This is a genomic window from Pseudomonas sp. BGI-2 (assembly GCF_004310295.1).
GTDB lineage: Bacteria > Pseudomonadota > Gammaproteobacteria > Pseudomonadales > Pseudomonadaceae > Aquipseudomonas.
Genome location: NZ_SISB01000005.1, coordinates 1 through 57671 on the forward strand (window position 1 = coordinate 1; position 57671 = coordinate 57671).

Consider the following 57671-nt stretch of genomic DNA (forward strand, 5'->3'; position numbering starts at 1 on the left):
CGTCATACTAAACCAAGTAGCGCGTCGGGAGCGTCATATTTGTATAAGGGACGGTGCCCCATGAGCGACCAGCAAGAATTCCCCGAAGACCCGAGCGAATACGCCGACCCAGAGAACGCCGAACACCACTCCACCGGCAAAGGCCTCGCCCTGCCCGGCCAGAACCTGCCGGACAAGGTCTACATCATCCCGATCCACAACCGCCCGTTCTTCCCGGCTCAAGTGCTGCCGGTCATCGTCAATGAAGAACCCTGGGCCGAAACCCTCGACCTGGTCAGCAAATCCGACCACCACTCCCTGGCCCTGTTCTACATGGACACGCCCCAGGAAGACCCGCGCCATTTCGACACCTCGGCCCTGCCGCTGTACGGCACGCTGGTCAAGGTGCACCACGCCAGTCGCGAAAACGGCAAACTGCAATTCGTCGCCCAAGGCCTGACTCGCGTACGCATTCGCAGCTGGCTCAAACACCATCGCCCGCCGTACCTGGTGGAAGTCGAATACCCGCACCAGCCCACCGAGCCGACCGACGAGGTCAAGGCCTACGGCATGGCGCTGATCAACGCGATCAAGGAACTGCTGCCGCTCAACCCGCTGTACAGCGAAGAGCTGAAGAATTACCTCAACCGCTTCAGCCCCAACGATCCGTCGCCGCTGACCGATTTCGCCGCCGCCCTGACCTCGGCCACCGGCAACGATCTGCAGGAAGTGCTCGATTGCGTACCCATGCTCAAGCGCATGGAAAAAGTCCTGCCGATGCTGCGCAAGGAAGTCGAAGTCGCGCGCTTGCAGAAAGAAATTTCCGCCGAAGTTAACCGCAAGATCGGCGAGCATCAGCGCGAGTTCTTCCTCAAGGAACAACTCAAGGTCATCCAGCAAGAGCTGGGCCTGACCAAAGACGACCGCAGCGCCGACATCGAACAGTTCGAGCAACGCCTCACTGGCAAAGTGCTGCCGCCCCAGGCGCAAAAACGCATCGAAGAAGAAATGAACAAGCTGTCAATCCTCGAGACCGGTTCGCCGGAGTACGCGGTCACCCGCAACTACCTCGACTGGGCGACCTCGGTGCCGTGGGGCGTGTTTGGCGAGGACAAACTCGACCTCAAACACGCACGCAAGGTGCTCGACAAACATCACGCCGGCCTCGACGACATCAAGGACCGCATCCTCGAATTCCTCGCCGTCGGTGCTTATAAAGGCGAGATCAGCGGTTCCATCGTCTTGCTGGTCGGCCCGCCGGGCGTGGGTAAAACCAGCGTCGGCAAGTCCATCGCCGAATCCCTCGGCCGGCCGTTCTACCGCTTCAGCCTCGGCGGCATGCGCGACGAAGCCGAGATCAAGGGCCACCGCCGCACCTACATCGGCGCGCAACCGGGCAAACTCGTGCAGGCGTTGAAAGACGTCGAAGTGATGAACCCGGTGATCATGCTCGACGAGATCGACAAGATGGGCCAAAGCTACCAAGGCGACCCGGCCTCGGCGCTGCTGGAAACCCTCGACCCGGAACAGAACGTCGAATTCCTCGATCACTACCTGGACCTGCGTCTGGATCTGTCGAAAGTGCTGTTCGTCTGCACCGCCAACACCCTAGACTCGATCCCCGGCCCGTTGCTGGACCGGATGGAAGTGATTCGCCTGTCGGGTTACATCACCGAAGAAAAAATCGCCATCGCCAAGCGTCACCTGTGGCCCAAGCAGCTGGAAAAGGCCGGCGTGTCCAAGGGCAGCCTGAGCATCAGCGACAGCGCGTTGAAGGCATTGATCGACGGTTATGCCCGTGAAGCCGGGGTGCGCCAGTTGGAAAAACAATTGGGCAAACTGGTGCGCAAAGCCGTGGTGAAATTGATCGACGAGCCGAAAGCGGTGATCAAAATTGCCCCGAAAGACCTCGAAGCCTCACTCGGCCATCCTGTGTTCCGCAACGAACAAGTGCTGTCCGGCACCGGCGTCATCACGGGGCTGGCCTGGACCAGCATGGGTGGCGCGACCTTGCCAATCGAAGCCACGCGCATCCACACGCTCAACCGTGGCTTCAAACTCACCGGGCAATTGGGCGAAGTGATGAAAGAGTCGGCGGAAATCGCCTACAGCTATGTCAGCTCGAACCTTAAGTCGTTTGGCGGTGATCCGAAATTCTTCGACGAGGCCTTCGTCCACCTGCACGTCCCGGAAGGCGCGACCCCGAAAGACGGGCCGAGCGCCGGCGTGACCATGGCCAGCGCCCTGCTCTCCCTCGCCCGCAACCAGCCGCCGAAAAAAGGCGTGGCCATGACGGGAGAACTGACGCTGACCGGGCATGTACTGCCGATTGGCGGGGTGCGTGAGAAGGTGATCGCGGCGCGGCGGCAGAAGATTTTTGAGTTGATTCTGCCGGAGCCTAACCGTGGAAGCTTTGACGAACTGCCGGATTATCTGAAGGAAGGGATTACCGTGCACTTTGCCAAGCGGTTTGCGGATGTGGCGAAAGTGCTTTTCTGATGTCATCGCATGCTGTCGACTCAGGTGGGCAGCATTTTGTTTATATCAGCATAATTTATATTCGAAAAAGCTCTTAACAACTGTCATTTATGACAGTAGATGCGCTTTCCTGCCATGCATATATTACGGACGTCAATTCGGAATCATGGTTAAACTCAGGAAGAGCAAATAATGACTAACTCCCCAGAAACTCTACAAGTGGCCAATGGACTTTGGTCTTTCCATATCGATGACGATAATATTTTTTTTGCGAGTGTGCTGCGCGGCGCTATCTGGAACAATATGGTCGAGCTAAGAGGACTTCACAGCTGGAACGACAATGCATCAAGTAACCACATTGATTTTACGATTGAATTAAAAGACAGGATTCTTGGCAATGGAAAACAAGATCTGCCGGAGAATGGACACTATCTCTACCCGGTAGACAACGAGCTGATAAAAGTCATCTATCGCGGCAACAAAAATGGTGAAATCTTTGAGGGAACTGCACAGCATGGAGAAATAACCATCTGCCACGATACAACAAAACAGCTTTACTACGGTCATTTAAGTATTCAATTCTTGGTTGGCCAAACATCGCGCAATATCAAAAGCGTGTTCGGCATCAGTATCCCCTAAGCGTTAATAATAATGTCGCTCACCTGATACTTGCGACATCCGTCGCAGGTATTTGGCGTGCTACCAATTAGCATTTGGACTTACATCGGGTAAGCTCACCGTTCGTCGTGAACGCCGGAGCCGCTGACCCTATGTCCCCCACTCGCCTGTTTGTCCCCCTCGCCCTCTCCCTGCTGGCCGCGTGCTCCACGCAACCGAAGCAGAACCTGACCGTGGAAAAACAAAGCGAATGCCCGGTACAAATGCGCAGCGGACAGAACCTGATCCTGACCCTGCCTAGCAGCCCGACCACGGGTTATCGCTGGGCGATCCAGGATTCGGCCGGTGGCGTGCTGCATGCGCTCAGCCCCGAGGTGTACAGCAACCCGGAAGACGCCGGCATCGTGGGCAGTGCCGGCCTTTCGACCTGGCGCTTTCAGGCGTTTGCCGTCGGTACGGGCCGCTTGCGTTTGACCTATTCACAGCCCTGGGCACCGGAAGTGCCGGCAGTGAAAACCTTCGACTGCGCGATCGCGGTTAACTGATCGTGGGCTGGCTGATTCTGGCGCTGATGGGCGCGGTGACCTTTCTGTATGGCTTGAGCGTGCATGCCGCGCTGCTCTGCCTGCTGGTCAAACCTTTGCCGGTGTTGGCCTTGCTCGGCTGGTTGCACGACGCACCGCCCAGTGAGTACCGGCGCTGGATCAGCCTGGGATTGATTTTCTCCCTGCTTGGCGATGTGTTGCTGGCATGGCCGGGGGATTTGTTTGTGTTCGGCCTCGGAGCATTTTTGGTCGCCCACCTGGCCTATCTGAAAGCCTATTTGAGCGATTGCCGGCGGCTGGCGTTGTTGCCATTGCTGATTGCCCTGGGTGTTGGCGCGGTGTTGCTGGGGATTTTGATTTCCCGCGGACTGGGCCCATTGTTGATCCCGGTGATTGTTTACGGTCTGGCCATCAGCGCGATGCTCTGGCGGGCGCTGGCCCGACTCGGGACCGAAGTGCCCAAAGGCTCGGCGCTACTGGCGGCAGCCGGTGCGGTGGCGTTTGTGTTTTCCGATAGCGTGATCGGCATCAACCGTTTCGTATCACCATTCGCCGCCGCGCCATACATCATCATCCTCAGCTACTGGTTGGGACAATGGGGTATCGCCGCCTCGGCATTTAATACGAGTGCTCAACTTAGCCATACTTCATAACCATAAAACCCGCAACCTATATCATAACGTTATAAAAACCTGTCAGATCTGACAGTAGCTCGAATCTTCATTCTTTCTTAGTATTCAGTGGCCTTATCCAACTACACATCTAATACAAGGAAGACCATCATGAGCTTTTTCAAAAGCAAAAATACAATTTCTGCCAACACTGCAGAACCCGTCATCACCGTTAGTGCTGAAACACTTGCCACGATTTCTGGCCGAGTGAAGTTCGAGAGCCAAATTGTTGAGTACGCAGCCGATCCCGCGAGTAATCAGATTGCGCTGGTAACCCGCGCAAATACTCAGGACTATTCGCATCGAAGTAAAAAAGGCCTGGTGCTCGTATTCGATAAAAATATTAAATCCGGTACCTATCCTGTTACCGATACGGGCTTTCCTTTCGAAGATGCCTATTACTTTGAAACGGGGACCATCCCAGGCTTCACTACTTCTTTCACATTCAAACCAAAAAGCGGAACTTTCACTGTAGAGGCCATTGAGGCTAGCCCCGAGAAATTGCATTACCAAATCGGCTTTGATTTCAAGGGTGTCGATGAGCGTAACCGTGAGCTAAAAATCGCCGGCAAATCCACTTACATCGTATTCCTGCAACCGCAGTAATCAGCGTTAAATCATGAATGGCCAGGCCGAACGAGTCGAGCTTGGTCATTCAGCTTTCCTCAAAGCGCTCTGCCACGTTTTATCAGACAACCCAAGCATCCCCGCGCCACTTTGGCTAAAATGCCGGCCTTTTCCATCGACACCGCCGGAAACCGCCGTGAGCAAAGACCCCGATCGCCTTTTCGCCCAGCCTTTGGCCCAGGTGCCTGACTTCGCCTTTAACGAGGACGTGGTGCGGGTGTTCCCGGACATGATCAAGCGCTCGGTGCCGGGTTATCCGACCATCGTTGAGAACCTCGGCGTGCTCGCTGCGCAATTCGCCCAGCCCAACAGCGTGCTCTACGACCTCGGCTCGTCCCTGGGTGCCGTGACTCAAGCGTTGCGCCGTCATGTGCGCACCGACGGTTGCCGCGTCATCGCTGTGGATAACTCTGCGGCGATGGTCGAACGCTGCCGCGAATACCTCAACGGTCAGGACTCGATGTTCCAGGAGTTGCTGCCGGTGGAGGTGATCGAAGGCGACATCCTCGCCCTCGACTTCCAGCCAGCCTCGGTGGTGGCGCTGAACTTCACCCTGCAATTCATCGCCCCTGACCAGCGCACCGCCCTGCTCTCACGCATCCGTCAGTCGCTGTTGCCCGGCGGCGCGTTAATCCTCTCGGAGAAGCTGCGTTTCAACGACCCCGAAGAACATGCGCTGCTTACCGACCTGCACGTCGCGTTCAAACGCGCCAACGGCTACAGCGAACTGGAAATCGCCCAGAAGCGCAGCGCCATCGAAAACGTCATGAAGCCCGACAGCCTCGAAGAACATCGCGAGCGCCTGTTGGCTGCCGGGTTCTCGAAAGTCGTGCCGTGGTTCCAGTGTCTTAACTTTGCCTCGTTGATTGCCTTGCCATGATTGATCTGTCCCCCCTCGCCCGCCGTCTGGCTGGCACCCCGCTGGCCGAATGGGCCAACACCCTGCAAGCGCAACTCGACAAGAAAATGGAAAAGGGTCACGGCGATCTGGAGCGCTGGCAAAGTGCGCTGGACGCTTTGCCGAAGATTCAGCCAAGCGAAGTCGACTTGTTGAATGGCCTGACGCTGGACACCGATTGCGACGTTGAGACCCGTGCGCAAATGCGTACTGCGCTGATGGGGTTGTCGCCGTGGCGCAAAGGGCCGTTCGATCTGTTTGGCGTGCATGTCGACACGGAATGGCGTTCGGACTGGAAGTGGTCACGGGTGGCTCCGCATCTGGACCTGAAGGGCAAACGCATCCTTGATGTCGGTTGCGGCAACGGTTACTACATGTGGCGCATGCTCGGTGCCGGCGCCGACAGCGTGATCGGTGTCGACCCGAACTGGCTGTTCTTCTGCCAGTTCCAGGCGGTGCAGCGTTACTTGTCAGAACCCAATGCCTGGCACCTGCCCTTCCCTTTCGAAGACCTGCCGCCAAACATGGAAGGCTTCGACACGGTGTTTTCCATGGGTGTGTTCTACCACCGTCGTTCGCCGATCGAGCATTTGCTGGCGCTGAAGGACTGCCTGGTCAAGGGTGGTGAGTTGGTGCTGGAGACGCTGGTGATTGAAGGCGATCAGCAGCAGGTGCTGGTGCCGGACGACCGTTATGCGCAGATGCGTAACGTGTGGTTCTTGCCGTCGGTGCCGGCGCTGGAATTGTGGTTGCGCCGCGCCGGGTTTACGGATGTTCGCTGTGTCGACGTGAGCGTGACCACGGTCGAAGAACAGCGCGGGACGGAGTGGATGAAGTATCAGTCGCTCAGCGATTTCCTGGATCCCGAGGATCACAGCAAGACAGTTGAAGGGCTGCCGGCGCCGATGCGGGCCGTCATTGTCGCTCGAAAATAAAACACCAATCTCCTATCCATAGGAGATCCCCTGTAGGAGTGAGCCTGCTCGCGATAACGGTGTGTCAGTCGACATCACTATTGACTGATACTCCGCTATCGCGAGCAGGCTCACTCCTACAGGGGTTGGGTGTTCAGTCTGTTGGTTTGGCGCGCCGGGCCTTGAAGAATTCGCTTAACACCGCCCCGCACTCCTCCGCCAACACCCCGCCTTCAAACAACACTCGGTGATTCAAGAATCCCTGAGTGAAAAACTGCCCCTGACTCTGCACGATCCCCGCTTTCGGCTCCAGAGCGCCATACACCACCCGCGCAATCCGCGAATGCACGATCAGCCCGGCGCACATGCTGCACGGCTCAAGGGTCACGTACAGCGTGCTGCCCGGCAGGCGATAGTTGCTGGCGGCCAACGCTGCGGCGCGGATCGCGACCATCTCGGCATGAGCGCTCGGGTCGTGGCCGCTGATCGGGCAATTGAAGCCTCGACCGACGATCTCGCCGTTTTGCACCAGCACCGCGCCCACGGGCACTTCACCCAGCGCCGCGCCTTGTGCGGCCAGGGCCAGTGCTTCGCGCATGAAGTCGCGGTCGCGGCTGCGGTCGATGATCGCGGCGGGACGTATCTGACGCATCAGGCCACCTCGATGGCGGCCATCAGGCCGGTTTCCATGTGGTCGATCACATGGCAATGGAACATCCATACGCCGGGGTTATCCGCCACCAACGCGACTTGTGCGCGCTCGTTCTTGCCGAGCAGGTAAGTGTCGGTGAAGTACGGAATGACCTTGTGCCGGTTCGAGGCGATGACCTTGAAACTCATGCCGTGCAGATGAATCGGGTGCTGATACTGAGTCATGTTCTTCAATTCAAAAATGTAGCTCTTGCCCTTCTCGAGCTTGGCAATCGGGCGGTCGGCGCAGGTCTTGTCCGTGATGTCCCAAGCCTTGCCGTTAATTTGCCACAAGCTTGGTGGCCTACCGTTTTCGACGTTGACCGACACCGAGCCCACCCATTCGAAATTGAAGTTGAGTTTCTCGGCATTGGCCAGGTCCGGCTCGGCCACCGGGTTGGCAGGCAGTGCGGGCGGCCATTCAGTGGGTGCCTCAGTGTTCGCCACCGAACGGAACGTACCCAGACGAACCGGACCGTTGCGCAAGGATAATTCTACACCGGCGGGCGGTGCCTTGATCGCCAGGCAGATGCGCATGCCCGGGCCGAGCCAGTATTCCTTGCCCATTGGGCGCGGCTCCACGGGATTGCCGTCCAGCGCATAGATCTGCGCTTCGACGCCGGGAATGTTGAGGCGATAGGTCAGCGTGTTATCGAGGTTGAGCAGGCGCACGCGGGTAATTTGCCCGGCGGGCAGGTCGATCACCGCTTGCGAGACACCGTTGATGGTCGACAGGCGCCCCGCCGTGCCACCACGGGCGGCTTCGCGAGGAATGCTGAAGGCCACGAACGCGCCCTCTTCGTCGACGTGCCAGCTCTTGAGGCTCAGGGTTTTCTCGTACTTGAAACCGGTGGGCTCGCGCTCTTCGATAATCAGCGGGCCGACAAGGCCGCGGCCGAGTTCTTCGCTGCTGTTGACGTGCGGGTGATACCAGTAGCTACCGGCGTCTGGCACGCGGAATTTGTAGTCGAAGTATTCGCCCGGCAATACCGGAAGCTGCGATACATAGGGCACGCCGTCCATTTCCAGTGGCAGGCGGATGCCGTGCCAGTGAATGGTGGTCGCCACCGGCAGATGGTTGAGGAAGCGCACCCGCAGCCATTCGCCCTGACGAACCCGCAGTTCAGTGCCCGGCGCCGACGGACCGAACGCCCAGGCCTCGGTCTTGTGCCCGGCGACCAGTTCGACGTCCAGCGGTGCTGCGATCAGCTCATAGTCATGGCCGGCGTCAGCGTCGGCCATCTTGCCCAGCCAGTACCTCGACGCGCCCCCCGCCCCGACACCAACGACAACAAGACCGGCCAGGCCACCGAGGATTTGGCGACGGGTAAAGGACATGAACTCAACTACCTCACGTATCAGCGACAGACCCGTGGGCCTGTAAAAGGCGAATACGATACACCTGCGGTTGAGAAACAGTAAGGGTGGGGCGGCGGATGGCCGCACTCAAAGCCTGGTTGGCAATATCTGTGGTGAGGGGGCTTTTGTGGCGAGGGGATTTATCCCCGTTGGGTTGCGAAGCGACCCTAAAACCATCCACTACGGTATTTCAGATAAATCGCGCTGACCGGTTTACGACTGCTTCGTAGCCGAAAGGGGCGATGCGGCGTTCCGACGAGCCCCCTCGCCACAGGGTTTTCAGCTATGGCTGTAGGCCGGTGATCAAATGCACCACCCCGTCATCCAGCGTCATGACGCCCGGCACACCTGCCACATTTAATGCCTGCCGATCTATCCGCGCTACGTCCCGCAACTCCACCCGAACCCGGGTCAGTGCAACCGGCTGCTGCGACTTGAGGTTTTCCACGCCACCTAGCGCGGCTACGACATTTGCAGGCAAACCGGACACCGGCTGAATAATGGCTTTCGGCTCATCCACCACCAGATCCGGCGTCAATGCTTTCCAGAACGCTCGCTGCATTTTCTCGAACATGTTCAGTTCTCCAGAACCAGTGAAGTATCGACCGTCGCCTCGTGATACAGCCGCAACGCCTCGCGCACCTGCCCGGCACTTTCCAGGCCCAGCACTTGCTGGGCGATGGCCTGGCAACTCACCAAATCCACTTCGCGAACGGCTGCCTTTATGGCCGGAATCAACGGCACACTCACTGACAGCTCATCCACCCCAAGCCCCAGCAATAGCGGCACGGCCAGTGTCTCGGAGGCCATGGCGCCACACACCCCGACCCATTTGCCGTGGGCGTGCGCGGCCTTCACGGTGCAGGCAATCAACCGCAGAACCGCCGGATGGAAGCTGTCGGCCTGACTGGCCAGACGCGGGTGATCGCGGTCCATGGCCAGGGTGTATTGGGTGAGGTCGTTGGTGCCGATAGAGAAGAAATCCACCTCGGGCGCAAACAGGTCCGCCATCAGTGCCGCCGCCGGCACTTCGATCATGATCCCCAGCTTGGGCAGTGCCGTGAGTCCCAATGCCAGCGCCTCTTCTTCAAGCAGTTGCCGGGCCAGGCGCAACTCCGAAAGCTGCGTGATCATCGGCAGCATGATGTGCAGCCGGGCCAGCCCGGCGCTGTTCAGGATGGCCTTGAACTGATCGCGCAGCAGCTGCGGACGCTCCAGGCACAAACGAATCCCGCGCATGCCCAGGAAGGGATTGGTTTCGCTGTCCATCGGCACGTAGGCCAGAGGTTTGTCGCCGCCGACGTCCAGCGTGCGCACCACCAGATTACGCGCCGGCCCGAGCGCCTTGGCGATGGCGCTATAGGTGGACGCTTGCTCGTCATGACTCGGCGCATGATTGCGGTCCAGATAAAGAAACTCCGAGCGCAACAAGCCGACGCCCTCGCCTCCCAACGCCATGGCCTGTTCGGCTTCAGCCAGCGAAGCGATGTTGGCGGTCACTTCAAAATGATGACCATCGCGGGTACAGGCAGCCAGCGTCGCGTGCGCCAACTCATGCTGCTGGCGTTGCTGTTGAAGCTGCCGCTTGGCTTGCAGCTGCTCAATAGCCTGCAGATCCGGATCCAGCTGCAGCTCGCCCTTGTCGGCATCGAGCAACACCTGGGTTCCGTTGACCAGCGCCAGCACTTGCACAGGCAGCCCGCAGATCGCCGGTATACCGAACGCCCGGGCGAGGATCGCGACGTGGCTGGTGGCGCCGCCGCCGACCGTGGCGAAACCCAGCACCGTGCGGGTATCGAGCCCGGCGGTTTGTGACGGTGTCAGTTGTTCGGCGATCAGGATCGCCCCTTCAGGCAGCTCCATCGCCTGATCCCGCACACCGAGGATCAGCTTTAGCACCCGCTGACTCACATCGGCCAAGTCCGCCGCCCGTTCCGCGAGCAAGGCGTTGCCTAGGCTTTTGAACAGGTTAGCCGTCGACTCGGTGGCCGTGCACCAGGCAAACCCGGCGCTTTTACCTTCGTTGATCAGCACGTGAGCCATGTCCAACAAACCCGGATCTTCGAGCAGTTCCTGATGTGCCTTGAAGATGTCTGCCTGCGCGTCGCCAATGGCGTTATCACGCAATTGTTGTAGGGCCACCAGCGCCTCGGCCAAGGCACGAGACAGCTGATCGCGTTCAACCTGCGGCGTGGCGCCAAGCTCCTTCACTTCGAGGTTTTGCTCGGCTATCTGCACCACTTGGCCAAACGCTGATCCGGGCGATGCGCAAACCCCACGCAGCACCGTCAGCGATGAAGCCTCGATCGCATGCACCTCGACCTGCGCCGAGGCCGCCACCGCTTCACCGCATCCACTTGCCAGCAGTTCAGTCAGCGTCTGGATCGCCGCTTCAGCGTCCGGACCGGCCGCGCTGACTTGCAAAACGTCACCGTGAGCCGTTTGCAACGCCATGATCGCCACCAAGGATTTCGCGTTCGCACTCTCCTGCTTTTTATGCAGGTAAATGCTCGCCGAAAAACCTTTCGCCGCTTGGGCGAACACCGCCGCCGGACGGGCGTGCAAGCCATTCGGGTTGGCCAGTGTCAGCGGTTTGGAAAACAGTGCTTCGTCCTCTTCCGGTACCGGCACATCCGCTGTTTGCTCGACAGGGTTCAAACTCAGTAGCGGCTGGCCACTCTCTACCAGACCGGTTTCAGGCGTCAGCCAAGTGAACGGCTCCCCGCTGACCACCAGCATCAACGTCAGCAAGCTGCGGGCATTTAATGCAACAAAATCGGCATCGAACTCGATCAGCGACTGCCCAACGTCAACGTGCTGGCCCTCCTCCACCAGCCGCGTGAACCCCTTCCCTGCCAGGTTCACCGTGTCGAGGCCGATGTGCAGCAACACCTGCACACCATTTTCGCTGGTGATGCTGACCGCATGCCCACTTGCCTGCACATTGCTGACAACCCCTGCCAACGGCGCGCACAAGGTAGTTGAGGTCGGATCGATGCACAGGCCATCGCCGATGACCCGGCTGGAAAACACCGGATCGGGCACGAGGTCCAGTGGCATCAATACGCCGGACAGGGGGGCGTGCAGTTGCAATTGTTGGGGTGTGGCCATGACGTCACCTGCTGGTTTGTTCTTTGAAGTGCCGATGGAGCGCGAGGCTCCGACAGCATCGCTTATTTCCACCAATACTCGACCTGCAATCCGACATTCGAACCGTGCCGCGCCGTGCCGAAGGCGCCGGTATCGGACAACGCCGAACCCGCCGCCAGTTCATTGGCCGCCCGTTTGGCCGCCTCGTTCCAGCTGGCATAGGTGTAATACAGACGCACCTCGGGCCGAGCCCAGAATTCCGGGCCTTTGGGCGACCACGTCGGGGCGAAGGTAAACTTGCTCAGCTTGCGCGTGCCGCCCATGGCTTCGACTTGATCGTGACCCAGTTCGGCCACCAGTTTGAACTGCTCGGTGATCGCGTACGCCGGACGAATCCCCAAGGAAACCCAGTTCTGATCGGCGCCGTCCGGGCGAATGTCTTTCTGGTAAACCGCCTCGACTTGCCCGCCAAATCGCGGCGTCACTTGCCAGTCGAAGAACTCCACCACCCGGTAACTTTTGTTGCTGTCGTCCAGCTTTACGTTACCGGTATAACCCAATCCGGTGCCTGGGCCTTCCCCGTACTGGAAAGCCAGTTTGTTCTTGCCGCCCAGAAAACCTTTTTGCACATGCTGCGCGGTGATTGCCCAGCCGCGATGAGCCTCTCGGCTGTCGGGTTTATCGATGTAGCTCAGCCCGAGTTCCAGTTCACCACCGGGGTTGGTATCGAAGCCGGCGACGTTGAAATCGTGACGGTTGATGTAGTCCTTCTGGTACAGATTGTCTTTGCGCGAAAAAGCGTAGCTGTACTTCAGATCGCCGATCAGCACATCCTCGATACCACCCCCCGTGGCGCTCTGGTTCCAGTAGTCGAAGTCGGAAATGTGGATGTCGTTCCGCTTGTAATAACGCCGGCCGGCCCACAGCGAACCGCCGTTGAGGCTGGGCATGTTCGACAACTGCGCGTACAGCTGCGGCATGCGCACCGAGCCGTTATCGCCGTTGAATGTCAGGTCCTTGTCGTACTGGTTATACAGCGAAGCCATGCCGTCGACGCTCAGCACCGAACCGTCGTCCAGGGTGTACAAATCCTGACGTAGTTCGAGTTCGGCGTACTGCTCACACTCGTTGCCCAAGCGGTATTTTGTCTGCGCCCCAGGCAGCTGGAAACACTGCTGTTTACCACTGCTGACCGATGTTCCGACGCCGCTGCGCAGGTAACCGCCGAATTCCAGGGCCTGCGCCGATAATGGCAACGCCAGGCACACGCTCGCGGCGACAAGGCTGCGATTTATTGTTGTTTTCAAGAACCACCCCATTATTTTTATTGTGTTGTTCCGCAAATTCGGCGCGCAAAACTTCCCCGCGCAGCGTTCTGCGTGTTTTTTAAGTCGGTGTTTTTTTAGTGGTCGGTCAGTCGGTCAGGTGCAGAACGAATGACTCATAGGGCCTTAACAGAATCTGCTGGTTTCGCGGCGGACAGTCCGGGTAGTTGCTGATGACCAAGCGTTGAGCCATCGCGTCGCTGATCACTTCATCCGCCAGCTCCACTTCGCACGGCGTGCCATAGAAGTTGTTCAGTACCAGCAAACGCTCGCCATTACCTTCACGCACATACGCCCAGATTTGCGTGTGCTCCGGCAGCAATTGCCGGTAGACGCCATCAGACATCAGCGCTTCGCTGCGGCGCAGGGCAATCAACTGACGGTAGTGATGTAGCACAGAGTCCGGATCGTCGAACTGAGTGGCGACGTTGATCTGCGCCGCGTTGGCCGGCACGCCAATCCAAGGTTCTGCGGCGCTGAACCCTGCGTTCGGCTCGGCGCTCCAGTGCATCGGCGTACGGCCATTGTCCCGGGACTTCTGCATGATCGCCGCCATGTTCTCGGCATCATCGGCTCCCGCCTCGCGCTTGAGGCGGAAGATGTTCAGCGTCTCGACATCGCGGTACTGATCAATGTGATCAAACCCCGGATTGGTCATGCCCAGTTCTTCACCCTGGTACACAAACGGTGTGCCCTGAAGGAAATGCAGCGCGGTGCCGAGCATCTTCGCCGACACCACGCGATGCTCGCCGTCATGGCCAAAACGCGAGACCACGCGCGGCTGGTCGTGGTTACACCAGAACAGCGCGTTCCAGCCACCGCCAGCCTGCATGCCGGTCTGCCAGTCGGACAGAATGCGCTTGAGCTGGAGGAAGTCGAAGTCAGCGCGAATCCACTTCTGCAGGTTCGGGTAATCGACCTTCAGGTGATGGAAATTGAAGGTCATCGACAGTTCTTTCGAATCCGGTTTCGAGTAGCGAATGCAGTGTTCCAGGCTGGTGGAGGACATCTCGCCGACGTTGATCAGGTCGTAGCCTTCGAAGACTTCGCGGTGCATTTGCTGCAAGTACTCATGCACATTCGGGCCGTCGGTGTAGAAGCGTCGACCGTCGGTGTCGTCCTCGGGGAAATCCGCCGGTTTCGAGATCAGGTTGATCACATCCAGACGGAAACCGCCCACGCCTTTATCGCGCCAGAAACGCATCATTTTGAAGACTTCGGCGCGTACCTTCGGGTTGTCCCAATTCAGGTCGGCCTGGGTGTGATCGAACAGGTGCAGGAAGTACTGACCGGTCTGCGCCTCGTATTCCCACGCCGAACCGCCGAACTTGGATTCCCAGTTGTTGGGCTGATCGCGCCAGATGTAAAAGTCGCGGTACGGGTTGTCGAGGCTGCTGCGGGCCTGCTGGAACCAGGAGTGTTCGATCGAGGTGTGGTTGACCACGATGTCGAGCATCAGCTTGATCCCGCGCTTGCCGGCCTCGGCGATCAGCAATTCGCAATCGGCCATGGTCCCGTAGCTCGGGTCGATGGCGTAGTAGTCGCTGATGTCGTAACCGTTGTCGCGCTGGGGTGAACGCAGGAACGGCGTGATCCACAGGCAATCGACACCCAGCCAGTGCAGGTAATCGAGCTTGGCCACGACGCCGAGCAAATCACCCGTGGGGTTGCCGGCGTGGCTGTGAAAACTCTTCGGGTAGATCTGGTAGATCACCGAACGTTGCCAGTCTTGCATGGCGCTATTCCTTCAATAAGTTTTGTACTGGCCTGGAGGGCCTCTTCGCGGGCAAGCCTCGCTCCTACATTGAAATGCGTAACTCTGTAGGAGCGAGGCTTGCCCGCGAATGGATCTATCAGGCGACCCGATACCCCGGCCGAACAATCTTCATGCTCAACCCGCAGGTCAAAACAAACGGCACAACCATGGCGATGACCATCCCGATCACGAACATCGGAATGTACTGCGGAATGATCGAGATGAAACCGGGCAAGCCACCGACACCGATTGCCGAGGCCTGGACCTTGTTCAGCGACAGGAAGATGCAGCCCAGGGCCGAGCCGGTCAGGGCCGCGTAGAACGGAAATTTGTAGCGCAGGTTGACCCCGAACATGGCCGGCTCAGTGATGCCGAAATAAGCGGAAATCGCCGAGGTCGAGGCCATGCTTTTGTCGCGCACATTGCGGGTCATGTAGAACACCGCCAAAGCCGCGCTGCCCTGGGCGAGGTTGGACATGACGATCATCGGCCAGATGAACGTGCCGCCCTGGGTGGAGATCAGCTGCAAGTCGACCGCGAGGAACATGTGGTGCATGCCGGTGATCACCAGCGGCGCGTAGAGCAAACCGAAAATCGCGCCACCGACCATCGGAGCCAGATCAAACAGGGTCACCACGCCCTCGGTGATGAGAATCCCCAGATGCCGGGTCACCGGGCCAATCACGGCCAGCGCCAGCACGCCGGTGACGACGATGGTGGTGATCGGCACCACCAGTAATTGCACCGCGTTCGGCACCCGCGCCCGCAGCCATTTTTCGATGACGCTCATCACGCAGGCCGCCAGCAGGATCGGCAGGATCTGTCCCTGATAACCAACCTTCTCGATCTGGAACAGCCCGAGAATGTCGAAGTACGGCAGGCTCTGGCCGTCGAGACCCGCGACTGCCTTGCCGTAGTTCCAGGCATTGAGCAGATCGGGGTGAACCAGCATCAGGCCGAGTACGATGCCAAGGATTTCGCTGCCGCCAAACCGCTTGGCCGCCGACCAGCCCACCAGCGCCGGGAGGAACACGAACGAAGTGTTGGCCATCAGGTTGATCAGGCTCCAGAGCCCGTCAAGTTTCGGATAGGCGTCCAGCAGGGTCTGGCCCTCGATGAACATGCCCTTGGCGCCGATCAGGTTGTTGATGCCCATCAACAGTCCCGCAATGATCAACGCCGGCAGGATCGGCATGAACACGTCGGAAAACACCCGCACCAGACGCTGCATGGCGTTTATTTTGTCGGCGCTTTTTTGTTTAACGTCGGCGATGGTTGATGCGGCGAGACCGGTTTGGCGGCGCAATTCGGCATAAACCTTTTCAACCTCGCCGGGGCCGATAACCACCTGGAACAGGCCACCAGTGAAGAACGAGCCCTTTACCAGGTCGATCTGGTTCAGCGTGGCGCTGTCGACCAGGCTCGAGTCCTTGAGGGCCAGGCGCAGGCGTGTGACGCAGTGCGCGGCCTGCTCGAGGTTGTCGCTGCCGCCGAGGCTTTGCAGCAACTCGCTGGCGATGTTCGGATAGTCGTGGCTCATGCTTTTCTTCCGCTGTAGTTTTTTGTTTTGGCAGCACGCCGAAGCGAAAAGTACTCGTCTGTACGAGTTAAAGCAACAACTCGTACAGACGAGTTTGATTTTGTTTATCTGCAACGCGACAGTCGGCGATTTTTCCTACTTCCCGAAACGATGAAACCTAAAGCCGCATGGACAAACCCCTACCCTGCCCTTAAGGTTCGAAACCTTGAGTACATCGCGGCACAGAGCCATCCCCATGAGTAAATACAACCAGATCTACAGCGATCTGCTTGCCAGCATCACGACCGAACGTCTGGAACGCGGCGCCCGGTTGCCTTCCGAAACCGAATTGATGGACAGCTATCAAGCCAGCCGCGGCACCGTGCGCAAGGCCATCGAGCAATTGCAGGAGCGCGGTTTCGCCCAGAAAGTCCACGGCAAAGGCACCTTCGTGCTGTCGACCAACCCGATCGAATTCCAGTTGGGCGGCATCGTCAGCTTCCAGGAGACTTACCCGCGACTGGGCAACGACGTCAGCACCGAGGTGGTCGAATTCACACAAATCCCCCTCGAAGGCTCGCTGCTCGAACACCTCAAGGCTGAAGAAGGCAGCCTGATCACGCGGATCAAGCGAGTGCGGCGGATCGACGGCAAGCGCGTGATCCTCGACATCAACCATTTCGTCAGCGATGTGATTCCCGGCCTGTCCCGCGACATCGCCGAGCAGTCGATCTACGCCTTCATCGAACAGACCCTGCAACTGCAAATCGCCTACGCCCAGCGCACCATCGAAGCGGTGCCCCGGAGCAAGGACGACCAGCACCACCTGGACCTCGACGGCCAGAGCCATGTGATCGTGGTCAGCAACCAGACCTTCCTGCAGGACGGTCGCCAGTTCGAGTACACCGAATCACGGCATACCCTCGACAAATTCTACTTTTCGGACGTGGCACGGCGCTGACCCTACACGGTCACGAAATGCATGTGGGCATAACTATGTAGTGCACTTGCCTTGAGCAAATGGGTAATCCTCACGGCCCATTTCTCAAGGAGCGAGAGCATGCCAGTTGATCAGAGTACCGAAGCGTTACCCAATGCCGCCGACAAGGAGCAGCTGAAAACGATTGCCCCCGTCATCGTGACAGCCTGCCCGGGCTTGAAAGAAGAGGCCCATGCGGTGGCCAGCGAAATCCTGAAGAAACACGGCATCACCGACCTAGACCCGGATCAGGTCTGGTGGCATCGGTTCGACAATGTCTCGGCCAGCAGCACCAAGGCCTTTCTGAGTTGGGAGCACGCCCCCAAACCCTGCGAATCATTGACCCTGACGCAGCTGGTCATCCACGGGTACCGCGTGACCGATCAAGACGACGCCCTCGAACTGAACAGTAATGGCGGGTTTTACACTGCAGATGCAAACGCCAGTATTTTCAATGAAACCAATGAAGTGCGGATGTACCCCAGCAAGGCCCTCACGGACCTGTGGGAGATGAACCTCAGTGATCGCTATCTGAACAAACTGAATGCTTTCTGGACGACACATTTCGATGACTTCCGGGCCCTGGCCAAATGTAACTACCTCAGCAAGGCCGTCGAGGCGCGGCAAAACGGTCAACTGGAGGAGGAAGATTTCCAGACCATCGTAAGGGCCGTCACCGGTGGCACGGCCTGGCCGATTACCCTGTCGGCCCTGCAAGCGCAAACCGCTACGCCTGAGGATCTTCGTGTCTGCGCCCTGGATGTCGCCGGGCATGTCGCCACCGATATTCTGCGCATTGTTGACCAAAAAGGTCGGCAGATCACTTACGTCCCCGGCGCCGCGCAGCCCTTCCACGTGCATCCGACACTGACGGACATGCACTGGTGGATCCTGCTTCAAATGAATGAAGAGCAGCCACGCACCGAGTTCATGACCCATTTCCCGCTGTCGGTCCGTAAAGAAGTCCACGACAACATCACCCCGCTGATGAACCAGCTGGTTGGCACCTGGGGCAAGTACGACCACCACTTGATCAATCAAAAAGACATCACCATCGACGGCGATGCCTTCACCTGGCAGAGCCGGGCAGTCCAGGGCACGATGCTGGAAGAGGTTGACCTGACACTGGTGACCCATGGACAGATGCGCAAACAGCTTTGGCTGGGCTACCTGACTGCCGGTCTGCATGTGTTTGGTCCATTGACCGTTCTGGGCTGGCCCATCGCATTGACGGTGATCGGGGCCAGTATCGCGGCGATGGGCTTGAACATCGACAAAGCAGTCAATGGCAAGACGGCGGCGGAACGCAAGGCCGGCGTCATCGGCGCGGTGCTCGACGGCATCAATGCCCTGTTCAACATCCCGCTGCTCAAGGAAGTCAGTGTATTGGAGGACGCGGGAGCTTCGGTCGACGCAACCGAAGCGGCTGAGATGGCAGACCTGAGGGCCACCGGTCATCCGGATGAATCTGTCGATGCACAAGCCCCACAAGCGTCCGGTGATTCTCAGGGAATAATCCGTCAACTGGAAGAATTCACTCCGCTGCCGAAGGACTCCGGGCAAGCCATTGAAGTGCCAGAGCACTGGCAAAGCAATGAAATCCTGGAAAGCCAGACGCCTCTGGCCACGAGCGGAAAATTCCAGGGCATCTACTCGCTGGACTCCAATCCTTCCACCGCCATCATGATGAACGACCAGGCTTACTACGTTCGCTACGAAGCCGACATCAACGGCGGCGGCACATGGGCGATCATTGATCCGCAAAAGCCTCTCGCTTCTTCAGGTTCCATGCCTGTACGCCTGAATGCCGAGGGTGAATGGGAACTGGCGCCGAAAAGTGGGTTAAAGGGCGGCAGCAAGGACCTCGTCGAACCCGTTCCCGGATCCTCCACTGGAACCACCCAAGCCCGGCCACCGGCTGATTTGTTCCGACACCTGACAAAATACGATACCCCCAATGGGCGTTCGATGAACTTCCTGGCACTGGGCAAAAAAGAAACGCACGTCAAAATCGTCAACCTTCCCGACGGGACCATCAAAGGAGTCACTGTTTACGATGAGTTCGTCGCCCAACGGCGCACAGCACTGGTGAGAGATGCGCGCACATTCCATACCCCAAGGAATTTTTTCGCCTCGTTGCCCGCGCGTCCGGTACAGCCCGTCATCACGCCATCCACGACCGTCCCGGAACTCATTGAGAAGATATTCGATGTCGCGCCCGGGCTCGTCGTCGGTGAAAGTCAGGATCGCATTGCGAGCATGCGGTTCCTTATCGAAAACATGCCGACACTGGCAAAACAAGGCGTCAAGACGATCTACATGCACCGTCTGCTTAACGACTTCAGCCAAGTCGACCTGAACAAATTTGCCGAAACAGGAAAAATGGAAGGCATGTTGGGACTGTATTTGAAACAGCTTCAGAGCGATCCCGCCGGGCAGTTCACACCACTGGAAGTGGTGCGTACGGCCCAACAGTACGGCATTCGAATCCAGGCCACTGATTGCCTGGCAAGCTATCGGTACGAAGGCGCGTCCTTTGGCACCCTGTCGCAACAATCCATCAAGAACTACCTCACTCACACGATCATCCAGGCCAACGAAGCCTACAGCCCGGGAAAATGGGTGGTGCTGACCGGCCAGGAAAACACCAACACGTTCAGGGGCATTGCCGGCATCAGCGAAACGGAGGGGGGCATCGGTTTGCGGATCGAAGAAGTTCGTCCTGACCAGAGTCTGCACATCGAGATCGACCATGGCATCGAGGTGGGCCGTGACGTTCAGCCGCCACAACCGCAAATGAGCGGAGACTTTGATACTTTGTATGCCGACTTCAGCCTGGAAATGCCCACTCCAGTCATTCAACGAACACAGGAAGCACTCCTCCGGCTCTTGTACCGCCCAGGCATGTTCACCATCGAGCAATCAGAGGACTTCTGGACGTTGATCCATCGCAGCAGGACCGGCGTGATTGTGCGTACGATGATTGAGCGAACGGAGGGTGGCGGCTTTCTGATCAACCGTCCCGCGTGGACCGATCTGCATCAGGTCAACTTCCAGAATGTTGGCCTTCTTGCACGAGCACTCAACCGCATGGGCATGACACTCGAAGGCCGTCTGCCTGTGTAACAAGGCAGAATCTGATACGCAAAAGGCCCCGTGAACGCGAGTTCACGGGGCCTTTCAGGTGTTACGGGCGATCAGTTGAAGCCGGGATCATTCCCACTCGATCGTCGCTGGCGGCTTGCTCGACACGTCGTAGGTGACGCGGGAGATGCCTTCGATTTCGTTGATGATCCGGCCGCTGACGGTTTCCAGCAGTTCGTAAGGCAGGTGTGCCCAACGCGCGGTCATGAAGTCGATGGTTTCCACGGCACGCAGGGCAACGACCCAGGCGTAACGACGGCCATCGCCTACCACGCCAACCGATTTCACCGGTTGGAACACCACGAAGGCCTGGCTGACCTTGTGGTACCAGTCAGCCTTGCGCAGTTCTTCGATGAAGATGTGGTCGGCACGACGCAGCAGGTCGGCGTATTCCTTCTTCACTTCACCGAGGATCCGCACGCCCAGGCCCGGGCCCGGGAACGGGTGACGGTAGACCATGTCGTACGGCAGGCCGAGTTCCAGGCCCAGACGACGGACTTCGTCCTTGAACAGCTCGCGCAGGGGTTCAACCAGCTTGAGGTTCATTTCTTCTGGCAGGCCACCCACGTTGTGGTGCGACTTGATCACGTGTGCCTTGCCGCTTTTGGCGCCAGCCGACTCGATTACGTCAGGGTAGATGGTGCCCTGGGCCAGGTACTTGATGTTGTCCAGTTCTTTGGACTGGGCATCGAATACGTCGATGAAGGTACGGCCGATGATTTTGCGCTTCTTCTCTGGGTCGCTTTCGCCTGCCAGATTGTCGAGGAACTGATCTTCAGCGTTGGCGCGGATCACCTTGACGCCCATGTTCTCGGCGAACATGGCCATCACTTGCTCGCCTTCGTGCAGACGCAGCAGGCCGTTGTCGACGAAGACGCAGGTCAGCTGGTCGCCGATGGCTTTGTGCAGCAGCGCGGCAACGACCGAGGAGTCAACGCCGCCGGACAGGCCGAGCAATACGTTGTCGGTGCCGACCTGAGCGCGGACCTGAGCGATGGCGTCTTCAGCAATCTTCGACGGTGTCCACAGCGCTTCACAGCCGCAGATGTCGAGGATGAAGCGCGACAGGATGCGGCCACCCTGCTTGGTGTGGGTTACTTCCGGGTGGAACTGCACGCCGTAGTAGCCGCGAGCGTCGTCGAACATGCCGGCGATCGGGCAGCTCGGGGTGCTGGCCAGGATGTGGAATTCCTGCGGCATCTTGGTGACTTTGTCACCGTGACTCATCCATACGTCGAGGCCGAACAGGCCGTCCGCGTCGATGTGGTCTTCGATGCCGTCGAGCAGGCGGCTCTTGCCGACCACGTCGACACGGGCGTAACCGAACTCACGCAGTTCGGAACCTTCAACCTTGCCACCCAGTTGCTCGGCCATGGTCTGCATGCCGTAGCAGATGCCGAAGACCGGTACGCCCAGGTCAAACACCGCTTGCGGGCAGCGAGGGCTGTTGGCTTCGTGCACGGACTCGGGGCCGCCGGCGAGAATGATGCCTTTTGGAGCGAATTCGCGAATCGCGTCTTCATCCATATCGAACGGATGCAGTTCGCAGTACACGCCGATTTCACGCACGCGGCGGGCAATCAGTTGGGTGTACTGGGAACCGAAATCGAGGATCAGGATGCGGTGAGCGTGAATGTCGAGGGCCATGATTCAGTCTCGTCTAAGTAATTCAGAAACAGTCGTGATTCAGAAACAACTCGGGGCTGAATAAAACAGCCCCGGTTACTTAACTTTTGCTGGAAGCCTCAACCTACGCGGTAGTTTGGCGCTTCTTTGGTGATCTGTACGTCGTGAACGTGGGACTCGGCCATGCCGGCGCCGGTGATCCGCACGAACTCAGGCTTGGTGCGCATTTCTTCGATGTCGGCGCTGCCGGTGTAGCCCATCGAGGAACGCAGGCCGCCCATCAGTTGATGGATGATGGCGCTCAGGCTGCCCTTGTAAGGAACACGCCCTTCGATGCCTTCCGGAACCAGTTTCTCGGCGCCTGCCGAGGAGTCCTGGAAGTAACGGTCGGAGGAACCTTGAGCCTGGGACATGGCGCCCAGCGAACCCATGCCGCGGTAAGCCTTGTACGAGCGACCCTGGAACAGTTCGATCTCGCCTGGCGCTTCTTCAGTACCGGCGAACATCGAGCCCATCATCACGCAGGAAGCACCGGCTACGATGGCCTTGGACAGGTCACCGGAGAAACGGATGCCGCCGTCGGCGATCAACGGAACGCCTGTGCCTTCAAGGGCAGCGGCGACATTGGCGATGGCGCTGATTTGCGGTACGCCGACACCGGCGACGATACGGGTGGTGCAGATCGAGCCAGGGCCGATACCGACCTTGACCGCATCGGCGCCAGCTTCGGCCAGGGCCTTGGCGGCAGCGCCGGTGGCGATGTTGCCGCCGATGACCTGCACTTCAGGGAAGTTCTGCTTGACCCAGCGAACGCGGTCGATCACGCCTTTGGAGTGACCGTGTGCGGTGTCGACCACCACCACGTCAACGCCGGCATTGACCAAAGCAGCTACGCGGTCACCGGTGTCTTTACCGGTGCCGACGGCAGCGCCAACGCGCAGACGACCTTGATCGTCCTTGCTGGCCAGCGGATAAGCCTTGGCTTTTTCGATGTCGTTGACGGTCATCATGCCTTTGAGGGCAAATTTGTCGTCGACGATCAGGACGCGTTCGATGCGGTGCTTGTGCAGCAACTCGCGAACGTCGTTCTTGTCGGCGCCTTCCTTGACCGTGACCAGACGCTCTTTAGGCGTCATCACTTCGCGGACAGTGGCTTCCAGACGGTTTTCGAAACGCACGTCACGTGAAGTGACGATGCCGACCAGGTCGCCATTGTGCAAAACCGGAACGCCGGAGATGTTGTGCTGGCGGGTCAGTTCGAACAGTTCACGAACCGTGGCGTCGGCCTCGATAGTGATCGGGTCCTTGACCACACCGGCTTCGTAACGCTTGACCTTGCGGACTTCGGCAGCTTGCTGCTCGATGGTCATGTTCTTGTGGATGATGCCGATGCCACCTTCCTGAGCCATGGCAATTGCCAGACGGGCTTCAGTGACGGTGTCCATGGCGGCAGAAACCAAAGGAATATTCAGCTCGATGCCACGGGTTAGGCGGGTCTTGAGACTGACTTCGTTAGGAAGCACCTCGGAATAACCAGGCACTAGGAGAATGTCGTCGAATGTCAGAGCTTCTTGGCTGATACGCAGCATCGCGGGGGCTCCCGAGCGGGAAAATGGAAGCGCGCCATTATAGTCAGACACCCCCTCGGGTTCAATGTAAAACTCTGTCTATTAACGATGCGGGTGATCGACGGGGGTCTGGAACGCAAATCCTGTAGGAGCGAGGCTTGGTCTGGGCGGCATTCCGACGAAGGCGTCATCACTGACGCTAAAAGCTTCGCGGGCAAGCCTCGCTCCTACGGTTTCGGTTTCGGTTTCGGTTTCGGTTTCGGTTTCGGTTTCGGTTTCGGTTACAACTCGACTTTCACCCAACTGACGGGGTGATCCAGCCAATCGGCAAACTCATCGATAAAGCTCTGCTTGAACCCGGCCTCGGCCCAGTTGTTGAAGATGAACCCCAGGTTGGAAAAACCGCATTCCTGCAGGAAAAGAAACCCGTTGATGTCGTCTTCATGCCCGCATTCCGGGCAGGTGAAGTTATCGGTGCGCCCAGGCATCCAGTCTTCAAGGCTATCGAATAGCGCTTCACCGACTTCCTTGCGGCACTCGGCGCAGCCCGCCTCCTCCAGGAATCCCTTGGCCGGCGTATAGATGCAACGCTTGGTGATGATCTCCAGGCCATTGATCGGCTCACTGAACGGCAGCGCTTGCGGATGCAACACCACCGCGCGGGCACCGTCGGCGATGGCGTGGGCCATGCGGTTACCGGTACGACCACAGGTGGTCAGCTCTTCCTTGATGATGTTCTTGCGCACCAGCCAGCGCACAACCGCCCGGGCCCGGGGTTCGTGCACCGGCAGCGTGGAGATTTTCGGGACGATGATGCTTTGCGAATTCATGGTGCAAGCCTACTGCGTCAAATGGATGTTTCTTGCGGCGTACCGGCTGACGCTTTCGCGGGCAAGTCGGATCGCCGCACCGCTCGCTCCTACAGGACTGGTGGCGTTCGAAAAATTTGTGTCAGTCCTGTAGGAGCGAGGCTTGCCCGCGAAGGCGTCGGAACGGCCGGCAGCTTAATCCCTGACGAAATCCGGTCAAGTACTCAAATAACGCCCGATCAAGGCAATCCCGCTCGCCAACACCAACCAGGTCACCAGCCGCACGAACGCCTCGCGGGACAATCTCATGGTCAACCACCGGCCGATCCACAACCCCAATGCCATGGCCGGCAATAAACACAACGCCAATACCAACAAGGGTAGCTCGGCATAGACACCTGCGACGGCAAACAGACTCAGGCGCACCACGGTGCTGCAACTGATCAGTGCACTCTGGGTTGCCCGTGCCGCTTCTTTCGGTAACCGACTGTTCAAATAGATCGCATATAAAAAGCCGCCACTGCCAAACAACGCCCCGAACATTCCGCCCACCGTCCCCATCGGCACGGCCCAACCGGCGGACAATTGCGTCGGCCGGGTTTTGACCCACAAGCTGTAAATCGCATAGGCGCTGATAAACAGCCCCATCAACAGCAACAACACATCGGATTTGAGATTCAGCAGAAAGATCACCCCCAGCGTGCAGCCCACCGCCATGCAGGGCAGCAGCCGCAGTAACTCGGGTTTCGCCACATCCCGCCGCGAAGGCAGCAGATTGCCGAAGGCTGCGACGAAATCCAGCAACACCAGCAACGGCACAATCTTCGACAGCGGCATGAACAGAATCAGAATCGGCCCCGCCACCAACGCGGTACCAAACCCGGCGATGCCAAACACGATGTAGGCCAGGGCGATGCCTAATCCGATCACCAGCCAATCCGTGGCGCCGAATGGCCATTGGCTCAACAACTCAAGCACATTCATCTGTACAGCTTCCTTGAATACCTGAGATGACTTTAGCCAGCGTCGAGTCTTGCGACTAATATCTTCAAAGCCACCCACCCCTCTCAAAAAGGCATGCCTGGTGCTTTCAACCCGCCAATTGCGTTACTTCGTGGAAATCGCCGACTGCGGGAGTTTCAGCGCCGCCGCCGAACGACTGTTCATCGCTCAGTCAGCCCTGAGCCGGCAAATAAAGGCCATGGAAAGCCGGCTGCAAACGCCGTTGTTCGAGCGCACCGCACGCCTGCCCCGACTGACAGCGGCCGGTGAAGCCTTCCTGCCCCGGGCCCGAAACCTGCTGAACGAACTGACCAAAGCCAGTGAGATGGCCACCCAGGTCGGTAATGGAGAACTCGGCACCTTGCGCCTCAGCCATTCCAGCACCGTGCCCATGAGTGGCCGCCTGCTGCGAGGCATCAGCGACTATCTGGATCAGCATGTCGGTGTGTCCATGGACATCGTCAAACTGTCTTCCGAAGCGCAACTTGAGGCGTTGGCCGACAATCGACTGGATGTCGGACTGCTGCGCCTGCCGGTGTTGCGCCAGCGTGAAGGCGTGCAGATTGTTCCTTTGTATAGCGAACGATTGCTGCTGGCCGTTCCCCCCAATCATCGGCTGGCTGTGGATAAGTCCACTCAGGGCATCGATCTGGCGCAGTTGAAGGATGAGGCGTTTATCTCCATTCCTCATCCTCAGCGCGGCGGGTTGAGTTATCTGTCTGCCGAGTTGTGCATGCGTCAGGGATTCTTCCCGAAAGCAGCGCGGGTTGTGTCGCGCAAAACCACGCAACTGCAACTGATTCAGGCCGGGTTCGGCATTGCGCTGCTGCCGGAATCGATGCGGGACATTGCGCCGCCCGACATCCACTTCCTGCCCTTGGCCGATCCGGATTGTCACAGCACCGTTGCCCTTGCTTGCCGGCAGAATCCCACGACGCTGGTTCAACACTTCATCAAAAGCTGCGCGGATCATTGTGGGAGCGGGCTTGCTCGCGAATGCGGCGTGTCAGTCGACATTGATGATGAAGGTTAAACCGCTTTCGCGAGCAAGTCGGATCGCCGCACCGCCGTTCCCACAAGGGGATTTGCGTTGGCTCATGGAGATTCGCATGCGAATGCCTTTAAACTGCGCCCCATGATTAAAGATCCCTTTGCAAGACTCGGCCTGGACCGTGAAGTCCTGACTGTCAGCCAGCTCAACGGCCGCGCGCGGGTGTTGCTCGAAGACGTGTTCAGCAACATCTGGGTCGAAGGCGAAATCTCCAACCTCGCCCGTCCGGCGTCCGGCCATGTGTATTTCACCCTCAAGGACAGCGGTGCCCAGGTGCGTTGCGCACTGTTCCGGCAGAACGCGGCACGGGTTCGTCAGGCGTTGAAAGACGGTCTGGCGGTCAAGGTGCGCGGCAAGGTTTCGCTGTTCGAGGGGCGTGGCGACTATCAGTTGATCCTCGATACCGTGGAGCCGGCCGGTGACGGTGCGCTGCGTCTGGCGTTCGATGCGTTGAAGGAAAAACTCAGCGCCGAAGGTCTGTTCAGTGCCGAACGCAAAGTTCCGCTGCCGGCGCATCCGCAACGCATCGGTATTATCAGTTCGCCGACTGGCGCGGTGATTCGCGACATCATCAGTGTATTTCGCCGCCGCGCGCCGCAGATCCAGCTGACGCTGATCCCGACCGCTGTGCAGGGCCGCGAAGCCACTGCGCAGATCGTCCGCGCGCTGAAACTGGCGGACGCCCGTGGTTTTGATGCGCTGATCCTAGCCCGTGGCGGCGGTTCGCTGGAAGACCTCTGGTGTTTCAACGAAGAAGCCGTGGCCCGTGCCGTGGATGCCTGCGTGACACCGATTGTCAGCGCCGTCGGCCATGAAACCGACGTCTCGATCAGTGACTTCGTCGCCGACGTTCGCGCCCCTACACCGTCCGCAGCCGCCGAATTGCTCGCACCCGATTCCAGCGACCTGGTGCGCCGGGTCGAGAGCCTGCATCGTCGCCTGGTGATGCGCATCCGTGACCGTTTGATGCGCGACCGCTTGCGCCTGGAAGGCATGTCCCGCCGCCTGCGTCATCCTGGCGAACGCCTGCGCCAACAAGCGCAACGCCTGGATGACCTGGACATGCGCATGCGCCGCGCTTTCGAACGCCACCTCAACACCCGCCGCGAACGGCTGATCCGCCTGGAAACCCGCCTCGCCGGGCAACACCCGGGACGGCAACTGGCGATGCTTCGTCAGCGCCTCGACAGCTTCGCCGAGCGCCTGCCGCGTGCCATGCGCGATGGCCTCAAGTCCCGTCGTCTGCAGCTGCAAAGTCAGGTGCAGACGCTGCAGGTGGTCAGCCCACTCGCGACGCTGGCCCGTGGCTACAGCATTTTGCTGGATGAACGCGGCAACGCGATTCGCAGCGCCGAGCAAACCCACACCGGTCAGCGGCTGAAAGCCAAACTGGGCGACGGCGAACTGCAAGTCCGGGTCGAAGACAATCACCTGACGCCTGTCACCCTTTCTTTACTGGATTGATCCATGCCGCGTTTTTTAGCTCCGCTGCTGTTGTTGTGCCTGACCTTCAATGCCCACGCCGACAGTTACATCACACGCCTGCTGAACAAACCGGTGCCGGGCGGCGTGGCCGTGGTGGATCTGGGCACTGCTGCCCAGGCGCCAAAAGCCAGTTATCAAGGCAAACCGGTGCTGGTGGTCAAGGAACAAAGCAATTGGCTGGCGATTGTCGGCGTGCCGTTGACGGTTAAACCGGGCACGCAACAGGTCAGCAGCGGTGGTCGTAATCTGAGTTTCACGGTCGGCAACAAGAAGTACCCGGAACAGCACATCACCCTGAAGAACACGCAGCAGGTCAATCCGAACCCGGAGAATCTGAAGCGTATCGAAGGCGAACTGGCCGAGCAGATCGCTGCCTACCGCACTTTCACCCCGAACACCCCGAGCAACCTGCTGCTGGACAAACCGGTCAACGGGCCGCTGTCGAGCAAGTTCGGCGTGCGCTGCTTCTTTAATGGTGAGGAGCGCAATCCCCACTCAGGCCTGGATTTCGCCGTGGGTGCCGGCACACCGATCAAGACACCGGCCGCGGGCAAGGTGATTTTGATCGGCAACTACTTTTTCAACGGCAATACGGTGTTTGTCGACCATGGGCAGGGCTTTATCAGCATGTTCTGCCATATGTCGAAGATTGATGTGAAGGTGGGGCAACAATTGGCTCGCGGCGGTGTGGTCGGGAAGGTTGGCGCCACCGGGCGTGCGACCGGGCCGCATATGCACTGGAATGTCAGTTTGAATGATGCGCGGGTTGATCCAGCCATCTTTATAGGTGCATTTCAGCCTTAGTTGTTGCGTATGGCTACTGGCCTCTTCGCGGGCAAGCCTCGCTCCTACGGATATGGGTCGTGCCCAAATCGTGTGATCACCCAATATCTGTAGGAGCGAGGCTTGCCCGCGAAGGCGATCTCAAGGACGCGGCTCATTCAGCCTCCAGGTCCTCAATCCCATGAACCTCCCGGTCCGCCAGACAATGGTTGACCCAGGTTTGAGTGTCTTCCGAGAAACCAGCCAACTCTTCAGCCGTAATCAACTCGCGGGCACACAACCCCAGCAAGTGAGAGCGGGCCTCATGGCGTGAGAACCTGAAAACGCCAAACGCCCAATACAGCTCCTTTTGGCCGGCCTTCAGCAGTTCTTCGCTGGCTTCTATCCGGTCATAAGGCGCCAGGCTTGTGTCCAGAACCGTACGCTCGACCTCCTCCATGATCCGAATGCACATCCGTTCATGCGCCTTCGGGCGCAGCGCACTGTAAAGCTTCCAATCCGACTCGTTCATTGCCGACTCCCGCATTCCAGTCGCCTGGTTGAGGCTTTAAGAATAGCTGCGCCCACCGAGACAAGACCGCCAACTTTCAATTGCGCAACGCTCAAACCTCGCGCAAACATCAAAACAATCACGGCCACTCGAAGCAATAAAATCGCGGTACAAGCGCTTTTTCGAGTATTCCTCTCAATTTTTTTCGACTGCTTGCCATCCTCAACCACGGCGGTTAGGGTTGAAGGCATGAAAACCTCGCACACCCTCATTCAGCTTCGCCAGCACCGTAGCCTGTGCCTCGTCAGCGCACGACTGCCAGGCTGAATCGCGGTGCCTTGCCCCAAGCCTTTCCCAAGAACAGTTGATCCACCGGCAGGCCGCCTTTTTTCGGCCCACACAATAAGGATTTCCCGATGAGCATGCTCAAAGACCCGTCTTCGAAATACCGCGCGTTCCCGACCATCGATATCCCGGACCGCACCTGGCCATCGAAGACCATCACCGCAGCGCCGATCTGGTGCAGCTCCGACCTTCGTGACGGCAACCAGTCGCTGATCGAGCCAATGGACGCGGTCAAGAAGTTGCGCTTCTGGAAAACCCTGGTGCAGGTCGGTGTGAAAGAGATTGAAGCTTCGTTCCCGGCCGCTTCGCAAACCGACTTCGACTTCGTGCGTACCTTGATCGAAGGCAACCACATCCCGGACGACACCACCATTCAGGTGCTGACCCAAGGCCGTGAAGACCTCATCGAGCGTACCTTCGAATCCCTGCGTGGGGCGAAGAAAGCCATCGTTCACCTGTACAACGCGACCTCCCCGTCCTTCCGCCGCATTGTCTTCAACCAGGACAAGGACGGCGTCAAGGCCATCGCGGTGAACGCGGCCAAGTTGTTCGTCAAATACGCGGCCCAGCAGCCGAACACCGAGTGGACCTTCGAATACTCGCCGGAAACCTTCAGCGCGACCGAACTCGAATTCGCCAAGGAAGTCTGCGACGCGGTCATCGAAGTCTGGAACCCGACACCTGAGCACAAGGTGATCCTCAACCTGCCAGCCACCGTCGAATGCGCGACCCCGAACATCTATGCCGACCAGATCGAGTGGTTCGGCCGTCACATCAACCGTCGTGACAGCGTGATCATCAGCCTGCACACCCACAACGACCGTGGCACGGGCGTTGCCGCTACCGAACTGGGCCTGATGGCCGGCGCCGACCGTGTCGAAGGCTGCCTGTTCGGCAACGGCGAGCGTACCGGTAACGTCGATCTCGTGACTGTGGCGCTGAACCTCTACACCCAGGGCATTCACCCTGAGCTGGACTTCTCCGACATCGACGGCGTGCGCAAAGTCGTCGAAGAGTGCAACCAGATCCAGGTGCACCCTCGTCACCCGTACGTCGGCGACCTGGTTCACACCGCGTTCTCCGGCTCGCACCAGGATGCGATCCGCAAGGGCTTCGCCCAGCAGAAACCGGACGAATTGTGGGAAGTGCCGTACTTGCCGATCGACCCGGCCGACATCGGCCGCAGCTACGAGGCGGTGATCCGCGTCAACAGCCAGTCGGGCAAGGGCGGGATCGCCTACCTGCTGGAACAGGAATACGGCATCAGCTTGCCGCGTCGCATGCAGATCGAGTTCAGCCAGGTCGTTCAACGTGAAACCGATCGCCTGGGCCTTGAGATGACCGCCCAGCAGATCCACGCCTTGCTGCACAGCGAGTATCTGCAGGCCAACACCCCGTATGCGCTGGTCAGCCATCGCCTGCAGGAAGAGAACGGTCACAGCGCCGTGGAAGTGGAAGTCTCGGGCAAAGGTCAGGGCGAAACCAACCTGCACTGGCGCGGCAAGGGCAACGGCGCGCTGGAAGCCCTGGTCGCCGGTCTGCCGATTCCCGTGGAAATCATGGACTACAACGAACACGCGATCGGCGCGGGCACCAACGCCAAGGCGGCGGCCTACATTGAACTGCGCGTGAACGGAGAACGTGCGGTGCACGGCGTGGGTATCGATGAAAACATCACCACCGCGAGCTTCAAGGCCCTGTTCAGCGCGTTGAACCGATCCCTGAGCCAGCCGGAAGCAAAAGCGGCGTAAGCGTTCGCTGTAATGCAAAAGGCCCCGGGGTGAGAACCTCGGGGCCTTTTTGTTTGCCTGCAGATTATGCAGTGGCTGTTGATCGTTCCCACGCTCCGCGTGGGAATGCCTCAAGGGACGCTCCGCGTCCAGTGACGCGGAGCGTCACGGGCTGCATTCCCACGCGGAGCGTGGGAACGATCAGTTACGTGAATTCGAACGTATCGGCATCCAGATTCGCCGGGAAGCGGGTGCGGTAGGCTTGCAGATCCGCTGCGTTCAGCACGACCTGAAACACGCCATCGGCTTCGCCGGCACTGAGCAATGTCTCACCCTGGAAATCCAGCACCTGGCTGTCGCCGGTGTAGGCAAAACCCTTGCCGTCGGTACCGATGCGATTCACCGCGGCCACGTAGCAGAGGTTTTCAATCGCCCGCGCCGGCAGCAAACGGTTCCAGTGCTGGCGGCGTGCGCCGGGCCAGTTGGCGGTGTAGAGCAGCAGGTCGGTGTCCTGTGCATCGCGGCTCCAGACCGGGAAACGCAAGTCGTAGCAAATCAGCGGCCGCACTCGCCAGCCCTTGAGTTCGAACTGCACCTGGCGCTCGCCGGGCGTGTAGTGGTTGTGCTCGCCGGCCATGCGAAACAGATGACGCTTGTCGTAGTGCCAGACTTCCCCGTCCGGCCGCGCCCACAGCAGTCGATTGCGGTGGCTGCCATCGGCAGCCTGGACGATGACGCTGCCGGTGATCACCGCGTTGAATTTTGCCGCCTGGACGCGCAGCCACTTGCTGGTCGGACCGTTTTCCGCTTCGGCGAGGGTTTCCGATTCCATGGAAAAACCGGTGGTGAACATCTCCGGCAGAATGATCAGATCCGCCCCGCGAGCCTGCTCAAGCAATTGCTCGAAATGCTCCAGGTTGGCCTGGCGGTCATGCCAGGCCAGGGTGGTCTGGATCAGCGCGACATTCAGATTGGGCAGAGCACTCAGATCACGCATAGTTTTGCCGCTGCTTCACGCAACGTCTCCTCGCGTTTGGCGAAGCACAAGCGCACCAGGCGCTGGCCCTCGGGGGGTGTCTGGTAGAACACCGAGATCGGGATGCTCGCCACACCATGTTCACGGGTCATCCACAGCGCCATTTCGACGTCATTGAGGTCCGGGCGAATCTGCGAATAATCGACCAGCTGGAAATACGTGCCGGTCACCCGCTGAAAGCTGAAACGCGACGGCGCCAGCAGATCGCAGAACAGATCGCGCTTGGTCTGGTAGAAACCCGGCAGCTCTTCGACATGTTCAGGATGTTCGGCCATGAAGTCGGCCAAGGCGTATTGCAGCGGTGTCACGCCGCAGAAACTGACGTACTGGTGCACCTTGCGCAGCTCGGCGGTGAGCGCTGGCGGGGCGACCACGTAGCCGGTTTTCCAACCGGTGACGTGGTAGGTCTTGCCGAAGGAACTGACCACGAAGGCGCGTTGATACAGCTCTTGGTGATTGAGCACGCTGACGTGAGGCACACCATCGAAGACCAGGTGTTCGTAGACTTCGTCGCTGACGATGCAGATGTCGCGATCCCGAATCAACGCCGCCAATTGATCCAGTTCGGCACGACTGATCAGCGCGCCACTCGGGTTATGCGGGGCGTTGAGAACGATCATCCGCGTGCGCGGCGTAATCGCTTCGGCAAGCTTCTCGAAGTCGATGGCAAAGTCATTCAGACCGAGTTGCACATGCACGCAACGACCACCCGCCAGTTCAACCGACGGCTCGTAACTGTCGTAGCACGGATCGAACACGATCACTTCGTCGCCGCTGTGGATAACCGCCTGAATCGCACAAAAGATCGCCTGGGTGGCGCCGGGCGTGATGGTCACTTCGTTGTCGGCATCGACATTGACGCCGTAGCTGCGAGCGATCTTCGCCGCCACTTGCTGGCGCAGCGCCGGCAGTCCGGTCATCGGTGAATATTGGTTGTGGCCACTGGCGATGTGCCGGCCGACCGCATCGCACAAGGCTTGCGGGGCATCGAAATCGGGAAAACCCTGGGACAGGTTGATCGCCCCGGTTTGCGCCGCGAGCTGAGACATCTGAGTGAAGATAGTGATGCCGACATTCGGCAGCTTACTGGTGATCATCGGTGATTCCCTGCTCTACACCCGGCTCTAACGGCGGCGCGGGAGAGCCCGAGGATAGCCCATCCGGCGCCCATAAAAAAAGGGCGCCAACCGGCGCCCTTCTCTATTTCGATCGTTCCCACGCAGAGCGTGGGAACGATCATCGGCAGTAGTGAATCAGCGCTTGTCGCGGCGCTTCTTGTCGGCTTTCTTGTGGTGCGACATCATGCGACGCTTCTTGTTGACCTGACGGTCGGTGAGCGAGGTCTTGTTGCCTTCGTACGGGTTCTCGCCGCCCTTGAACTCGATACGGATCGGCGTACCGACCAGTTTGAGCACACGACGGTAAGTGTTTTCCAGGTAACGAACGTAGGACTTCGGCACCTTCTCGATCTGGTTACCGTGAATCACGATGATCGGCGGGTTAGCACCACCCAAGTGGGCATAACGCAGCTTGATCCGGCGGTTGTTGACCATCGGTGGCGCGTGCTCACCCACCGCATCTTCCAGAATCGTGGTCAGGCGGTTGGTTGGCCAGCGAGTGACCGCGGACTTGAACGAGTTCTGTACGGAGGCGTAGAGGTTGCCCACGCCCGTGCCGTGCAGGGCCGAGATGAAGTGGATGTCGGCGTAGTCGACGAAGAACAGTCGACGTTGCAGCTCGACCTTCACGAAGTCACGCTCGCTCGGCGTCATGCCGTCCCATTTGTTGATCGCGATGACCAGCGCACGACCCGACTCAATGGCAAAGCCCAGCAGGTTGAGGTCGTGGTCCACCACGCCTTCGCGGGCGTCCATCACGAAGATCACCACGTTGGCGTCTTTGATCGCTTGCAAGGTTTTGACCACGGAGAATTTTTCAACTTCTTCGTGGATCTTGCCGCGCTTGCGCACACCGGCGGTGTCGATCAGCGTGTACTTCTCGTCGTTACGCTCGAACGGGATGTAGATGCTGTCGCGGGTGGTGCCAGGCTCGTCATAGACGATTACCCGGTCTTCACCGAGCATGCGATTGACCAGGGTCGACTTGCCGACGTTTGGACGGCCGATGATAGCGATCTTGATCCCGTCTTTTTCGCTTGGGCCAGGAATGCGCTTGGCTTCCTCGCCTTCGGCAACGATCTCTTCCTCGCCTTCTTCCAGCTCGTCATCGTCTTTCGGGAAGTCGCTCAGGGCGATTTCCAGCATCTGGGTGATGCCGCGACCATGAGCACCGGCGATCGGGATCGCGTGGCCCATGCCCAACGGGGCGAATTCGGCGCGGGCCATTTCAGGGTCGATGTTGTCGACCTTGTTGGCAACCACGTAAGAACGCTTGTTACGTTTGCGCAAATGCTCGGCGATCATCTGGTCGGCGGCGGTGAAACCGGCCTTGGCATCTACCAGGAACAGAACGACATCGGCTTCTTCAATGGCCAGCAGCGACTGCTCGGCCATTTTTTCGTCCATACCGTGCTCGTCACCGGAGATACCGCCGGTGTCGACCAGAATGTAGGAACGCCCTTGCCACTTGGCCTCACCGTATTGGCGATCACGGGTCAGACCGGACAAGTCGCCGACAATGGCGTCGCGAGTCCTGGTCAGGCGGTTGAACAAGGTGGACTTGCCGACGTTCGGTCGGCCCACCAGGGCGATTACGGGAACCATGCGGCTCTCCACTTCGTTATTTCAGAAAATACAAAAGCCGCTGCGAGGCAGCGGCTGGTGCTCGGGGCAGCGCCTGTGAGCGCTGCGAGCCCCGCAGAACGGGGCCGCTTGGGGAACTAACCCCAAGCATAGTCAAACCTTTACTTAATGGTCAGGGCTTCCAGTTTGCCGCTGTTGCCATACAGATAAATCGTGTCACCCACCACCAGCGGACGGGCACGCAGGCCGTCGCTGTCGATGCGCTCGCGGCCGACGAAACGACCGTCAACCTGGCTCAGCAGATGCAGGTAACCTTCCATATCACCGACTGCAACATAGCTGGAGAACACTTCCGGAGCCGACAGTTGACGACGGGCCAGCGAATCGTTGCTCCACAAAGCCGTGGTGGAACGTTCGTCGACGCCTTCAACGGTGCCCGAAGACAGGCTCACATAAACGTTGCCGAAACCCTGAGCGACGCCGGCATAGCTGGAAGCATCACGCTGCCAGAGCTGACGACCGCTTTCCAGGTCCAGTGCCGCAACGCGACCCTGGTAGCTGGCGACGTACAGGGTACCGCCGGACAGCAGCAAGCCACCGTCGATATCGACCACACGTTCCAGTTCCGAACGTCCTTGTGGAATCGCAACACGTTGTTCCCACACCGGCACGCCGTTGGAAATATCGAGAGCGACCACTTTACCGGTCGACAGGCCAGCCACCGCGAGGCGGTTGGTGACGATCGGTGCGCTGGTGCCGCGCAGGGTCAGGACCGCAGGGGTGCTGTCATACAACCAGCGCTGGTTGCCGGTGGCGGCATCCAGACCGATCAGACGGTCATCCTGAGTCTGAACCACAACCACGTCACCGTTGTTGGCCGGCGGTGCGAGGACTTCGCTGGACACGCGAGCGCGCCATTTCTCTTCACCGTTGATCGCGTCCAGGGCAACGATTTCGCCCTTGATGGTGCCGAACATGACCAGACCGTAACCCACGCCGACGGCGCCGGAAACAGGCAGTTCAAGGTCCTTCTTCCATTTGACGTCGCCGTTGCTGCGATCCAGCGCCATCACCACACCAGTGACGTCGGCGGCATAAATGGTATCGCCTTCGATCGCCGGAACCAGCATGTTGTAGGTTTCGCCCTGACCGTCACCGATCGAACGACTCCACTGCTTTTGCAGAACCACTTCTTCTTTGAAGTCGGTCAACTCGGCCGGTGGCAGTTCTTTTTTGCTGTTGCTGCTGCAACCCGCGGCCAAAATGGCCAGAGCCAGCAATGCTGCATGTTTCCAACGAATCACGTCACGCATCCCCTTTGGCCAGGTCGTCCAGCTTGATTTGTAGGCCACCGACCGCCGCTTCATCCGACAGTGCCGCCTTGGCTTTTTGATACGCCGCGTTTGCTTCGTCGGTACGACCCAACTGCACCAGCAGGTCACCCTTGAGCTCTTCGCGAGTGGCCAGGAACGCCTTGTCGGCATCACCTTCGAGCAGCTTCAGGGCTTCATCGACCTTGTTCTGCGCGGCCAGCACCTGCGCCAGACGCTGACGGGCAATTTCGCCCAGCGCCGGGTTGGCAGGTTTGTCGGTAATGGCTTTCAGCTCGGTGGCTGCGTCGTCCAGCTTGCCGCTGTCGACCGCGACTTTCGCCACGAACAGGCTGCCGTATTGCGCGTAAGCGGTGCCGCCGAACTCGCTGTTGAGCTTGCCGGCCAAGTCCGAAACACGGGCGGCATCAGGCTTGCCGTCAGGCGTCAGCGTGGTTTCCAGCAATTGCTGATAGAGAATCGAGGCGCCTTGCGACTGATTGCTCTGATACTTTTGAAAAGCCTGCCAGCCGAACACGATGACCAGCGCCAACAGGCCGCCAGTGACCAGGGGCTTGCCGTTGCGTGTCCACCAGTCCTTCAAATCCGCCAGGTTTTCGTCTTCGGTACTCGACACCCCAATACTCCTTAATCGCTAAATCGGCTGTTTATGACAGCTTCAACCCTGCACGACGCAGGTGGCCAGGTGTGCAGCAAGCGCATCCCAGGCAATGCTTTGTTGTTCGCCCTGGCCACGCAGGGGTTTGAAACCTACCACTTGCTGGGCCATTTCATCGTCACCGAGGATCAGCGCATACAGCGCACCGCTCTTGTCGGCCTTCTTGAACTGGCTTTTGAAGCTGCCGGCGCCGGCATTGACTTGCAGGCGCAGGTTGGGCAATTGATCACGAACCTTCTCACTCAACGTCAGGGCCGCCAGTTCGGCGGCCTCACCGAATGCGCAGAGATAGACGTCGACCTGACGGGAAATCTCTTCCGGGATCTGCTCCAGAGTTTCCAGAAGCAGCACCAGACGCTCGATGCCCATGGCGAAACCAACGCCCGTTGTCGGCTTACCGCCCATCTGTTCCACCAGACCGTCGTAACGACCGCCGGCACATACGGTGCCCTGGGCGCCCAACTTGTCGGTGACCCATTCGAAAACGGTCTTGCTGTAGTAATCCAGCCCGCGAACCAGCTTCGGGTTGATCACGTAAGGAATACCGGCGGCGTCCAGACGAGCCTTGAGGCCCTCGAAGTGCACACGGGATTCTTCGTCGAGGTAGTCGGCCATTTTCGGCGCGTCGGCCAGGATTGCTTGAGTGTCGGCGTTCTTGGTATCCAGAACCCGCAGCGGATTGGTCTTCAGACGGCGTTGGCTGTCTTCGTCCAGCTTGTCCAGGTGGGCCGAGAGGAACTCGACCAGCGCTTCGCGATAACGACCACGGGACTCGGCGGTGCCCAGGCTGTTGAGCTCAAGCTTGACCGCGTCACGGATACCCAGCTCGCCCCACAGGCGCCAGGTCAGCACGATCAGTTCGGCGTCAATGTCCGGCCCGTCGAGGTTGAACACCTCGACACCGATCTGATGGAACTGGCGATAACGGCCTTTCTGCGGACGTTCGTGACGGAACATCGGGCCGATGTACCAGAGTTTCTGCACCTGACCACCGCCGGTGATGCCGTGTTCGAGCACCGCACGCACGCAAGCCGCTGTGCCTTCAGGGCGCAGGGTCAGCGAATCGCCGTTGCGGTCGTCGAAGGTGTACATCTCTTTTTCGACGATGTCGGTCACTTCACCGATGGAGCGCTTGAACAGCTCGGTGAACTCGACGATCGGCATGCGGATCTGCTTGTAACCGTAGTTATCCAGCAGACGCGAGACGGCACCCTCGAAATGACGCCACAGGGGAGTCTGTTCGGGCAGGATGTCGTTCATGCCACGTATGGCTTGCAGAGACTTGCTCACTATAAATCCTTAAATTCGTTCGGCTCTTCAGTCGGGCTCAGCCGCGGACGATTACTGCCGCGTCGGCTTCGACCTTTTCGGCCGCTTTCTGGCGGATCAAGCGTTCAAGCTCATCCACCAGATTTTCATTCGTCAGTTTCTGCGACGGCTTGCCGTCGATGTAAATCAGGTTTGGCGTGCCGCCGGTCAAGCCGATATGGGCTTCCTTGGCTTCGCCCGGCCCGTTGACCACGCAACCGATGACCGCGACATCCAGCGGCACCAGCAGATCTTCAAGGCGCCCTTCCAGCTCGTTCATGGTCTTGACCACATCGAAGTTCTGCCGCGAGCAGCTCGGGCAGGCGATGAAGTTGATGCCACGGGAACGCAGGTGCAGGGATTTGAGAATGTCGTAGCCGACTTTCACTTCCTCGACCGGGTCGGCCGCCAACGAGATGCGAATAGTATCGCCAATCCCTTCGGCGAGCAGCATACCGAGGCCCACGGCGGATTTCACTGTGCCTGAACGCAAACCACCGGCTTCAGTGATGCCCAAGTGCAGCGGCTGGACGATTTCCTTGGCCAGCAGGCGGTAGGCGGCGACGGCCATGAACACGTCGGAGGCCTTCACGCTGACCTTGAAGTCCTGGAAATTCAGTCGTTCGAGGTGCTCGACGTGACGTAAGGCAGACTCGACCAGCGCTGCCGGGGTCGGCTCGCCGTATTTCTTTTGCAGGTCTTTTTCCAGGGAACCGGCGTTGACGCCGATGCGGATCGGGATCCCGCGATCGCGGGCGGCGTCGACCACCGCGCGCACGCGGTCTTGACGACCGATGTTGCCCGGGTTGATCCGCAGGCAGTCAACGCCCAGTTCGGCTACGCGCAGCGCAATCTTGTAGTCGAAGTGGATGTCGGCAACCAACGGCACCTTGACCAGTTTCTTGATCTTGCCGAAGGCTTCGGCGGCGTCCATGTCCGGCACGGAAATGCGCACGATATCGACGCCAGCCGCTTCCAGACGATTGATCTGGGCCACGGTGGCGGCCACGTCGTTGGTGTCGCTGTTGGTCATGCTCTGAACAGCGATGGGCGCATCGCCGCCAACAGGCACGTTACCGACCCAGATCTTGCGGGATTCGCGACGTTTGATTGGAGATTCGCCGTGCATGACTTATTGACCCAACTTCAGGCGAGCAGTCTCGCCACTGGTGAACGGAGCGACATCGACCGCCTGCCCGTTGTAGCTGACCTGCGCGCCACGGGCGAAGCCCAGACGTACGGAAAACGGCGGCTTGCCGCTGACGGAAACATTTTCGCCTTTACGCTTGAGGCCACTCAACAGCACCTTGCCGGTGCCATCGGTTACCTGGGTCCAGCAATCGGCGGTGAACTGCAGTTGAACCTGGCCTTGGCCGGCCACTGGAGCAGCTGCCGCTGGAGCGGGAATGGTCGGAGTGACCGACGCGCTTGCAGGCGGGGTCGACACAACAGGGGCAGTCGGAGCAGGTGCTACGGGAGTCGCGACAACGGGCGCAGCGCTGTGCGCCGGTGCAGCAGGCGCTGGGGCAGCGGGTGCAGTCGGAGCGGCGACAGGCGCAGTAGCTTCAGCTTCGGCCGGTGCTTCAGTCGACGTCTCGGCTTGCGGCAACGCAAGCGCGGTGGCGCCTTCAGTCTGACCTTCCGCGACGGCCTGGTCTTCCGGCTCGTCCAGCGGATGGATCTGGGTGGTGCCATCGGCGCCTTCGACTTCAACGTGTTCCGGGCTGAGGCCGATCAAGTCTTTGGTGCGCAAGGAGGTTTGATCCTGCCACCAGATAAAACCACCGCCAATCACTGCAATCAGCAACAGCAGGCTGACAATGCGCAAAATAGTGTGGGAAACCCGAACCGGTTCTTCGATACGCCCCAGGCTGTGGACATTGCTGCCCTGGGAGTCGGTGCCGGTGGATTGGTCGAACTGCTGGACCAGAACGGTCTGGTCCATGCCCAACAACTTGGCGTACGCACGAATATAACCGCGAGCAAAGGTGTGCCCCGGCAGCTTGTCGAACGCGCCGGCTTCCAGATTGCTCAAGGAATTAACGGTGAGGTTGAGCTTGAGGGCCACTTCGGCCAGCGACCAGCCATTGCTTTCGCGGGCCTGGCGCAAAGTTTCACCGGGGTTAACGCGATTCGCTGCTACAACTTCGGGATGCGCCGCTTTCATCATTGCTCCGACAGGTATTGCTGATATTCCGGCGTACCGGGATAGAGTCGTTTTAGTTGCAGGCCAAAACTGGCGGCCTTGTCGCGATCTTCAAACACTTTTGCCAGCCGAACGCCGAGCAATAGACTACGTGCATTTTGCTCGGTGAGCAGGCTAAAACGGTCGTAATAGTCACGCGCGGGCACATAATGCCTGTCTTCCAAGGACAACTCAGCCATTTCCAGCAATGCACGCGGTTGTTGGCGGTTCAAACGCAGGGCTTTTTCCAGTTGCTGCTGAGCCAGATCACGCTGACCCAGCTTCGAAGCGGTCATGCCCAGGTTCTCGAACACTCGCGAACGCTCAGGATACAGGGTATCGGCAGCCGCCTGTTCAAAGCGCTCGTAGGCCTCTTTGTAACGTTTTTCTTCGTAAAGAAAGCTGCCGTAGTTATTCAGGATTCGCGCATCGCTGGGGCGGGAAGACAGTGCCTTGCGAAAGTGCTGGTCGGCGAGTTCAGGTTCCATTTCAGCCTGAAACACCAGCCCGAGCGCCGCATTGGCATCCGGATCCGAGTCATCCAGATCCAGGGCTTTCTTCAACGGCACTTTTGCCCGCTCGGTCATGCCTTGCTGCAAGTATCCCAGGCCCAGTTGCACGTAGGCCGTACGCGCCTCATCGCGCCCTTTGCTGGTCTTCATCGGGTTGAAATCGCCCGACAGGACGCAACCAGCACACAGGCTGGCCAATAGCAAAAGCAGCGCGAAGCGCAGGGACATAGAGATCCTCTCTTGATTTACTTCGCAGCGTTTTGCGCCATATCGTTCTCGGCGCTCAATTCGCGCACGGCGATATAACGTTCGCTGCGACGGGTGCGATCCAGCACCTGCCCTACCAATTGGCCACACGCGGCATCGATGTCTTCACCGCGGGTGGTGCGTACGGTGACATTGAAGCCTGCATGGTGAAGCTGATCCTGGAAACGGCGAATCGCGTTGTTGCTCGGGCGCTCGTAACCGGAATGCGGGAACGGGTTGAACGGAATCAGGTTGATCTTGCACGGGACGTTCTTGAGCAACTCGATCATTTCGACCGCGTGCTCAACCTTGTCGTTGATGTCCTTGAGCAACGTGTACTCAATGGTCAACACGCGCTTCTCACCCAGGGACGACATGTAGCGCTGGCACGACTCGAGCAGCATCTTAAGCGGATACTTCTTGTTGATCGGTACCAATTGGTTACGCAATGCGTCATTTGGTGCGTGCAGCGACAACGCCAGGGAGACGTCGATGTGCTTGGACAGCTCATCGATCATCGGCACCACACCCGATGTAGACAGGGTTACGCGGCGCTTGGAGATCCCGTAGCCCAGGTCATCCATCATCAGATGCATGGCGGCCACGACGTTGTCGAAGTTCAGCAGCGGCTCACCCATGCCCATCATCACCACGTTGGTGATGGCACGGTCGGCGGTCGCCGGGATGCTGCCGAACGATTTATTGGCAATCCACACCTGACCGATGACTTCGGCGGCGGTGAGGTTGCTGTTGAAACCTTGCTTGCCGGTGGAGCAGAAACTGCAATCCAGGGCACAGCCTGCCTGGGACGAAACGCACAAAGTGCCGCGTTTGCCCTGGGGAATGTACACGGTCTCGACGCAGCTACCGGACGCCACGCGCACCACCCATTTACGGGTGCCGTCGGTGGAAATGTCCTCGCTGACCACTTCGGGGCCGCGGACTTCAGCAATGACCTTGAGCTTGTCGCGCAAGGCCTTGCTGACGTTCGTCATGGCGTCGAAATCATCGACGCCAAGGTGGTGAATCCATTTCATTACCTGACCGGCACGGAAACGCTTCTCCCCGATTGAGTCGAAGAATTTTTCCATTTCCAGCTGAGTCAGACCCAGCAGGTTAGTTTTAACAGTCGATGTAGTCATGGATTCACCTTCACTCAAAAGCCAATGCTTAGCGAGTGGTTACTTCAGTAGCTGCGAAGAAGTACGAGATTTCGCGAGCAGCAGCGGCTTCGGAGTCCGAACCGTGTACAGCGTTGGCGTCGATGGAATCAGCGAAGTCAGCACGGATGGTGCCGGCAGCAGCTTCTTTAGGGTTGGTAGCGCCCATCAGCTCACGGTTCAGAGCGATAGCGTTTTCGCCTTCCAGAACCTGAACGACAACCGGACCGGAGATCATGAAAGCAACCAGGTCGCCGAAGAAACCACGAGCGCTGTGCTCAGCGTAGAAGCCTTCAGCTTCAGCTTTGGACAGTTGCTTCAGTTTCGAAGCTACAACGCGCAGGCCAGCTTTTTCGAAACGAGTGGTGATCTCGCCGATAACGTTTTTTGCAACAGCGTCAGGCTTGATGATGGAGAAAGTACGTTGAACAGCCATGGTGTAACTCCAGAAACGGTAATTTGTGAAAAATTAAACCCGCGAATTATACGCGGGTTCTTTGGTATTGCCTAACTGCGTACGGCGCAGACTCAGTCTGCTTCTTCGATCCAGGCGGCCTGAATGGCTTCAAGCACCTTCTCGCCACCGCGGGTCGGATCATCACTGAACTCCGGCAATGCCAGCACCCATTTGTGCAGATCGACGAAGTTCACGTAACGCGGGTCCACATCCGGCTTGGATTCAGCCAGTTGGATCGCGATTTCCAGCACATCAACCCACTTCAGACTCATGACGCTTCCTTGAATCAGTGCGGCGCTTCGGCCGCATGGTTGAGCGAGTATTTCGGAATTTCGACGGTCAGGTCTTCAGTCCCGACTTTTGCCTGACAGGCCAGGCGCGACTGAGCTTCCAGCCCCCAAGCCTTATCAAGATAGTCTTCTTCCAGCTCATCAGCCTCTTCCAGCGAGTCAAAGCCCTCGCGAATCAGGCAATGGCAGGTGGTGCAGGCGCAGACGCCGCCACAGGCACTTTCCATCTCGATATGGTGCTCATGCGCCAGCTCGAGGATGGACGTACCGGTCTCAGCCTCCACGACCATGCCGTCCGGGCAAAACTTTTCGTGTGGCAGAAAAATGACCTGCGGCATCGTTATTCCTCAATCTCATTCAGGTTGCGCCCCGCCAGCGCGGCTTTCACCGTCGAATCCAGGCGGCGGGCAGCAAAAGCGTCGGTCACTTGCGACAGACGCTTGGTCTGCTGCTCGATGGCGTAACCATCAGTACCTTTCATCAGTTCGGTCAGTTCCTGCATCTGCAACACGATAACCATGCGCTCTTCAGCGTCGAGCAGGCGTTCGCCGTCGACATCCAGGGCGGCCTGCACCGCCTCGATCAGGCGCTGGGCATCGACTTGCTGCTCACGCAGCACTCGGGCAACCTTGTCGTCGCTGGCGTGCTGGAACGAATCCTTGAGCATTTTGGCGATTTCGCCGTCGGTCAGGCCGTAGGACGGCTTGACCTGAATGCTGGCCTCGACACCCGAACCCAATTCGCGAGCGGAGACACTGAGCAGACCGTCGGCATCGACCTGGAAGGTAACGCGAATCTTCGCCGCACCCGCCACCATCGCCGGAATACCGCGCAATTCGAAGCGTGCCAGGGAGCGGCAGTCGCTGATCAGCTCGCGCTCGCCCTGCAACACATGGATCGCCATGGCCGACTGGCCATCTTTGTAAGTCGTGAAGTCCTGAGCGCGGGCGACGGGGATGGTGGTATTGCGTGGAATCACCTTCTCCATCAGGCCGCCCATGGTTTCCAGCCCCAAGGACAACGGAATCACGTCAAGCAACAGCAACTCGCCGCCATCACGCTTGTTGCCAGCCAATGTATCGGCCTGGATCGCAGCACCAATGGCCACCACTTGATCCGGATCGATTTCAGTCAGCGGCTGACGACCGAAGGCTTCAGCAACGGCTTCGCGAACGCGAGGTACGCGAGTCGAGCCGCCAACCATGACCACGGCGTGCACTTCTTCCAGCTCGATGCCGGAATCACGCACTGCGCGGCGGCAGGCTTTGAGGCTGCGGGCAACCATTGGCTCGATCAACGCATCGAAGGCTTCGCGAGTCAGCGGCGCTTTCCAGTCACCGTAAGCGACTTCAACAGTCGCGACATTGGTCAGGGCTTCTTTGGCGGCGCATGCGGTTTGCAGCAGATGGCGCTGGGCACCCGGGTCGAGGTCAGCCGACAAACCGGCGCACTCGATGATCCAGCCAGCGATGGCGTGATCGAAATCATCGCCACCCAGGGCGCTGTCGCCGCCGGTGGCCAGCACTTCGAACACACCGCCGGTCAGGCGCAGGATCGAAATATCGAACGTACCGCCACCCAGGTCGTAAATCGCGACCAGGCCTTCGGCGTGCTGATCCAGACCGTAAGCCACAGCGGCAGCGGTCGGCTCATTGAGCAAACGCAACACGTTCAGACCGGCCAGCTTGGCCGCATCCTTGGTCGCCTGACGCTGAGCATCGTCGAAATAGGCCGGAACGGTGATCACCGCGCCCACCAGTTCGCCGCCCAATGCTTCTTCGGCGCGCTGACGCAGCACTTTCAGGATATCGGCAGAGACTTCGACCGGGCTTTTCGGGCCCTGAATGGTGTCGATGAACGGCATGTGCGATTCGCCGCCGACAAAGCGGTACGGCAGTTGATCGCCCAATTGCTTGACGTCGGACAGACCACGACCCATCAAGCGCTTGACCGACAGCACGGTGTTCAAAGGATCGATGGCGGCAGCCAGTTTGGCCGACTCGCCGACCTCGACACGATCGGCGTGATAGCGCACGGCAGACGGCAGGATGACCTGCCCTTCGGCGTCGGCCAGAGGCTCGGAAAGACCACTGCGCAACGCAGCGACCAACGAATTGGTAGTGCCCAAGTCGATCCCCACAGCCAGACGACGCTGGTGCGGTTGAGGACTTTGGCCGGGTTCGGCGATCTGCAGTAGGGCCATCGTTATCAGGACTTATCTGTATATCAGGCGTGCGACCGGAGCGGCACTGGGTTAATCGTCGAGGCGCTCTTCTAACTGGCGCACTTCGTAGGTGAGCTTGTCGAGGAACTGCATGCGCCGCATCAGGCGTTCGGCCTGTTCACGTTGCGCTGCATCATCCCAACAGGCTGCGAAGCTTTCGTTCAGTTCATCCTGAGCCGTCTTCAGGCGACGCTTGAACACTGCAACACCCGCCAGGTCGGCGCTGTCTTGCAGGTCTTCGAGCTCTTCACGCAGCTCCATCTGCTGGAGAAGGAACTCCGGATCATGCACCGTGACCTCCAGCGGCAACTCGCGGCCACCCATGGCGAGCAGGTATCGCGCGCGCTTCGGGGGACTTTTGAGCGTCTGGTAGGCCTCGTTGAGGCTCGCGGATTGCTCTAGCGCCAGCCGTTGCTCGCGCTCGGATGCGTCTGCAAAGCGGTCCGGATGAACACCGCGCGCCAACTCACGATAGCGCGTGGCCAACTGATCGAGATCCAGACGGAAGCTCGGCTGCAGTTCAAATAAAGCGTAATGACAAGGAGTACCCACGAGCAGCCTCAGATGTTGAAGCTTTCGCCGCAGCCACATTCACCGCGCACGTTGGGGTTGTTGAACTTGAAGCCTTCGTTCAACCCTTCCTTGACGAAATCGAGTTCGGTGCCGTCCAGGTAGGCCAGGCTTTTCGGGTCGATGATCACTTTCTCGCCATGACTTTCGAACACCTGATCCTCTGCAACCACCTCGTCGACAAACTCCAGCACGTAGGCAAGGCCGGAACAGCCCGTGGTGCGAACACCCAGACGAATCCCCTCACCTTTGCCGCGCCCGTCAAGGGAGCGTCGCACGTGTCGAGCAGCCGCTTCTGTCATGCTGATAGCCATCGGTGACTCCTTACTCGTCGCCAAATCTTGAAAGTCAGATCAAGCCTTTCTTCTGCTTGTAGTCGCGAACGGCCGCTTTGATAGCGTCTTCAGCGAGTACGGAGCAGTGAATTTTTACTGGCGGCAGGGCCAGCTCTTCAGCCAGCTGAGTGTTCTTGATGGTCTCTGCTTCATCCAGAGTCTTGCCTTTCATCCACTCGGTCGCCAGGGAGCTGGAGGCGATCGCCGAACCGCAACCGTAGGTCTTGAACTTGGCGTCTTCGATGATGCCTTGCTCGTTGACCTTGATCTGCAGGCGCATCACGTCGCCGCACGCTGGAGCGCCGACCATGCCGGTGCCGACATCTGGGTCTTCCGCGTTCATCTTGCCGACGTTGCGCGGGTTCTCGTAGTGGTCGATGACCTTTTCGCTGTAAGCCATGGTTCTTAATCCTCACTCATCAGAGAGTCGCTCTTGAGCCCTGCGAATCGAAATCCTGCAGGGCCGGTTTGCGGCGACTTGAAATCAGTGTGCCGCCCACTCGATTTTCGAAATGTCGACACCGTCTTTGTACATGTCCCACAGCGGCGACAAGGTGCGCAGCTTGGTAACGGCCTCGCAGACTTTCTGCGCGGCGTAATCGATTTCTTCTTCGGTGGTGAAACGGCCGAAGGTGAAGCGAATCGAGCTGTGTGCCAGTTCGTCGTTGCGGCCCAGGGCGCGCAGTACGTACGAAGGCTCAAGGGAAGCCGAGGTGCAGGCCGAACCGGACGAAACCGCCAGATCCTTGAGCGCCATGATCAGCGACTCGCCTTCAACGTAGTTGAAGCTCAGGTTCAGGTTGTGCGGAACGCGGGCGGTCATGCTGCCGTTGATGTACAGCTCTTCCAGGTCTTCGACCTGCTTGAAGAAACGGTCACTCAGGGCTTTGATACGCACGTTCTCGGCAGCCATGTCTTCCTTGGCTACACGGAATGCTTCACCCATGCCGACGATCTGGTGGGTCGCCAGGGTACCGGAACGCATGCCACGCTCGTGACCGCCGCCGTGCATGGTCGCTTCGATGCGAACACGCGGCTTGCGGCTCACGTACAGTGCGCCGATGCCTTTAGGGCCGTAGGTTTTGTGAGCGGAGAACGACATCATGTCGACTTTCAGCTTCGACAAGTCGATATCGACCTTGCCGGTGGACTGAGCAGCGTCGACGTGGAACAGAATACCCTTGGAACGGGTCAGTTCGCCGATGGCTTCGATGTCGTTGATGGTGCCGATTTCGTTGTTCACGTGCATGACCGAGACCAGGATGGTGTCGTCGCGCAGGGCGGCTTCGATCATCGCCGGGGTAACCAGGCCATCGGTCTGAGGCTCGAGGTAGGTCACTTCGAAACCTTCACGCTCCAGTTGGCGCATGGTGTCGAGGACAGCCTTGTGCTCAATCTTGGTGGTGATCAGGTGTTTGCCTTTAGTGGCGTAGAAATGCGCCGCACCCTTGATTGCCAGGTTGTCGGACTCGGTGGCACCGGAGGTCCAGACGATTTCACGCGGGTCGGCGTTGACCAGGTCTGCGACCTGACGACGAGCGTTTTCGACGGACTCTTCAGCTTTCCAGCCGAACACGTGAGAACGGGACGCCGGGTTACCGAAGTTTCCGTCGACCAGCAGGCATTCACTCATTTTTTGCGCAACACGCGGATCAACCGGGGTGGTCGCAGAGTAATCAAGGTAAATCGGCAATTTCATGGACTATCTCCTAAATCAGGCTGGCTGGCGTGCCGCTAGCTCTTTGGCTGTCATTCGACGGCGGACGCTTCAATCTTGTCCAGGCGTGGCGTCTTGCTGTTGCAACGACGCTGGTCCTGACGCTGGGCTACTTCTTGTACCTCACGGCGAGTGACAAGATCAGCCAAGCTGATACCGCTCAGAAATTCGTGAATCTGCAGGCTCAGATCGCACCACAAGTGGTGAGTCAGGCAAGTGTCGCCTTGATGGCAATCACCTTGGCCCTGGCACTTGGTGGCATCGACCGATTCGTTCACCGCATCGATCACCTGGGCGACCTGGATGCCCTGCATGTCGCGGGACAACTGGTAGCCACCGCCCGGACCACGAACGCTGGACACCAGATTGCTGCGGCGCAATTTGGCAAAGAGCTGTTCGAGGTAGGACAGGGAGATGCCTTGGCGCTCGGAGATATCGGCCAGGGACACCGGCCCGTGCTGCGCGTGCAACGCCAGGTCGAGCATGGCGGTTACGGCGTATCGGCCTTTTGTAGTCAGTCGCATGGACAATTACCACGGAGTTCGGAATGGGGCGAGTATGCAATTCCCGAGTATTTAAGTCAACTATAAGACCTAGTACTTTAGTCAGGATTACCCGCAAAAGAGCGGCCGCATCATAGCAAAGGCGGGCCGGTTACAGCCAGCAGTACCGCGTTATCGTTCTTCGCGGGCAAGTCGGATCGCCGCCCGCTCGCTCCCACAGGCGTTGCGCTGATCCTGTAGGAGCGAGCGGGCGGCGATCCGACTTGCCCGCGAAGGGACCGACTCGGTCTAGCTGGCCTGACTCTGATCCTTGTCCTTCACACAGGCAAAATCTTCTTCGCGCAGCTCAGGCAGCTCTTTTGCACAGTAATTACTGCCCAGATCCTTCAACGCCCCGCACATCCCCTCCAGACGACCATCGACCGCCTGCAAGTGATCCAGCAATTGGTTAATGGCACGCGCCACCGGGTCAGGCATGTCTTCGCCAACACCGTAGGCATCGAAGCCGATCTTCTCGGCCATGGCCTTGCGCTTGGCGTCCTGCTCTTCATCGGATTTGACGATGATCCGCCCTGGAATCCCGACTACTGTCGCGCCGGCAGGCACAGCCTTGGTCACCACGGCGTTGGAGCCGACCTTGGCCCCCGCACCCACCGTAAAAGGACCGAGCACCTTGGCGCCCGCCCCCACTACCACGCCATCTTCCAGAGTCGGGTGACGCTTGCCCTTGTTCCAACTGGTGCCACCCAGGGTCACGCCCTGATAAAGAGTGACGTCGTTGCCGATCTCGGCGGTTTCACCGATGACGATGCCCATGCCATGGTCAATAAAGAAGCGACGACCGACCTTGGCGCCCGGATGGATTTCAATCCCGGTCAACCAGCGACCGAAGTTCGACACCAGCCGCGCCAGCCATTTCCAGCCCATGCCCCACAGGGCGGACGACAGGCGATGGATCCAGATGGCGTGCATGCCCGGGTAGCAGGTCAGAACTTCAAAGGCGTTGCGCGCTGCCGGATCACGATGGAAAACACTCTGGATATCTTCACGCAAACGCTCGAACATTTTTAATCCTTCCGCTTTAGAAGCTCGCCACGGGCCGCTTTCTGGGTTTCCGTGAGGATGCCACGCAATATATTCATTTCCGCCCGGCTGACCGAGCTGCGACCGTACAACCGGCGCAGGCGCGCCATCAAGTGCCGTGGTTTTTCCGGATCGAGGAACTCGATGGCCACCAGGGTTTGCTCCAGGTGCTCATAGAATCGCTCCAGTTCATCCATGGTCGCCAGCTCACCACTTTTGGTGGACGCCACTTCATCCTTCTCGACCTTGCTCGGCTGACCTTGGGCCGCGAGCCAGGACATCCGTACTTCATAGCTCAACACCTGCACCGCTGCCCCAAGGTTCAGCGAACTGAACTCAGGGTCTGATGGAATGTGCACGTGATAATGACATCGCTGTAGCTCTTCATTGGTCAGGCCGGAATCTTCACGACCAAACACCAAGGCAATCTCGGCACCCGACGCCGCTTCCTCGACCACTTTCACACCGCACTCGCGGGGATCAAGCAACGGCCAGGGAATGCGACGGTCACGGGCACTGGTGCCGAGCACCAGATTGCAGCCGACCAAGGCATCTTCCAAGGTGGCGACGACTTGCGCGTTTTCAAGGATATCCCCGGCGCCGGAAGCACGAGCGTCAGCCTCGTGGTGCGGGAACAGCCGCGGCTCGACCAGCACCAGCCGCGACAGGCCCATGTTCTTCATGGCACGCGCAGCCCCGCCGATGTTGCCGGGGTGGCTGGTATTGACCAGGACGACACGAATGTTATGCAGCACGGGAGGCGTCTCGAACACAGAAATGGGGAGCAGAATCTTACAGTTCATCAGGGTGTCCCGCCTCAAAAATAACTGTTCACTTTTGACGGCGTTCAATGTTGGCATGCTGCGTTGCCGCTTCTCCCCATAGCACGCTATGAGTCGGCGCGGCGCCTTGCCTGCCAACATTGACCACTCGTCAAAATGTGAACGTATTTTCGAGGCGGGACACACCGTTAAGCTATGAAAGCGAACACCGACCTTCACCTGTAGAAAAGTTCTGATAGAATGCCCGGCTTTCTTTAACAACCTTAGGTGACACATCCATGCAGCCCATGCTGAATATCGCGCTGCGCGCCGCCCGCAGCGCCAGTGAATTGATCTTCCGCTCCATCGAGCGCCTGGATACCATCAAGGTCGACGAAAAAGACGCCAAGGATTACGTATCCGAGGTGGATCGCGCTGCCGAACAGAAAATCATCGACGCGCTGCGCAAGGCCTACCCGAACCACTCGATCATGGGTGAAGAAACCGGCATGCACGCCGGCACCGGGATCGAAGGCGAAGAATACCTGTGGATCATCGATCCGCTGGACGGCACCACCAACTTCCTGCGCGGCATTCCTCACTTCGCTGTCAGCATCGCCTGCAAATACCGCGGTCGCCTGGAACACGCTGTTGTTCTGGACCCGGTTCGCCAGGAAGAATTCACCGCCAGCCGTGGTCGTGGCGCTCAACTGAACGGTCGTCGCCTGCGCGTCAGCGGCCGCACCAGCCTGGACGGCGCCCTGCTGGGTACCGGCTTCCCGTTCCGTGACGACCAGATGGACAACCTCGACAACTACCTGGGCATGTTCCGCGCTCTGGTCGGCCAGACCGCCGGTATCCGCCGCGCTGGTTCGGCGAGCTTGGACCTGGCCTACGTGGCTGCTGGTCGCTTCGACGCTTTCTGGGAATCGGGCCTGTCCGAGTGGGACATGGCTGCAGGCGCCCTGCTGATCCAGGAAGCCGGCGGCTTGGTGAGCGACTTCACCGGCGGTCACGACTTCCTTGAGAAAGGCCACATCGTTGCCGGTAACACCAAGTGCTTCAAAGCAGTATTGACGGCCATCCAGCCGCACCTGCCTGCCTCGCTGAAACGCTAAGCGACCGGCCACAAAAAAGCACCCTTCGGGGTGCTTTTTTTATGCCTGGAATCCTCCCTCAACAACACCACCGACCAAATGTGGGAGCGGGCTTGCTCGCGAATGCAGTGTGTCAGTCACCATCATTGTTGAATGTGAAGCCGCCTTCGCGAGCAAGCCCGCTCCCACAGGGATCTGTGGTGAGGCATAAATCGCGATCACAAAAAAAGCACCCGTCCGGGTGCTTCTTTTTAAACCTGAGCTACTTAATGAGCCTGCTCACTCTGCGACAGAACCAGCTTGCCTTCCTTGTCGACCGGAATCTGGTTACCCGGATCGCGATCCATCCGCACCTTGCCTTCCTTGCCATCCAGCGAATAACGAACGTCATAGCCAACGACCTTGTCGCTGATGTCATTCACCGTGTTACAGCGAGTTTGCGTTGTGGTGTAGGTGTCACGCTCCTGCATGCCCTCCTGCACCTTGTTGCCGGCATATCCGCCGCCAACCGCGCCCGCAACCGTGGCAATTTTCTTGCCGGTGCCGCCGCCGATCTGGTTACCCAGCAGACCGCCTGCCAGCGCACCCACCACCGTACCGGCGATCTGATGTTGATCTTTCACCGGCGCCTGCCGGGTCACTGCTACATCCTTGCACACTTCACGTGGCGTCTTGATTTGTGTCTTGACCGGTTCAACGGCTAGCACTTGCGCATACTCAGGGCCGCTTTTAACCAGGCTGTAGGTGGCAACAGCACCCCCGGCAGTTACACCGACAGCACCCAATACCGCACCAACCAGTAACGACTTGTTCACATGAACCTCCTGACCATCACCCGCGGAACATGTCCGCGCTTCTCCCAGCCTTGGAGCATAAAAAAAGGCGCGAGTTCAACTCGCGCCTTTTTCGGCTGACAACTGGAGAAGCGATGGCCGTTATGGACGGTCGTCGACTTCCTTATCGGTAGCCACTGTAGGAATCAGATCCTCAGTACTCAGGTTCAGCCAGATCAGCACGACGTTGGCGATGTAGATCGACGAGTAGGTACCTGCCAACACACCGATAAACAGCGCGATGGAGAAGCCAAACAGGTTGTCGCCACCAAAGAACAGCAGGGCCGCGATCGCCAGCAAGGTGGAGATCGAGGTCGCCATGGTCCGCAGCAGGGTTTGTGTGGTCGAGATGTTGATGTTCTCGATCAGGCTGGCCTTGCGCAGCACACGGAAGTTCTCACGAACCCGGTCGAATACCACGATGGTGTCGTTGAGCGAGTAACCAATGATCGCCAGTACCGCCGCCAGCACCGTCAGGTCGAAGGTGATCTGGAAGAACGACAGGATACCGATGGTCACGATCACGTCGTGAATCAGCGAAACGATGGCACCGACCGCGAACTTCCACTGAAAGCGGAAAGCCAGGTAGATCAGGATGCCGCCCAGCGCCATCAGCATGCCGAGGCCGCCCTGGTCGCGCAGCTCTTCACCCACCTGCGGGCCGACGAACTCGACGCGTTTGACCGTCGCCGGGTTGTCGCCGCCGACTTTCAGCAGCGCTTCTGCCACTTGATGGCCCAGCTGCGGGTCTTCACCCGGCATACGCACCAGCAAATCGGTAGTCGCACCGAAGCTCTGCACGATTGCCTCGTGATAACCCGAAGTGGTCAGTTGCTCACGCACCTTGGTGACATCGGCCGGACGCTCGTAGGTCAGCTCGATGAGCGTACCGCCGGTGAAGTCCAGACCCCAGTTCATGCCCTTGGTGGCGACGCTGAACAAAGCCAGCACGGTAAGGAACAATGTGACGCCGAACGCAAAGTTGCGAACGCCCATGAAGTTGATTGTACGTAACATGGTAGCCCCTTAAATCCACAACTTCTTGAAGTCACGACCGCCGAAGATCAGGTTGACCATCGCGCGGGTCACCATGATGGCCGTGAACATCGAGGTAAAGATCCCGAGGGACATGGTCACTGCGAAACCTTTGACTGGACCGGTGCCCATCGCAAAGAGAATCCCGCCGACCAGCAACGTAGTCAGGTTGGCGTCGAGAATCGCGGTGAATGCCCGGCCGAAGCCTTCGTTGATTGCCCGCTGTACGGTCATGCCCGCCGCGATCTCTTCACGAATCCGCGAGAAGATCAGTACGTTGGCGTCGACCGCCATACCCATGGTCAATACGATACCGGCGATACCCGGCAGGGTCAGCGTTGCACCCAGCAGCGACATCAGGGCCAGCAGCAACACCATGTTCACGGTCAGCGCGACAGTGGCGATGATGCCGAAGAAGCGGTAGATGGCGATGATGAACAGCGAGACAAACAGCATGCCCCACAGCGATGCATCGATACCTTTGACGATGTTGTCCGCACCCAGGCTCGGGCCAATGGTGCGCTCTTCAGCGAAGTACATCGGTGCAGCCAGACCACCGGCACGCAACAGCAGCGCCAGTTCGGACGACTCGCCCTGACCGTTCAGGCCAGTAATGCGGAATTGAGCACCCAGCGGCGACTGAATGGTCGCCAGGCTGATGATCTTCTTCTCTTCTTTGAAGGTTTGAACCGCTACGTCTTTCTCGACGCCGTTCACCATTTGCTTGGTGTACGTGGTGACCGGACGCTGCTCGATGAAGATCACCGCCATGCTGCGACCGACGTTGCTGCGCGTCGCACGACTCATCAGCTCGCCACCGTGGCCATCCAGACGGATGTTCACTTCCGGCGTGCCTTGCTCACCGAATCCAGCTTTGGCATCGGTAACCTGGTCACCGGTGATGATCAGACCGCGCTCGATCTGTGCCGGCGGACGATTGCCTTCACGAAATTCGAAGCTTTCCGAGGTGGCTTTAGACGCACCAGGCTCAGCCGCCAGACGGAACTCAAGGTTGGCCGTTTTGCCGAGGATACGCTTGGCTTCTGCGGTGTCCTGCACGCCCGGCAGCTCAACCACGATGCGGTTGGCGCCCTGACGCTGAACGATCGGTTCGGCAACACCCAGCTCGTTGACGCGGTTACGTACCGTGGTCAAGTTCTGCTTGATGGAGTATTCGCGGATTTCCGCCAGCTTGGCCGGGGTCATCGCCAGACGAAGCACCGGTTGACCATTGAGGTCGGCCGGAACAATGTCGAAATCGTTGAAGTTCTTGCGGATCAGCGTGCGGGCTTGCTCGCGAGCGGCTTCATCGGTGAAGCCCAACTGAACGGCACCGTCGATTTGCGGCAGGCTGCGATAGCGCAGTTTCTCTTTACGCAACAGGCTCTTCACATCGCCTTCGTACACTTTCAAGCGTGCGTCGAGGGCTTTGTCCATGTCCACTTCGAGCAGGAAGTGCACACCACCGGACAAGTCCAGACCCAGCTTCATCGGGTGCGCGGCGAGGCTGCGCAGCCATTGCGGGGTGGTTTGCGCCAGGTTCAATGCAACGACGTAGTCATCACCCAATGCCTTGCGCACGACGTCTTTGGCCGGCAGCTGGTCTTCAGCCTTGGTCAGACGAATCAGACCGCCCTTGCCATTCGCAGCCAGAGTGGCCGCCTTGACGTTGATCCCGGATTCCTTGAGCGCAACACTCACACGATCCAGATCAGCCTGATTGACTTGCAGCGCAGTGCTTGCACCGCTGACCTGAATGGCCGGGTCATCAGGATATAAATTGGGAGCGGAATAAATCAGACCGACCGCCAGCACCGCCAGGATCAGAATGTATTTCCACAGAGGGTATTTGTTCAGCATCACGCCGCCCGCTTATGACGCGGGGCGCCTTGCGCGCCCCGTCGATTGAGTAGAAGTTGAAACTTAGATCGCTTTCAGCGTGCCTTTTGGCAGCGTGGCGGCAATGGCGCCTTTCTGGAACTTCATTTCGACGGTGTCGGAGACTTCCAGCACCACGAAATCGTCAGCCACTTTAGTGATCTTGCCGGCGATACCACCGGTGGTCACAACTTCGTCGCCTTTTTGCAGGCTGCCCAGCAGGGTTTTCTGCTCTTTGGCGCGCTTGGCCTGTGGACGCCAGATCATCAGGTAGAAGATGACCAGGAAACCGACCAGGAAAATCCACTCGAAACCGCCACCCATTGGGCCGGCAGCAGCCGGTGCAGCAGCGTCAGCCATGGCATTAGAGATAAAAAAGCTCATTTAGCACTCCAGTTGCAAATGTTGAATCTTGGGGTCAGAAAACTCAGTCCAAAGGCGGAACGGGAAGCCCGCGTTTGGCGTAGAAGGCATCGACAAAGGCGGCCAATGTACCCTGTTGAATAGACTCGCGCAAACCAGCCATAAGCACCTGGTAATGGCGCAAATTGTGGATGGTATTCAACATGCTACCCAGCATTTCGCCGCACTTGTCCAGATGGTGCAGATAAGCACGGGAGAAGTTCTGGCAGGTGTAGCAATCGCAGGTCGGATCCAGCGGCGAATCATCATGGCGATGGAACGCGTTACGGATCTTCAGCACGCCTGTATCAATGAACAGATGCCCATTGCGGGCATTACGGGTTGGCATCACGCAATCGAACATGTCCACACCGCGGCGCACACCCTCAACCAGATCTTCCGGTTTGCCAACGCCCATAAGGTAACGAGGTTTGTCAGCCGGCATCTGACCCGGCAGATAATCCAGGACCTTGATCATCTCGTGTTTCGGCTCGCCCACCGACAGACCGCCGATAGCCAGGCCATCGAAGCCGATATTGTCGAGACCTTCCAGGGAGCGCATGCGCAGGTCCTGGTGCATGCCGCCCTGAACGATGCCGAACAGCGCCGCCGTGTTGTCGCCATGGGCTTCTTTCGAACGCTTGGCCCAACGCAACGACAGCTCCATGGAAATCCGCGCGACGTCTTCATCCGCCGGGTACGGCGTGCATTCGTCGAAAATCATCACGATGTCCGAGCCCAGGTCACGCTGGACCTGCATCGACTCTTCCGGCCCCATGAACACTTTGGCGCCATCCACAGGAGAGGCGAAAGTCACGCCCTCTTCCTTGATCTTGCGCATCGCGCCCAGGCTGAACACCTGAAAACCACCGGAATCGGTCAGTATCGGGCCTTTCCACTGCATGAAATCGTGCAGGTCACCGTGCTTCTTGATCACTTCGGTGCCAGGACGCAGCCACAAGTGGAAGGTGTTGCCCAGAATGATTTCCGCGCCGGTCGCGGTGATGTCCCGCGGCAGCATGCCTTTGACGGTGCCGTAAGTACCCACCGGCATGAACGCCGGGGTCTCGACGGTACCGCGCGGGAAGGTCAAGCGACCACGACGAGCCTTGCCGTCAGTAGCAAGCAACTCAAACGACATACGACTTTGGCGACTCATTCTTTGTCCTCAGGGCCACGTGGTGCGGGATTACGGGTGATAAACATCGCATCACCGTAGCTAAAAAAGCGGTATTGATGCTCGACGGCGGCTTTATAAGCGGCCATGGCTTCGGGATAACCGGCGAACGCCGAAACCAGCATCAACAGCGTGGATTCGGGCAAATGAAAGTTGGTGACCAGGGCATCGACCACATGAAACGGGCGGCCCGGGTAGATAAATATGTCAGTGTCGCCACTGAACGGCTTGAGCACGCCATCGCGCGCGGCGCTTTCCAGGGAACGCACGCTGGTGGTCCCCACGGCAATCACCCGACCACCGCGAGCGCGGCAAGCCGCGACGGCATCGACCACGCCCTGGCCGACTTCCAGCCATTCGCTGTGCATGTGGTGATCTTCGATCTTCTCGACCCGCACCGGCTGGAACGTGCCAGCACCCACGTGCAACGTCACGAACGCCGTCTCGACGCCCTTGGCGGCAATCGCCTCCATCAGCGGCTGATCGAAATGCAGCCCCGCCGTCGGCGCCGCCACCGCGCCCAAACGCTCGGCGTACACCGTCTGATAACGCTCGCGGTCCGAGCCTTCATCCGGGCGGTCTATATAAGGAGGCAACGGCATGTGCCCGACGCGGTCGAGCAGCGGCAACACCTCTTCGGCAAACCCCAGCTCGAACAACGCATCGTGACGCGCCAGCATCTCGGCCTCG

At 59.0% G+C, this 57671-nt stretch carries 53 protein-coding genes (1 of these 53 running past the window's edge); 14 read left to right on the forward strand and 39 right to left on the reverse strand.

Annotation, left to right across the window (positions count from 1 at the left end):
* The first annotated feature begins 60 nt into the window (after window positions 1-60).
* The 7 genes from lon to cmoB all read left to right on the forward strand — a co-directional run bounded on the left by lon (window position 61) and on the right by cmoB (window position 6751).
* Window positions 61-2478: an endopeptidase La gene (lon, locus tag EYC95_RS04780; RefSeq protein ID WP_131059347.1), complete on the forward strand. Its 2418-nt coding sequence runs from the start codon at window positions 61-63 to the stop codon at window positions 2476-2478.
* Window positions 2479-2649: 171 nt separating this feature from the next.
* Complete coding sequence (locus tag EYC95_RS04785) at window positions 2650-3096, forward strand: hypothetical protein (protein WP_131059348.1); 447 nt, start codon at window positions 2650-2652, stop codon at window positions 3094-3096.
* 131 nt (window positions 3097-3227) lie between these two features.
* Window positions 3228-3620 carry a protease inhibitor I42 family protein gene (locus EYC95_RS04790; protein WP_131059349.1) on the forward strand — a complete coding sequence of 131 codons (393 nt, stop codon included), beginning with the start codon at window positions 3228-3230 and terminating at the stop codon, window positions 3618-3620.
* A 2-nt stretch (window positions 3621-3622) separates the two neighbouring features.
* Window positions 3623-4273 carry a lysoplasmalogenase gene (locus tag EYC95_RS04795; RefSeq protein WP_131059350.1) on the forward strand — a complete coding sequence of 217 codons (651 nt, stop codon included), beginning with the start codon at window positions 3623-3625 and terminating at the stop codon, window positions 4271-4273.
* Window positions 4274-4402: 129 nt separating this feature from the next.
* On the forward strand, window positions 4403-4897 hold the full coding sequence (locus tag EYC95_RS04800) for a hypothetical protein (RefSeq protein ID WP_131059351.1): 495 nt from the start codon (window positions 4403-4405) through the stop codon (window positions 4895-4897).
* 157 nt (window positions 4898-5054) lie between these two features.
* Entirely contained in the window at window positions 5055-5798 is a 744-nt protein-coding gene (cmoA, locus tag EYC95_RS04805; RefSeq protein WP_131059352.1) for a carboxy-S-adenosyl-L-methionine synthase CmoA, read from the forward strand.
* Window positions 5795-6751, forward strand: a complete 957-nt coding sequence (cmoB, locus tag EYC95_RS04810; RefSeq protein ID WP_131059353.1) for a tRNA 5-methoxyuridine(34)/uridine 5-oxyacetic acid(34) synthase CmoB — start codon at window positions 5795-5797, stop codon at window positions 6749-6751. Before cmoA ends, cmoB begins: the two co-directional genes overlap by 4 nt.
* A gap of 133 nt (window positions 6752-6884) precedes the next feature.
* On the opposite strand, the gene tadA is transcribed toward cmoB, so the two are convergent.
* From tadA to treP, 7 genes are all read right to left on the reverse strand, one after another.
* Window positions 6885-7382, reverse strand: a complete 498-nt coding sequence (tadA, locus tag EYC95_RS04815; protein WP_131059354.1) for a tRNA adenosine(34) deaminase TadA — start codon at window positions 7380-7382, stop codon at window positions 6885-6887.
* The gene (locus tag EYC95_RS04820) at window positions 7382-8758 is read right to left on the reverse strand and encodes a multicopper oxidase family protein (protein WP_131059355.1); all 1377 of its coding nucleotides are present in this window, start codon (window positions 8756-8758) and stop codon (window positions 7382-7384) included. The genes tadA and EYC95_RS04820 overlap by 1 nt, the downstream gene beginning before the upstream one ends.
* Before the next feature lie 304 nt (window positions 8759-9062).
* Window positions 9063-9353 carry a PTS transporter subunit EIIB gene (locus EYC95_RS04825; RefSeq protein ID WP_131059356.1) on the reverse strand — a complete coding sequence of 97 codons (291 nt, stop codon included), beginning with the start codon at window positions 9351-9353 and terminating at the stop codon, window positions 9063-9065.
* 2 nt (window positions 9354-9355) lie between these two features.
* Window positions 9356-11890, reverse strand: coding sequence for a phosphoenolpyruvate--protein phosphotransferase (gene ptsP / locus EYC95_RS04830; RefSeq protein ID WP_131059357.1), 2535 nt, complete (start codon window positions 11888-11890; stop codon window positions 9356-9358).
* Window positions 11891-11952: 62 nt separating this feature from the next.
* Window positions 11953-13176 carry a carbohydrate porin gene (locus EYC95_RS04835; RefSeq protein WP_131059358.1) on the reverse strand — a complete coding sequence of 408 codons (1224 nt, stop codon included), beginning with the start codon at window positions 13174-13176 and terminating at the stop codon, window positions 11953-11955.
* Window positions 13177-13282: 106 nt separating this feature from the next.
* Complete coding sequence (treC, locus tag EYC95_RS04840) at window positions 13283-14929, reverse strand: alpha,alpha-phosphotrehalase (protein ID WP_131059359.1); 1647 nt, start codon at window positions 14927-14929, stop codon at window positions 13283-13285.
* A gap of 118 nt (window positions 14930-15047) precedes the next feature.
* Window positions 15048-16490, reverse strand: coding sequence for a PTS system trehalose-specific EIIBC component (gene treP, locus EYC95_RS04845; protein WP_131059360.1), 1443 nt, complete (start codon window positions 16488-16490; stop codon window positions 15048-15050).
* Window positions 16491-16725: 235 nt separating this feature from the next.
* Here treP and treR point away from each other — a divergent pair, with 235 nt between their 5' ends.
* Window positions 16726-17430 (forward strand): trehalose operon repressor, encoded by a 705-nt coding sequence (gene treR / locus EYC95_RS04850; protein WP_131059361.1) that lies wholly within the window; start codon window positions 16726-16728, stop codon window positions 17428-17430.
* Between the two features lie 99 nt (window positions 17431-17529).
* Entirely contained in the window at window positions 17530-20574 is a 3045-nt protein-coding gene (locus EYC95_RS04855; RefSeq protein ID WP_131059362.1) for a membrane-targeted effector domain-containing toxin, read from the forward strand.
* Window positions 20575-20661: 87 nt separating this feature from the next.
* Here the strand turns inward: EYC95_RS04855 and guaA are convergent, their stop codons facing one another.
* From guaA to EYC95_RS04875, 4 genes are all read right to left on the reverse strand, one after another.
* A complete protein-coding gene (gene guaA, locus EYC95_RS04860; protein WP_131059363.1) occupies window positions 20662-22239 on the reverse strand; it encodes a glutamine-hydrolyzing GMP synthase in 1578 nt (525 codons plus the stop codon).
* A 98-nt stretch (window positions 22240-22337) separates the two neighbouring features.
* The gene (gene guaB, locus EYC95_RS04865) at window positions 22338-23807 is read right to left on the reverse strand and encodes an IMP dehydrogenase (protein ID WP_109634587.1); all 1470 of its coding nucleotides are present in this window, start codon (window positions 23805-23807) and stop codon (window positions 22338-22340) included.
* A 260-nt stretch (window positions 23808-24067) separates the two neighbouring features.
* Window positions 24068-24616: a sugar ABC transporter ATPase gene (locus EYC95_RS04870; protein ID WP_131059364.1), complete on the reverse strand. Its 549-nt coding sequence runs from the start codon at window positions 24614-24616 to the stop codon at window positions 24068-24070.
* 195 nt (window positions 24617-24811) lie between these two features.
* A complete protein-coding gene (locus EYC95_RS04875; protein WP_131059365.1) occupies window positions 24812-25579 on the reverse strand; it encodes a sulfite exporter TauE/SafE family protein in 768 nt (255 codons plus the stop codon).
* Between the two features lie 100 nt (window positions 25580-25679).
* Between EYC95_RS04875 and EYC95_RS04880 the strand changes: the two genes are divergently transcribed.
* From EYC95_RS04880 to EYC95_RS04890, 3 genes are all read left to right on the forward strand, one after another.
* Window positions 25680-26630, forward strand: a complete 951-nt coding sequence (locus EYC95_RS04880; protein WP_131059366.1) for a LysR family transcriptional regulator — start codon at window positions 25680-25682, stop codon at window positions 26628-26630.
* 102 nt (window positions 26631-26732) lie between these two features.
* Entirely contained in the window at window positions 26733-28112 is a 1380-nt protein-coding gene (xseA, locus tag EYC95_RS04885) for an exodeoxyribonuclease VII large subunit (protein WP_131059367.1), read from the forward strand.
* 3 nt (window positions 28113-28115) lie between these two features.
* Window positions 28116-28937: a peptidoglycan DD-metalloendopeptidase family protein gene (locus tag EYC95_RS04890; RefSeq protein WP_131059368.1), complete on the forward strand. Its 822-nt coding sequence runs from the start codon at window positions 28116-28118 to the stop codon at window positions 28935-28937.
* 133 nt (window positions 28938-29070) lie between these two features.
* Here the strand turns inward: EYC95_RS04890 and EYC95_RS04895 are convergent, their stop codons facing one another.
* The gene (locus EYC95_RS04895; RefSeq protein ID WP_131059369.1) at window positions 29071-29427 is read right to left on the reverse strand and encodes a hypothetical protein; all 357 of its coding nucleotides are present in this window, start codon (window positions 29425-29427) and stop codon (window positions 29071-29073) included.
* 395 nt (window positions 29428-29822) lie between these two features.
* On the opposite strand from EYC95_RS04895, the gene leuA reads away from it, so the two are divergent.
* Window positions 29823-31502: a 2-isopropylmalate synthase gene (gene leuA / locus EYC95_RS04910; RefSeq protein ID WP_131059371.1), complete on the forward strand. Its 1680-nt coding sequence runs from the start codon at window positions 29823-29825 to the stop codon at window positions 31500-31502.
* A 184-nt stretch (window positions 31503-31686) separates the two neighbouring features.
* Here the strand turns inward: leuA and EYC95_RS04915 are convergent, their stop codons facing one another.
* The 21 genes from EYC95_RS04915 to trmJ form a co-directional block, all read right to left on the reverse strand.
* Entirely contained in the window at window positions 31687-32478 is a 792-nt protein-coding gene (locus EYC95_RS04915) for an amidohydrolase (RefSeq protein WP_131059372.1), read from the reverse strand.
* Window positions 32466-33614, reverse strand: coding sequence for a pyridoxal phosphate-dependent aminotransferase (locus EYC95_RS04920; RefSeq protein WP_131059373.1), 1149 nt, complete (start codon window positions 33612-33614; stop codon window positions 32466-32468). Before EYC95_RS04920 ends, EYC95_RS04915 begins: the two co-directional genes overlap by 13 nt.
* A 156-nt stretch (window positions 33615-33770) precedes the next feature.
* Window positions 33771-35240, reverse strand: coding sequence for a ribosome biogenesis GTPase Der (gene der, locus EYC95_RS04925; protein ID WP_008147761.1), 1470 nt, complete (start codon window positions 35238-35240; stop codon window positions 33771-33773).
* A gap of 140 nt (window positions 35241-35380) precedes the next feature.
* On the reverse strand, window positions 35381-36532 hold the full coding sequence (gene bamB, locus EYC95_RS04930) for an outer membrane protein assembly factor BamB (protein ID WP_131059374.1): 1152 nt from the start codon (window positions 36530-36532) through the stop codon (window positions 35381-35383).
* Complete coding sequence (locus tag EYC95_RS04935) at window positions 36525-37166, reverse strand: tetratricopeptide repeat protein (RefSeq protein WP_131059375.1); 642 nt, start codon at window positions 37164-37166, stop codon at window positions 36525-36527. Before EYC95_RS04935 ends, bamB begins: the two co-directional genes overlap by 8 nt.
* Before the next feature lie 42 nt (window positions 37167-37208).
* Window positions 37209-38498 (reverse strand): histidine--tRNA ligase, encoded by a 1290-nt coding sequence (gene hisS, locus EYC95_RS04940; RefSeq protein ID WP_131059376.1) that lies wholly within the window; start codon window positions 38496-38498, stop codon window positions 37209-37211.
* Window positions 38499-38535: 37 nt separating this feature from the next.
* On the reverse strand, window positions 38536-39645 hold the full coding sequence (gene ispG, locus EYC95_RS04945) for a flavodoxin-dependent (E)-4-hydroxy-3-methylbut-2-enyl-diphosphate synthase (RefSeq protein ID WP_131059377.1): 1110 nt from the start codon (window positions 39643-39645) through the stop codon (window positions 38536-38538).
* 3 nt (window positions 39646-39648) lie between these two features.
* Window positions 39649-40683 carry a RodZ family helix-turn-helix domain-containing protein gene (locus tag EYC95_RS04950; RefSeq protein WP_131059378.1) on the reverse strand — a complete coding sequence of 345 codons (1035 nt, stop codon included), beginning with the start codon at window positions 40681-40683 and terminating at the stop codon, window positions 39649-39651.
* A complete protein-coding gene (gene pilW / locus EYC95_RS04955; protein ID WP_131059379.1) occupies window positions 40683-41441 on the reverse strand; it encodes a type IV pilus biogenesis/stability protein PilW in 759 nt (252 codons plus the stop codon). Before pilW ends, EYC95_RS04950 begins: the two co-directional genes overlap by 1 nt.
* 17 nt (window positions 41442-41458) lie before the next feature.
* Window positions 41459-42601: a 23S rRNA (adenine(2503)-C(2))-methyltransferase RlmN gene (rlmN, locus tag EYC95_RS04960; protein ID WP_131059380.1), complete on the reverse strand. Its 1143-nt coding sequence runs from the start codon at window positions 42599-42601 to the stop codon at window positions 41459-41461.
* Window positions 42602-42629: 28 nt separating this feature from the next.
* Window positions 42630-43055, reverse strand: a complete 426-nt coding sequence (gene ndk, locus EYC95_RS04965; RefSeq protein ID WP_007916882.1) for a nucleoside-diphosphate kinase — start codon at window positions 43053-43055, stop codon at window positions 42630-42632.
* Between the two features lie 92 nt (window positions 43056-43147).
* Entirely contained in the window at window positions 43148-43348 is a 201-nt protein-coding gene (iscX, locus tag EYC95_RS04970) for a Fe-S cluster assembly protein IscX (RefSeq protein WP_008147746.1), read from the reverse strand.
* A 14-nt stretch (window positions 43349-43362) separates the two neighbouring features.
* Window positions 43363-43704: an ISC system 2Fe-2S type ferredoxin gene (gene fdx, locus EYC95_RS04975; RefSeq protein WP_131059381.1), complete on the reverse strand. Its 342-nt coding sequence runs from the start codon at window positions 43702-43704 to the stop codon at window positions 43363-43365.
* Between the two features lie 2 nt (window positions 43705-43706).
* The gene (hscA, locus tag EYC95_RS04980; protein ID WP_131059382.1) at window positions 43707-45569 is read right to left on the reverse strand and encodes a Fe-S protein assembly chaperone HscA; all 1863 of its coding nucleotides are present in this window, start codon (window positions 45567-45569) and stop codon (window positions 43707-43709) included.
* A gap of 51 nt (window positions 45570-45620) precedes the next feature.
* Window positions 45621-46142, reverse strand: a complete 522-nt coding sequence (gene hscB / locus EYC95_RS04985; RefSeq protein WP_131059383.1) for a co-chaperone HscB — start codon at window positions 46140-46142, stop codon at window positions 45621-45623.
* An 8-nt stretch (window positions 46143-46150) separates the two neighbouring features.
* On the reverse strand, window positions 46151-46474 hold the full coding sequence (iscA, locus tag EYC95_RS04990; protein ID WP_003227904.1) for an iron-sulfur cluster assembly protein IscA: 324 nt from the start codon (window positions 46472-46474) through the stop codon (window positions 46151-46153).
* 34 nt (window positions 46475-46508) lie between these two features.
* Window positions 46509-46895: a Fe-S cluster assembly scaffold IscU gene (gene iscU, locus EYC95_RS04995; protein ID WP_007929523.1), complete on the reverse strand. Its 387-nt coding sequence runs from the start codon at window positions 46893-46895 to the stop codon at window positions 46509-46511.
* Between the two features lie 84 nt (window positions 46896-46979).
* Window positions 46980-48194 (reverse strand): IscS subfamily cysteine desulfurase, encoded by a 1215-nt coding sequence (locus tag EYC95_RS05000; protein ID WP_131059384.1) that lies wholly within the window; start codon window positions 48192-48194, stop codon window positions 46980-46982.
* 50 nt (window positions 48195-48244) lie between these two features.
* Window positions 48245-48736, reverse strand: a complete 492-nt coding sequence (gene iscR / locus EYC95_RS05005; RefSeq protein WP_008042436.1) for a Fe-S cluster assembly transcriptional regulator IscR — start codon at window positions 48734-48736, stop codon at window positions 48245-48247.
* A gap of 267 nt (window positions 48737-49003) precedes the next feature.
* Entirely contained in the window at window positions 49004-49780 is a 777-nt protein-coding gene (gene cysE / locus EYC95_RS05010; protein WP_131059385.1) for a serine O-acetyltransferase, read from the reverse strand.
* Between the two features lie 2 nt (window positions 49781-49782).
* The gene (gene trmJ, locus EYC95_RS05015; protein ID WP_010457884.1) at window positions 49783-50553 is read right to left on the reverse strand and encodes a tRNA (cytosine(32)/uridine(32)-2'-O)-methyltransferase TrmJ; all 771 of its coding nucleotides are present in this window, start codon (window positions 50551-50553) and stop codon (window positions 49783-49785) included.
* A 305-nt stretch (window positions 50554-50858) separates the two neighbouring features.
* On the opposite strand from trmJ, the gene suhB reads away from it, so the two are divergent.
* Complete coding sequence (gene suhB, locus EYC95_RS05020) at window positions 50859-51677, forward strand: inositol-phosphate phosphatase (RefSeq protein ID WP_008014726.1); 819 nt, start codon at window positions 50859-50861, stop codon at window positions 51675-51677.
* Window positions 51678-51922: 245 nt separating this feature from the next.
* On the opposite strand, the gene EYC95_RS05030 is transcribed toward suhB, so the two are convergent.
* The 6 genes from EYC95_RS05030 to queA all read right to left on the reverse strand — a co-directional run.
* The gene (locus EYC95_RS05030; RefSeq protein ID WP_131059386.1) at window positions 51923-52471 is read right to left on the reverse strand and encodes a glycine zipper 2TM domain-containing protein; all 549 of its coding nucleotides are present in this window, start codon (window positions 52469-52471) and stop codon (window positions 51923-51925) included.
* Between the two features lie 120 nt (window positions 52472-52591).
* Window positions 52592-53506, reverse strand: coding sequence for a protein translocase subunit SecF (gene secF / locus EYC95_RS05035; protein ID WP_131059387.1), 915 nt, complete (start codon window positions 53504-53506; stop codon window positions 52592-52594).
* Window positions 53507-53515: 9 nt separating this feature from the next.
* Window positions 53516-55384 carry a protein translocase subunit SecD gene (secD, locus tag EYC95_RS05040; protein ID WP_131059388.1) on the reverse strand — a complete coding sequence of 623 codons (1869 nt, stop codon included), beginning with the start codon at window positions 55382-55384 and terminating at the stop codon, window positions 53516-53518.
* Between the two features lie 63 nt (window positions 55385-55447).
* Complete coding sequence (yajC, locus tag EYC95_RS05045; RefSeq protein WP_131059389.1) at window positions 55448-55786, reverse strand: preprotein translocase subunit YajC; 339 nt, start codon at window positions 55784-55786, stop codon at window positions 55448-55450.
* Window positions 55787-55829: 43 nt separating this feature from the next.
* Window positions 55830-56945: a tRNA guanosine(34) transglycosylase Tgt gene (gene tgt / locus EYC95_RS05050; RefSeq protein WP_161781309.1), complete on the reverse strand. Its 1116-nt coding sequence runs from the start codon at window positions 56943-56945 to the stop codon at window positions 55830-55832.
* A gap of 14 nt (window positions 56946-56959) precedes the next feature.
* Window positions 56960-57671: the 3' portion of a tRNA preQ1(34) S-adenosylmethionine ribosyltransferase-isomerase QueA gene (gene queA / locus EYC95_RS05055; protein ID WP_131059390.1), read on the reverse strand. The gene runs 338 nt beyond the window's last position; the window shows 712 of its 1050 coding nt (coding positions 339-1050); its start codon lies beyond the right edge, outside the window — the gene reads right to left on this strand; the stop codon is at window positions 56960-56962.

Bases quoted from the DNA above. Each gene is read 5' to 3' on its own strand.
- EYC95_RS04890 (WP_131059368.1), top strand. From the start codon at position 28,116: ATGCCGCGTTTTTTAGCTCCGCTGCTGTTGTTGTGCCTGACCTTCAAT.
- pilW (WP_131059379.1), bottom strand. From the start codon at position 41,441: ATGTCCCTGCGCTTCGCGCTGCTTTTGCTATTGGCCAGCCTGTGTGCT.
- cysE (WP_131059385.1), bottom strand. From the start codon at position 49,780: ATGTTCGAGCGTTTGCGTGAAGATATCCAGAGTGTTTTCCATCGTGAT.
- iscA (WP_003227904.1), bottom strand. From the start codon at position 46,474: ATGGCTATCAGCATGACAGAAGCGGCTGCTCGACACGTGCGACGCTCC.
- hscA (WP_131059382.1), bottom strand. From the start codon at position 45,569: ATGGCCCTACTGCAGATCGCCGAACCCGGCCAAAGTCCTCAACCGCAC.
- ndk (WP_007916882.1), bottom strand. From the start codon at position 43,055: ATGGCTGTTCAACGTACTTTCTCCATCATCAAGCCTGACGCTGTTGCA.
- suhB (WP_008014726.1), top strand. From the start codon at position 50,859: ATGCAGCCCATGCTGAATATCGCGCTGCGCGCCGCCCGCAGCGCCAGT.
- iscX (WP_008147746.1), bottom strand. From the start codon at position 43,348: ATGAGTCTGAAGTGGGTTGATGTGCTGGAAATCGCGATCCAACTGGCT.
- yajC (WP_131059389.1), bottom strand. From the start codon at position 55,786: ATGAGCTTTTTTATCTCTAATGCCATGGCTGACGCTGCTGCACCGGCT.
- guaB (WP_109634587.1), bottom strand. From the start codon at position 23,807: ATGCTGCGTATCAGCCAAGAAGCTCTGACATTCGACGACATTCTCCTA.
- EYC95_RS04825 (WP_131059356.1), bottom strand. From the start codon at position 9,353: ATGTTCGAGAAAATGCAGCGAGCGTTCTGGAAAGCATTGACGCCGGAT.
- EYC95_RS05000 (WP_131059384.1), bottom strand. From the start codon at position 48,194: ATGAAATTGCCGATTTACCTTGATTACTCTGCGACCACCCCGGTTGAT.
- fdx (WP_131059381.1), bottom strand. From the start codon at position 43,704: ATGCCGCAGGTCATTTTTCTGCCACACGAAAAGTTTTGCCCGGACGGC.
- lon (WP_131059347.1), top strand. From the start codon at position 61: ATGAGCGACCAGCAAGAATTCCCCGAAGACCCGAGCGAATACGCCGAC.
- EYC95_RS04870 (WP_131059364.1), bottom strand. From the start codon at position 24,616: ATGAATTCGCAAAGCATCATCGTCCCGAAAATCTCCACGCTGCCGGTG.
- guaA (WP_131059363.1), bottom strand. From the start codon at position 22,239: ATGGCCCTCGACATTCACGCTCACCGCATCCTGATCCTCGATTTCGGT.
- secD (WP_131059388.1), bottom strand. From the start codon at position 55,384: ATGCTGAACAAATACCCTCTGTGGAAATACATTCTGATCCTGGCGGTG.
- EYC95_RS04875 (WP_131059365.1), bottom strand. From the start codon at position 25,579: ATGAATGTGCTTGAGTTGTTGAGCCAATGGCCATTCGGCGCCACGGAT.
- secF (WP_131059387.1), bottom strand. From the start codon at position 53,506: ATGTTACGTACAATCAACTTCATGGGCGTTCGCAACTTTGCGTTCGGC.
- rlmN (WP_131059380.1), bottom strand. From the start codon at position 42,601: ATGACTACATCGACTGTTAAAACTAACCTGCTGGGTCTGACTCAGCTG.
- treR (WP_131059361.1), top strand. From the start codon at position 16,726: ATGAGTAAATACAACCAGATCTACAGCGATCTGCTTGCCAGCATCACG.
- EYC95_RS04820 (WP_131059355.1), bottom strand. From the start codon at position 8,758: ATGTCCTTTACCCGTCGCCAAATCCTCGGTGGCCTGGCCGGTCTTGTT.
- leuA (WP_131059371.1), top strand. From the start codon at position 29,823: ATGAGCATGCTCAAAGACCCGTCTTCGAAATACCGCGCGTTCCCGACC.
- bamB (WP_131059374.1), bottom strand. From the start codon at position 36,532: ATGCGTGACGTGATTCGTTGGAAACATGCAGCATTGCTGGCTCTGGCC.
- EYC95_RS04895 (WP_131059369.1), bottom strand. From the start codon at position 29,427: ATGAACGAGTCGGATTGGAAGCTTTACAGTGCGCTGCGCCCGAAGGCG.
- xseA (WP_131059367.1), top strand. From the start codon at position 26,733: ATGATTAAAGATCCCTTTGCAAGACTCGGCCTGGACCGTGAAGTCCTG.
- ispG (WP_131059377.1), bottom strand. From the start codon at position 39,645: ATGCACGGCGAATCTCCAATCAAACGTCGCGAATCCCGCAAGATCTGG.
- EYC95_RS04785 (WP_131059348.1), top strand. From the start codon at position 2,650: ATGACTAACTCCCCAGAAACTCTACAAGTGGCCAATGGACTTTGGTCT.
- tgt (WP_161781309.1), bottom strand. From the start codon at position 56,945: ATGTCGTTTGAGTTGCTTGCTACTGACGGCAAGGCTCGTCGTGGTCGC.
- EYC95_RS04855 (WP_131059362.1), top strand. From the start codon at position 17,530: ATGCCAGTTGATCAGAGTACCGAAGCGTTACCCAATGCCGCCGACAAG.
- tadA (WP_131059354.1), bottom strand. From the start codon at position 7,382: ATGCGTCAGATACGTCCCGCCGCGATCATCGACCGCAGCCGCGACCGC.
- iscU (WP_007929523.1), bottom strand. From the start codon at position 46,895: ATGGCTTACAGCGAAAAGGTCATCGACCACTACGAGAACCCGCGCAAC.
- EYC95_RS04915 (WP_131059372.1), bottom strand. From the start codon at position 32,478: ATGCGTGATCTGAGTGCTCTGCCCAATCTGAATGTCGCGCTGATCCAG.
- EYC95_RS04790 (WP_131059349.1), top strand. From the start codon at position 3,228: ATGTCCCCCACTCGCCTGTTTGTCCCCCTCGCCCTCTCCCTGCTGGCC.
- EYC95_RS04920 (WP_131059373.1), bottom strand. From the start codon at position 33,614: ATGATCACCAGTAAGCTGCCGAATGTCGGCATCACTATCTTCACTCAG.
- treP (WP_131059360.1), bottom strand. From the start codon at position 16,490: ATGAGCCACGACTATCCGAACATCGCCAGCGAGTTGCTGCAAAGCCTC.
- der (WP_008147761.1), bottom strand. From the start codon at position 35,240: ATGGTTCCCGTAATCGCCCTGGTGGGCCGACCGAACGTCGGCAAGTCC.
- iscR (WP_008042436.1), bottom strand. From the start codon at position 48,736: ATGCGACTGACTACAAAAGGCCGATACGCCGTAACCGCCATGCTCGAC.
- cmoB (WP_131059353.1), top strand. From the start codon at position 5,795: ATGATTGATCTGTCCCCCCTCGCCCGCCGTCTGGCTGGCACCCCGCTG.
- treC (WP_131059359.1), bottom strand. From the start codon at position 14,929: ATGCAAGACTGGCAACGTTCGGTGATCTACCAGATCTACCCGAAGAGT.
- EYC95_RS04950 (WP_131059378.1), bottom strand. From the start codon at position 40,683: ATGAAAGCGGCGCATCCCGAAGTTGTAGCAGCGAATCGCGTTAACCCC.
- EYC95_RS04800 (WP_131059351.1), top strand. From the start codon at position 4,403: ATGAGCTTTTTCAAAAGCAAAAATACAATTTCTGCCAACACTGCAGAA.
- ptsP (WP_131059357.1), bottom strand. From the start codon at position 11,890: ATGGCCACACCCCAACAATTGCAACTGCACGCCCCCCTGTCCGGCGTA.